The following is a 57,671-nucleotide window of genomic DNA, read 5'->3' as shown; positions in this document are numbered from 1 at the left end:
GCCTCCTGCTCATCATCTTCTCGCCGACGACGGAGCTCTCCTTCCTCATCGCGGCGGTCCTCCTCGGCGCCGGCTTCGGGATGCTCTTCGGGCTCGCCTCCTACGCCGTGAACCGCCGCCGTCGCGACTTCACCTCGACCATGCAGGTGATCGCGACCAGCTACTCCGTGCTCGTGGACCCCGAGGTGGTCAACCGCGCGCGCAACCTGCTCGACGGCGGCACCTCCCCGGCGGAGGCGCCGCAGACGGCCTGGGCTCCGCCGCCCGCCGCGGTCGGCGACCCGCAGCCGCAGCCCGTCCGCCCCGAGGACGACCCGCGCTGACGATCCTCCGCGAAGGCCCCCGGTCTGCCGGGGGCCTTCGTCGTTCCCGGGGCGGGGCGGCTCAGGCGGAGCCGACGGGCGGGAGGACGATGTCGACCGCGAGACCCCGGGGGGAGCGGTTGACCAGGGCGACCGTCCCGCCGGCCGAGAGCACGGTGGTGTGCACCAGGGCCAGTCCGAGACCGCTGCCGCCGGAGGCGAGGGTCCGGGAGTTGTCCGGGCGGGAGAAGCGGTCGAAGGCGACCGGGATGAAGGCGTCGGGCATCCCCGGTCCGTCGTCCGAGACGCTGAGCATCAGGCGCCCGTCCGACTGCGAGAGGGAGGCGACGATCATGCCGCCGCCGTTCATCGCCTGGATCGCGTTCCTCACGAGGTTGTCGATCACCCGGCCGAAGTCCTGGGACGCGACCGCGTAGAGCCGGGCCGGCTCGCGCTCGTCGATCTCGTAGTCGATCTCCACCCCCGACTCCGAGGCGAGCAGGCGGGTGCGGTCGACGGCGCCCACCAGCTCGTCGACGAGCTCGGCGAAGGGAGCGGTCGGGCGGACGGTGCGGCTCTCGATGCGCGAGATATCGAGCAGGGCGGACGCGAGGCGCACGAGCCGGTCGACGCTCTTCTGCGCGTCGAGGATGACCCGGTCGACCGCGACCGGATCGTCGACGCGGTGGTGGGCGATCTCGAGCTGCGCGGAGAGCGCGGCGAGGGGAGTGCGGAGCTCGTGGCTCGCATCCGACACCATCTGCTTCTCCCGGGCCAGCGATGCGGTCTGCTTGGTCAGGAACGCGTTCAGCGTCACCGCGAGCTCGTCGATCTCGTCGCGCGTGCCGACGACCGGGAGCTGGTCGCCCTGCCCGGGCTCGGCGGCGATGTGATCCGCGCGCGCCCGCATCCGGCGCACCGGGGCGAGGGCGGCGCCCGTCAGGATCCACGAGGCGAGCCCGAACGTGACGACGAGGAAGATCGCGGCGTAGACGAGCACGTGGGCGAAGTCGTCGAGGACGAGCTGCGACGCGGCCTGATCGCGGGCGGAGGCGACCTGCCAGACGCCGCGATCGCTCTCGATGGCCGTGAAGCGGACCAGGTAGCTGCCGTTCGCCGTCGTCACGTCGGCGTACCGGGGCGAGGTGTCGGCCGGCTCCTCCGCCAGAGCGCTGAGCACCTCGCCGCTCAGGCGCGAGGGCATGGTCGAGGTGCTGACGCTCCCGTCGGGCGCGAGGGCGAGGAACAGCTGACCCGTCGACGAGCCCTGCGTGCGCGGGACGTTGCCCGCCGAGATGTCGCGGCGGACCTCGTCCTCGATCGACATCAGGATCGTCCGCTCACTGCGGTCGACGATGCCGGTGACCACCTGGTAGAAGAGCAGCGCCGCGAGCGCGAAGAGGGCGGTCGCCACAGCGACCGTTCCCACGGTGATCCTCGCGCGGATCGAGAGCGCGCCGACCCGGCGGCGTGCCGTGCTCATCCGCGACACGGGCTACTCGACCGGGCGGAGGAAGTAGCCCTTGCCGCGGACGGTCACGATGCTGACGCCCGTGTCCTCGGTCGGGAGCTTCTTGCGCAGGTAGCTGACGTACTGGTCGACGATGTTGTTGTCGACGATCTCGCCGCCGCCCCAGATCTCGGAGAGGATCCGCTGGCGGGTCACGACGGAGCCGACGGGAGTGATGAGGAGCTTGAGGAGCTCGAGCTCCTTCGGGCTGACGTGGATGCGCGAGCCGTCGGCGGTGCGCCGGATGCTCGACCCGTCCACGGTGATGCGTCCGACGTCGATCGAGGTGGACATCAGCGACGGGCTGCGGCGCAGGAGGGCCCGGAGGCGCGCGTTGAGCTCGGTGAACGCGAACGGCTTGGTCAGGTAGTCGTCCGCTCCGGCGTCGAGGCCGAAGACGCGGTCCTCGATCGCGTCCCGCGCGGTCAGCAGCATGATCGGCGTGGGCCGGCCGAGCTCGCGGATCCGGCGGCAGATCTCGAAGCCCGACATCGCCGGGAGCATGACGTCCACGATGGCGGCCGAGAACTCGGCGTTGCTGAACGCGACGAGCGCGTCGATGCCGTTCGTGGTGAGCACGGCCTCGTAGCCGGCGTCTTCGAGGCCGCCGACGAGGGCCTCACCCATGGCTGGATCGTCTTCGACGACAAGGATCTTCACGCGCTCACCCTACGGCCCGGCCCTCAGGAGGACGCACTGCGCGGGCCGTGTGTCGATCGGATGCGGGATCGACCCATCCGATCGGCGCTGGGCGACGAATGAGGAGTGACAGACCGCTCGGGGGCGTGGCGGGAGAGGCGCGATCAGTGGCGCAATTCTACTCTTCTCCCCCCGTCGGCCCGATGATACTGTTCGCGAAGTTCACCTCTACCGTCACCCGAAGGCGGCACAAACATGCTCAATATTCTTTCCATCTGGGCGCGTCTCGCGCTGTCGGTCCTCCTGTGGATCGTCCTTCTCCCCGTCATGCTCGTCCTGCTGCCGTTCCGCACGGGCAGGAGCGCCTCGCTCCCCGCCCTGCGACCGGCGCCGGTTCCCGCACAGACGGCGGCGATCGACACCCGGAGCACCAGCGGCGCGTACTAGGCCCACTTCCCGGTCGTTCCGGGCCCGACGCCGCGCTCCCATGAGCTCCGGCGTCGTCCGCCCACCGATCCCCGACACCCGAACAGCCGTGCCTCTCTCCGCCAGGAGGGGGCGCGGCTGCTCGTCGTTCCCCGGGTCGATCCCGACTGACCGACAGATGTCGATTTCAGCTACTCTCGATCGCGAGCCGCGTCAAGCCCTTCGCAGAATCTCAGGGACTGGCAATGCAGTGCTCGCACATGGTTCACCGATCGGAAGGAACACGGATGCTTCGCGCCACGCTCGACATCGCTGGGATCCAGCTCGATTCGACCACGGGAGCCCCCGTGCGCCCCGACACCCCGGTCTCGGTGGTCGCGTCGGCGCCTCAGAGCCTGATCTCGCGGATGCTCGGATGCCGCCGCTGCGAAGCCTGCGGAGCGGCCTCGGCCCGTCGCCGCGACGGCTTCTGCTCGGCCGACTGCGCCGGCACCTTCCACCTCTACGAGTGAGCCCGACCGGCCGAGTGCCGGTGGTGAACGTCCCGAAGGCCCGTGATCGACGATCGCGGGCCTTCGTGCTGTCCGGGGAGGGTCGGAGCGCCGGGTGAGGAGCGCCACGTTCGGACTCGGTCGCCCACCGGGTGACGCCGCTCGGTCCGTGGTGGAGGGGTGCGCCTCGAGGGGCGTCGAGCACCGGAGCTGAGCGCCCGTGTGCGAGGGAGGGGAGCGGAGCGGAGGACCGCGGATGTGCCCCCAGTAGGATTCGAACCTACGCCCCTGCCTCCGGAGGGCAGTGCTCTATCCCCTGAGCTATGGGGGCCAGGAGTGCCTGACCACATTAGCACCCGGGCGGGGCGGGCCCCGACGCCGGGAGCCGTCCTCGCGCATGCCACGATGGAGCCATGCTGCGCACTGTCTCCGCCTCGCTGGATCTGCGTCTGAACGGCCCGACCGACCTGATCTTCCTGGTGGCGGCGACGCCCACGGGCGACTCGTTCGAGGACTCCTTCACCGTCCGGCTCGACGGGCAGGACGTGCCGGTGCGGGAGTTCCCGGCGCGGCACGGCGCCCGCGTGCACCGCGTCGCGGGGAACGAGGGCGACCTGCGGGTCGAGTACCGGGCGCGGGTCGCCGGCCACGGCGCTCCGGACGAGCCGAGCGAGCTCGAGCTCGTCGAGTACCTGCGGCCGAGCCGGTACGCCGAGGCGGACGTGCTCGGAGGGATCGCCCGGCGCGAGTTCGGGCGGGCCCGGGGCTTCGAGGCGCTGACGGCCGTCGAGGAATGGGTGCACGGCCACCTGTCGTACGTCTACGGCTCGACGGTCGGCACCGGGGGAGCGGCGCAGGTCATCGAGAGCGGCCAGGGCGTGTGCCGGGACTTCGCGCACACGGTCGCCGGGCTCCTCCGTGCTCTCGACATCCCCGCTCGGGTGACGGCGGTCTACGCGCCGGGCCTCGAGCCGCGGGACTTCCACGCGGTCACGGAGGCCTGGGTCGGCGGCGCCTGGCACGTCGTGGACGCGACCCGGCTGGCTCCGCGCGGGTCGATGCTGCGCATCTCGTCCGGCCGGGACACGGCCGACACCGCGTTCCTCAGCAGCTACCTGACGGACCTGCGCCTGACCGGGATGAGCGTGGAGGCCGACTGCGACGCGGCGCTCGTCGACGACCACGTCTCGCCGGTGCGCCTGGGCTGACGCCGGGGCTCAGTCGGCGAGGACGCCGATCGCCGACCGCACGAGCGGCTCGGGGTCCCCCGGCTCGACGAAGGAGGCGCTGGACGCCTCGATCCAGTACTCGCCGACGAAGGCGTCCGCGACGCCCCGCCCCTCGGTCACCTGGTAGTAGCCCTCGATCTCCGGCGGCTTGCCGTAGGTGGGGACGGCCTTGCTGGTGGTGAAGAACTCGTTCTTGAGCGCCTCGATCACCGCGGGGTCGAGGTGGGCCACGGCCAGCTGCAGCTCGGCGCCCGAATCGTCGGACCATCCGCAGACCAGGCCGTCGTACTGGGCGATCTCCTCGGAGACGGCGGTGGTCCCGATGCCGTCGTCCGGGGAGAATCCGCCCCACAGGCCCGCGAGCGCCGAGGCCGGGACCAGCTGCTCGCAGGCGAGGGGGATCGGCGTGCCGCTGACGGCGCCGCTCGCGCTCGGCTCCGGGTCGGCCGCGGGGGAGCAGCCGGAGAGGGCCGCCGCGGCGAGGGCGACGAGGAGGAGGGCGGCGGGACGGCGCATGCGTCGCACCCTAGCAACGCCGCCCTGCCGAGCGGCCCCGCGGTGCAGGAGGGACGGGGGGCGCGGGCGCGGCGGCCGGTAGAATCGCTCCCCGTGACTCCCGAACAGCTCGCCGCCTCCCTGCACGCCCTCGTCCTCGACGCCGTGCAGCGACGGGGGAGCGATGCGGGCGTCGAGCTCTCGGACGTCGTGCTGGAGCGCCCGAAGAACCGCGACCACGGCGACTGGGCCTCGAACATCGCGATGAAGCTCGCGAAGCGGGTCGGCGCGAACCCGCGCGAGCTCGCCGCCGAGCTGGCCGAGGGGCTGGGCGCGGTCGAGGGCGTCGCCACGGTCGAGGTCGCCGGTCCCGGCTTCCTCAACGTCCGGCTCGAGGCCGCGGCCGCGGGTGCCCTGGCCGGCGCGATCGTCGAGGCGGGCGAGGCCTACGGCACCGGGTCCGCCTACGCCGGCGTCCGGATGAACCTCGAGTTCGTCTCCGCCAACCCCACCGGCCCCATCCACATCGGCGGGACGCGCTGGGCGGCGGTCGGCGACAGCCTGGCCCGGATGCTCCTCTCGCAGGGCGCCGAGGTGACCCGCGAGTACTACTTCAACGACCACGGCGCGCAGATCGACCGCTTCACGCGGAGCCTCCTCGCCGCCCACCGCGGCGAGCCGACCCCGGAGGACGGCTACGGCGGCGCCTACATCGGCGACATCGCCGAGCGCGTCGCGGCCGCCTACCCGGGCGACCTCGCCGTCCTGCCCGAGGAGGAGCTCGCCGAGACCTTCCGCTCGATCGGCGTCGAGCTGATGTTCGGCGAGATCAAGCAGAGCCTGCACGAGTTCGGCGTCGACTTCGACGTGTACTTCCACGAGAACTCCCTGCACGAGTCGCGTGCCGTCGACCGCGCGATCGAGCGCCTCCGCGAGCTCGGGCACATCTTCGAGGCGGACGGCGCCACCTGGCTGCGGACCACCTCGTTCGGCGACGACCGCGACCGCGTCATCATCAAGAGCGACGGGGAGGCGGCCTACATCGCGGGCGACCTCGCCTACTACCTCGACAAGCGCGAGCGCGGCTTCGATCGGGCGATCATCATGCTCGGCGCCGACCACCACGGCTACATCGGCCGGATGATGGCGATGTGCGCGGCGTTCGGCGACACCCCGGGCGTGAACCTCGAGATCCTGATCGGCCAGCTGGTCAACCTGCTCCGCGACGGGGAGGCGGTCCGGATGTCCAAGCGGGCGGGGACCGTCGTCACGATGGAGGACCTCACGGAGGCCGTCGGCGTGGACGCCGCGCGCTACTCGCTGGTGCGCTCCTCGGCCGACTCGACCCTCGACATCGACCTCGACCTGCTGACCAAGCGGAGCAACGACAACCCCGTCTACTACGTGCAGTACGCCCACGCGCGCACCCGCCAGGTCGCGGCGAAGGCCGCGGCGTCGGGCGTCCCCGTCGAGCCGTTCGCGCCCGAGACGCTGGTGCATCCGACCGAGTCGGCGCTGCTCGGCGGCCTGCAGGAGTTCCCGCGCATCGTGGCGCACGCCGCGGAGCTGCGCGAGCCGCACCGCGTCGCGCGGTACCTCGAGGAGGTCGCCGGCCTCTACCACCGCTGGTACGACAACTGCCGGGTCGTGCCGCAGGGCGAGGACCCGGTCGAGGCCGTGCACTCGACCCGGCTGCGCCTGAACGAGGCGACCGGGCAGGTGCTCCGCAACGGGCTCTCCCTGCTGGGCGTCACGGCCCCGGACCGGATGTGAGCGCGTCGGGGGCGGCGCCGCGGCGCCGGCGCGGGGGACGCGCGGCCGTGGTGGTCGTCGTGGTGCTGGTGCTGCTCGTGGTCGCGGCAGTGGTGGGCGACTCGCTCGCCCGCCGCGCCGTCGCGGACCGCGCCGCCGCGAGCCTCCGCGAGGCGCTCGCACTGCCCGCGGACCGGGCGGTGGACGTCGACGTCGCCGGCTGGGCCGTTCTCCCGCAGCTCGTCTCGGGGCGGCTGGACCGGCTCGACCTGCGCAGCTCGGACGTGACGTTCGGCGAGCTCGACGGCGACGTCGCCGCGACCCTGATCGGGGTGCCGGTGAGCGGCGTCGGAGCTGTCGAGTCGGGCAGCACGACGGTCGCGATCGACGCGGCCTCGGTCTCGCGGCTCGTCACCGAGCGCAGCACCGTTCCTGTCGACGAGGTGACGCTGGACGCTCCGCTCGTGCGCGTGACCGCTTCCGTCGAGGTGCTGGGCCTCCGGCTCGGCGCGGGCGTGGGGATGGAGCTCGCCGCCGTGGACGGCGCCATCCGGCTGACCCCGGCCGAGGTCTCCGCCGCCGGTGCGACCTTCTCGGCGACCGACTTCCGCGACCGCTTCGGCGCCGTCTCCGGCGACCTGCTCGCTCCGTCGTCCGTGTGCATCGCGGACTCGGTACCGCGCGGACTGACGCTGACCGGGGTCGAGGTCGCCGACGAGTCGCTGAACGCGAGCTTCGCGCTCTCTCCGACGTTCCTCAGCGACCCCGCGGAGCAGGAACCGGGCACCTGCGCCTGAGCCCGCGCGGCGCCGCCGCCCCGGACCGGTAGGATCGGAGCCCTGTGCCGGCGTCTTCCGCGGGCCGAACACTGACATCGCTGGCTTCAGGGGTCAATCCGGACCCGCTCGCCCCGCAGTGACGCTCCCACTCTCTCCTGTGAGGTCTCACCCGTGGACACCGTCGACGCCCGCGCCCGCGCCCCCCGGCATCCGCTCGCGCCTGAGTGGCTGCACACGCCCGCCGACCCGAACGCCCTGGCCGACGGCGTGTGGCCGGACAGCGCCGAGCGCGGCGAGGACGGCGGGATCCGGATCGCCGGAGTGCCCGTCGCCGAGCTGGTGCGCGAGCACGGCACTCCTCTCTACGTGGTGGACGAGGCCGACGCCCGCCGCCGAGCCGTGGAGATGCGCGAGGTCTTCGCTCGCGAGCTCGGCCGCATCGGCACCGGCGTCACGGTCTACTACGCGGGCAAGGCGTTCCTCTCGACCGAGGTCGCCCGCTGGATGCGCGACGAGGGCCTGAACCTCGACCTCTCCAGCGGCGGCGAAATGGCGGTGGCGCTCGCCGCCGGGATCGAGCCCGAGCGCTTCGGCCTCCACGGCAACAACAAGTCGCTCCGCGAGATCGACCGGGCCGTCGAGGTGGGCGCGGGCACGATCGTGCTCGACAGCCTCGTCGAGATCGAGCGCGTCGCAGCCGCGGCCGAGCGGCAGGGCCGCGTGCAGGCGGTGCGCCTCCGGGTCAACAGCGGAGTGCACGCGCACACCCACGAGTTCCTCGCCACGGCGCATGAGGACCAGAAGTTCGGCCTCGCACTCGCCGACTGCCCGGCCGCGGTCGCCCGCATCCGCTCCTTCTCCTCCCTGCGGTTCCTCGGGCTGCACTGCCACATCGGATCCCAGATCTTCGGCTCCGCCGGGTTCGCGGAGTCGGCGTCGCGCCTGCTCGACGTCCACGCGGCTCTGCTCGCGGACGGCCCCGTGCCGGAGCTCAACCTCGGCGGCGGCTTCGGCATCGCCTACACCAGCGCCGATGACCCGACGCCGATCGCCGAGATCGCGGCCGCCGTCGCCGACGCGGTGGCCGAGCAGTGCGCCGCCCGCGGCGTCCCGGTGCCGCACATCGCGATCGAGCCCGGCCGCTCGCTGATCGGGCCCGCCGGCGTCACCCTCTACGAGGTGGGCACCGTGAAGGACGTGACGGTCGGCTCCGAGAGCTCGACCGCGGTCCGCCGCTACGTCAGCGTCGACGGCGGCATGAGCGACAACGCCCGTCCGGCGCTCTACGGCGCCGACTACACGGCGCGGATCGCCGACCGCTCCTCCTCGGCCGAGCCCGCCCTCGTGCGGGTGGCCGGGAAGCACTGCGAGTCGGGCGACATCGTCGTCCACGACGACTTCCTGCCCGCGGACGTGCGGCCGGGCGACCTGCTCGCCGTCGCCGCGACCGGCGCCTACTGCTGGTCGCTCGCCAGCAACTACAACTACCTCGGGCGCCCCCCGGTGGTCGCCGTCCGCGACGGGCGCTCGCGCGTCCTCGTGCGCGGCGAGACCGAGGAGGACCTCCTCCGCCGCGACGCCGGCATCGAACGAAAGGCCACCTCCCGATGATCGAGTACCGCAGCCTCCGCGTCGCCCTGCTGGGTGCCGGGTCCGTCGGTGCCCAGGTGGCGCGCCTCCTGCTCGACCACGGCGACGAGCTCGCCCAGCGCGTGGGGGCGCCGCTGGAGCTCGTGGGCGTGGCCGTCAGGGACGTGGACGCGCCCCGCACCGCCGACATCCCGAAGCACCTCCTGACCACCGACGCCGAGTCGCTGATCCTGGGCGCCGACATCGTGGTCGAGCTGATCGGCGGGCTCGAGCCCGCCCGCAGCCACATCCTCACGGCGATCTCGTCGGGCGCGGACGTGATCACGGCCAACAAGGCGCTGCTCGCCGCCCACGGCAACGAGCTCTTCGAGGCCGCCGACCAGGTGGGCGCCCAGCTCAACTACGAGGCGGCCGTCGCCGGCGCGATCCCGATCATCCGGCCGCTGCGCGACAGCCTCGCCGGCGACCGGGTCCACCGCATCCTCGGCATCGTCAACGGCACGACCAACTACATCCTCGACCGGATGGACACCGAGCACGCGAGCCTCGAGGACGCGCTCGCCCGCGCGACCGAGCTCGGCTACGCCGAGTCCGACCCGACCGCCGACATCGAGGGCTACGACGCGGCGCAGAAGGCGGCGATCCTCGCCCGCCTCGCGTTCCACACCGACGTCCCGGTCGCCCTGGTGCACCGCGAGGGCATCACCGGCATCACGAAGGCGCAGGTCGACCAGGCCCGCGACTCCGGCTACGTGATCAAGCTGCTCGCGATCTGCGAGCGGCTGACCGACGCCAAGACCGGCGTGGAGGGCGTGTCCGCGCGGGTCTACCCCGCGCTCGTGCACCGCTCCCACCCGCTCGCGGCCGTGCACGGGGCCAACAACGCGGTCTTCGTCGAGGCGGAGGCGGCCGGCGACCTGATGTTCTACGGCGCCGGCGCCGGCGGGATCGAGACGGCCTCCGCCGTCCTCGGCGACGTCGTCTCGGCCGCCCGCCGCCACGTCGTCGGCGGCCCCGGCCTGGTGACCAGCGCGAGCTCCGGGCTCGCGGTCCTCCCGATCGGCCACGTCACGACCCGGTACCAGGTCACCCTCGAGGTGCTCGACCGCCCCGGCGTGCTCGCGCAGATCGCGGGCGTCTTCGCCGATCACGGCGTCTCGGTCGAGACCCTGGTGCAGACCCCGCCCGGCGCCGACCCGCTGGAGGAGCAGGGCGGTGCGGAGGGGCGCGAGCCGACCGCTACCCTGGTCATCGGCACGCACGCCGCGGCGGAATCCGATCTGGCGGCCACCGTCACCGCCCTCCATTCGCATGGTTTCGTCGGCGCCGTGACGTCCGTTCTACGAGTTGAAGGAGCCTGAGATGGCCAAGCAGTGGCGCGGAGTCCTGCACGAGTACGCGGACCGCCTCGATGTCACCGAGGCGACCCCGGTCATCACTCTCGGCGAGGGCGGCACGCCGCTCATCCCCGCGGCGGCCCTCTCGGCACGCACGGGCGCGAAGGTGTGGGTCAAGTACGAGGGCATGAACCCGACCGGCTCCTTCAAGGACCGCGGCATGACCATGGCGATCTCGAAGGCCGTCGAGCACGGCGCGAAGGCCGTCATCTGCGCTTCGACCGGCAACACCTCCGCGTCGGCCGCCGCCTACGCGACGCACGCCGGCATCACCGCGGCCGTCCTGGTGCCGGAGGGCAAGATCGCCCTGGGCAAGCTCAGCCAGGCAATCGCGCACAACGCGCAGCTGCTGCAGGTGCAGGGCAACTTCGACGACTGCCTCGACATCGCCCGCGACCTCGCGAAGAACTACCCGGTCCACCTGGTCAACTCGGTGAACCCGGACCGCATCGCCGGCCAGAAGACCGCGGCCTTCGAGGTCGTCGAGGTGCTGGGCGATGCTCCGGACTTCCACATCGTCCCGGTCGGCAACGCGGGCAACTACACCGCCTACTTCCGCGGCTACTCGGAGGAGCTGGAGCGCGGCGAGTCGACCCGCCTCCCGCGCATGTTCGGCTTCCAGGCCGAGGGCTCCGCTCCGATCGTGCACGGCGCCCCGGTCCGCCACCCCGAGACGATCGCCAGCGCGATCCGGATCGGCAACCCGGCCTCGTGGGAGCTCGCCCTCAACGCGCGCACCGTCAGCGACGGCTACTTCGGCGCGATCAGCGACGAGAAGATCCTCGAGGCGTACCGCATCCTCGCGGGCGAGGTCGGCGTCTTCGTCGAGCCGGCGTCGGCGATCAGCGTCGCGGGGCTCCTCGAGCGCGCCGAGGCCGGAGCGATCCCGAAGGACGCGACCGTCGTCCTGACGGTCACCGGCCACGGGCTCAAGGACCCGCAGTGGGCGCTCCGCACGGCCGACGGCGCGGACATCACGCCGACCGTCGTCCCGGTCGACACCGCCGCGATCGCGGACGTGCTGGGGCTGGCCGGCGCATGACCTCGGCGGTTCCCGTCGGCCGCACCGTCCACGTCAAGGTCCCCGCCACCTCGGCGAACCTGGGCCCCGGCTTCGACACGCTCGGCCTGGCGCTCTCGTTCTACGACGAGCTCGACGTGACGGCCGTCGCGGCCACGGGTGCGCGGGTCACCGTGCACGGGGTCGGCGAGGGCGAGGTGGCGACCGACGAGACGAACCTCGTCGTGCAGGCCATCGCGTACACGTTCGCCGACCAGCGGCAGGAGATGCCCGGCATCGAGGTGATCGCGCGCAACATCATCCCGCACGGCCGCGGGATGGGCTCGTCCGGCGCCGCGATCGTCTCCGGCATCATGGCCGCGAAGGGCCTGCTCGAGGGCGTCGTCGAGCTCGACTCGGACGACCTCCTCCGCATCGCCACCGAGATGGAGGGGCACCCCGACAACGTGGCGCCCGCACTGTTCGGCGGCCTCACCATCGCCTGGGTCGAGCCGCACGCCTCCGGCGCCGACGACTCGCCGCTGCGCCCGCGCTCCAAGAAGCTCATGGTCCACCGCGGCGTGTCCCCGGTCGTCTTCGTGCCCGAGCACACCATGTCGACGCGGCTGGCCCGCTCGCTGCAGCCGCAGAGCGTGCCGCACGAGGACGCGGTGTTCAACGTCTCGCGCTCCTCGCTCCTGATCGCCGCCCTCATCCAGAGCCCGGAGCTGCTGTTCGCGGCGACCGAGGACAAGCTGCACCAGAACTACCGCGCGGCTGCCATGCCCGAGACCTCAGCGCTGATCGCGCTGCTGCGCTCGAACGGCTACGCCGCCGTCGTCTCGGGTGCCGGACCGAGCGTCCTGGTGCTCTGCAGCGACCCCGCGCAGCGCCTCGCCGCCGCGGATCTGGTGGAGCGGGAGGCCCCCACGCCGTGGCGCGCGCACATGCTGGCCGTCGACTTCAAGGGTGCTACAGTGGGGACCGCATCCCGAGGAACCGCGTAACGAGCGGAATCTGTCCGACGGATCGTCCCGACAACCACGGCCATCACATCGTGTGAAGGGCGCCCCTGCTCCTCTTGCAGACCGGCGCCTGGTCTCCGGGCCCTCTCCTCGCTCTCTGCGGCAGTCGGTCCCGGCGGCCGAGAGCATCGCGTGGATCAGAACACGCGATGGCACCGCACGGTCGATGAGCTCTCCCGGTGAGCACTCGTTCCCGGGGGGAAGGAACCCTCTCCAGTGACAGACGTCAACACCCACGGCTCGACCGTGGACCTCACCGCCGACCTCTCCGGTCTGCGCGTCGCCGAGCTCCAGGCTCTCGCGACGCGGCTCGGCCTCGGCGGCGCCTCCAAGCTCCGCAAGGGCGAGCTGGTCCAGGCCATCTCGGACCTGCGCGCCGCCTCCGCCGAGGACGCGCCCGCCGCGATCGCCGACGCGGTCGCTCCGGACGACGCAGCGGTCGCCCCGGACGTCGACGCCACCGGCGTCGAGGCCGAGCCGGCCGATGTGGCCGAGCAGTCCGCTCCGCAGCCCGAGGTGCCGGCGGAGCTGCCGACGCCCGTCGAGAGCACCGAGGCCGACACGGCCGACGTCCTCGAGCAGGCCGCGCCCACCGTCGACGAGCCCTCCGCGACGGCCGCCGAATCGGCCCCCGTCGAGCTCGAGCTCCCCGCGGCGGCCGAGCCGGTCGCCGAGCCCGCCGAGCGAGCGCCCCGCCGACGCAGCTCGCGCCGCGCCTCCAGCGGCACCGTCGCCGCCGGCGAGCACCTCAACATCCCCGGCGGGACCGGCGTCGAGTCGCTGATCCCCGACCTCCCCGTCATCGAGCAGGACCGCGACGCCGACCAGGCCGCGAAGCCCGTCATCGACATCGAGCTGCCCAACGGGCCGGAGTCGGACGACTCCTCCCGCGAGGGCGGCCAGCGCGAGCGCCGCGGACGCCGCCGCAGCCGCGGGGGCGCCTCCGAGCAGAGCGAGCAGGCCGAGCAGGCGCCCGCCGAGAACGACGCCGACTCTTCCGACTCCGGCGACCAGCAGGAGCAGCAGGGCGGCGACCAGCAGCAGAACGGCGACCAGCAGGGCACCGGCCGCGGTCGCAACCGCCGCAACCGGAACCGCAACCGCGGGGACGACCGCCAGAACGATGCTCAGCAGAGCCCCGCCGCGCAGTCCCAGCCGCAGAACGGTCAGGGCGCGCGCGCCGCGCAGTCCGAGGGCCAGCAGGCTCCTCAGCAGAACGGCTCCGGACAGCCCCAGAACGGCCAGCAGGCCGAGGGCGAGGACGGCCGCCGCAGCCGCTACCGCGACCGCAAGCGCCGCGGCGGAGCGATCGGCGACGACTTCGAGCCCGAGATCGGCGAGGACGACGTCCTCATCCCGGTCGCCGGCATCCTCGACGTCCTCGACAACTACGCCTTCGTGCGCACCACCGGGTACCTGCCCGGCGTCAGCGACGTCTACGTCTCCCTCGGACAGGTCAAGAAGTACAACCTGCGCAAGGGCGACGCGGTCGTCGGCGCCATCCGCCAGCCCCGCGAGGGCGAGGGCGGCGGCCGCCAGAAGTACAACGCGATCGTCCGCGTCGACTCGATCAACGGCCAGACCGTCGAGGAGGCCGCTGCGCGCGTCGAGTTCCAGAAGCTCACGCCGCTCTACCCGACCGAGCGCCTGCGCCTCGAGACGGAGCCCGGCAAGCTGACCCAGCGGATCATCGACCTGGTCGCCCCGATCGGCAAGGGACAGCGCGGCCTGATCGTCGCGCCGCCCAAGGCCGGCAAGACCATCGTCCTGCAGCAGATCGCCAACGCGATCGTGCAGAACAACCCCGAGGTCCACCTGATGGTCGTCCTGGTCGACGAGCGTCCGGAGGAGGTCACCGACATGCAGCGCACCGTGCGCGGCGAGGTCGTCGCCTCCACCTTCGACCGCCCGGCCGAGGACCACACGACCGTCGCCGAGCTCGCGATCGAGCGCGCGAAGCGCCTGGTCGAGCTGGGCCACGACGTGGTCGTGCTGCTCGACTCCATCACCCGTCTCGGCCGCGCCTACAACGTGACCGCTCCTCCCTCGGGCCGTGTGCTCTCGGGCGGTGTGGACGCGTCGGCGCTGTACCCGCCGAAGAAGTTCTTCGGAGCGGCGCGCAACATCGAGAACGGCGGCTCGCTCACCATCCTCGCGACGGCGCTCATCGAGACCGGCTCGAAGATGGACGAGGTGATCTTCGAGGAGTTCAAGGGCACCGGCAACATGGAGCTCCGCCTCTCCCGTCACCTCGCCGACAAGCGGATCTTCCCCGCCGTCGACGTGAACGCCTCCGGCACGCGCCGCGAGGAGATGCTGCTCAGCGCCGACGAGGTCAAGATCACCTGGAAGCTGCGCCGCGCCCTCGCCGGGCTCGACCAGCAGCAGGCGCTCGAGATCATCCTGTCGCGCCTGAAGGAGACCTCGTCCAACGTCGAGTTCCTCATGCAGGTCTCGAAGTCGGCCGTCGGCCCGGCCACCGCCGGCCACGGCAACGGCCACCACTAGCGCCCCGACGTCCGCGGTCGCCCCTGTCACCGGGGGCGGCCGCGGACGTTTTCGCGTCCCCGGGCGATGAGCCCGACCCCGACCACCTCCGGAAGCCAGGACCCCATGTTCGAATCCGTCAGCGTCCTCCTCGCCGAGCACGAGGACCTGCAGACGCAGCTCTCCGACCCGGCCCTCCACGCCGATGCCGCCCGCGCGAAGAAGGTCAACCGGCGCTACGCGGAGCTGAGCCAGATCAAGGCGGCCCACTCCGCCTGGATCCAGGCCGGCGAGGACCTCGAGGCCGCGCGCGAGCTCGCCCGCGAGGACGAGGCCTTCGCGGAGGAGGTCCCCGAGCTGGAGGAGTCGCTGCGGGTGGCGCAGGAGAAGCTGCGGCGCCTGCTCATCCCGCGCGACCCCGACGACGGCCGCGACGTCATCATGGAGATCAAGGGCGGCGAGGGCGGAGCCGAGAGCGCGCTGTTCGCGGCCGACCTCCTCCGGATGTACCTGCACTACGCCGAGGCGAAGGGCTGGAAGACGGAGATCCTCGACCGCGACGAGTCCGACCTCGGCGGCTACAAGAACGTGCAGGTCGCGATCAAGAGCAACGCCACCGATCCCTCGCAGGGCGTGTGGGCGCACCTCAAGTACGAGGGCGGCGTGCACCGGGTGCAGCGCGTCCCCGTGACCGAGTCGCAGGGGCGGATCCACACCTCGACCACGGGCGTGCTCGTGTTCCCCGAGGTGGACGCGCCCGAGGAGGTCGCGATCAATCAGAACGACCTGAAGATCGACGTCTACCGCTCCTCCGGTCCCGGCGGGCAGTCCGTCAACACGACCGACTCCGCCGTGCGGATCACCCACCTCCCGACCGGCATCGTCGTGTCGATGCAGAACGAGAAGAGCCAGCTGCAGAACCGTGAAGCGGGCATGCGCGTGCTGCGCGCTCGCATCCTGGCCCGCCAGCAGGAGGAGATCGCCGCGGCGGCCTCGGACGCGCGCAAGACGCAGATCCGCACGATGGACCGCTCCGAGCGCATCCGGACCTACAACTTCCCCGAGAACCGCATCGCCGACCACCGCACCGGCTACAAGGCGTACAACCTCGACGGCGTGATGAACGGCGCGCTCGACCCGGTGGTGGAGAGCGCCATCCAGGCCGACGAGGAGGCCCGCCTGGCCGACATCGGCTCCGAGGAGGCGTGACCCTCGTGACCACCGGCGTCGACGCGCGCACCCTCCTCGCGGACGCGGTCGCCCGCCTCGCCGCCGCCCGCGTCCCCACGCCGGACGTCGATGCGGAGCTGCTTCTCGGGCACCTGCTCGGGCTCGGCCGCGGCCGGCTGCAGGCGCGCCTCATCACGGGGCTGACTGTCGACGAGGAGCACGCCGCGGCGTTCGCGAGCGCGATCGAGCGCCGGTCGGCTCGCGAGCCGCTGCAGCACATCACCGGGATCGCGCCGTTCCGCTCGCTCGAGCTCGCGGTCGGACCCGGCGTGTTCGTCCCGCGACCCGAGACCGAGGGCGTCGCGCAGATCGCGATCGACGCGCTCCGTGCGGTCGTCGACCCGGAGCCGATCGCCGTCGACCTCGGCACGGGCAGCGGAGCCCTGGCGCTCGCGCTCGCGCACGAGGTGCCGCACGCGCGAGTGATCGGCGTGGAGAACGCTCCCGAGGCGTTCATCTGGGCCCGCGGCAACCGCGAGCGGCTCGGGCTCGAGAACGCCCGCATCGTCTTCGACGACCTCGCCCGGGCGCTTCCCGAGCTGGACGGCACCGTCTCCGTCGTCGTCTCCAACCCGCCCTACATCCCGGCCGCCGCCGTCCCGCGCGACCCGGAGGTGCGCCTGTTCGACCCGCCCTCGGCGCTCTACGGCGGCGAGGACGGCCTGGACGTCGTCCGCTCGCTCTCGGCGACCGCCCTCCGCCTGCTCCGCTCCGGGGGAGTGCTGGTGATGGAGCACGGCGAGCTGCAGGGCGCCGAGATCCGCGCCCTGCTCACCGCCGACGGCTGGCGCGGAGCGACCACGCAGCGCGACCTCACCGGCCGCGACCGCGCGACGGTGGCGGTGCGCTGACGCGTCGCGGAGCTCCGGCCTGGCCGCCCGAGCCGTCCGATCTCAGTCGTCGAAGGTGATGTCGAGGTAGGGGGTGGTGGTGGATTCGCGGGTCTCGATTCGGACGACGCTGCCTGCTGTTCCCGGGGGGAGGTGGGCTTGGTCGATGCCGAGGGAGAGGGTGGGGGTGGAGGCTGCGGCTTTGGCGGCGAGGGCGTCGGTGAGGTCGGTGGTGCGGGTGGTCTTGGTGGTGTCGACGAGGGTGCTGCCGAGGATGGGGCCGAGGGCGGGGCGGTTGGTGAAGGTGAGTCCCTTCTCGGTCCAGGTGGTGGGGGTGTCGTGGAAGTCGAGGAGGACGGGGGATCCGTTGTCGGTGATGGCGGCGGTGGTGGTGAGGGTGGCGCCGGTGACGGTGCGGCCCTGGAGGGCGCTGAGGTCGAAGCGGAGGTAGCCGACGCGGGTGTAGCTCTGGTCGGTGGTGGTGGAGGCGCTGGTCTTGACGAGCATTCCGGTGATGGCGCCGTAGTTGGTGCCCGCTGATGCTCCGCCCTGGACGTAGGAGTCGGCGGTCGGGTAGAGACGGACCTTCGTCCTGTCGACCACCGTCACCGGGACGCTCGCCGAGCGGATGACGCCGCCCGATTCGACGAGCACGCCGATCATGGCGGTCCCCGCGGTGCGCCCGGTGACCGAACCCGACCGGTCGACCGAGGCGACGGCGGGATCGGAGGAGCCCCAGGTGAGCCTCACCGAGGACGCGGGGAGCGTCCGCCCGTCCGGCCCGGTACCCGTCGCCGAGGCCGCGGCCGTTGCGCCGGCCTGCACCTCGGACGCGGAGATCGCGGCCGTCGCGAACGAGAGGCTCTTGTCCGGCACGTGCACGTGCGCGTCCTCGGTGAAACTGTAGATCCTGACCTCCCGCAGCGCCGTCCAGACGTCCTTCGTGCCGTCCCCGTGACCGACCAGGCGGACGAACCGGGAATCGGAGGGCATCGCCGCAGCGACGGAGGCCCATCCGCCGGTCCCGAGGTAGGACCCGGAGGTACGAGCGGTCCACGTCCGGCCGTCGGGGGAGCTGAGGAGATCGAACTTCGACAGTCGACTGGAGTTGGCGACCCAGGAGAGATCGAGGCGCTCGACCGCCGTGGCGCGCGCGAGCTGCCACGTGATCGAGTTGTCGCCCCACGTGGACCAGTACGTTCCCTCGGTCCCGTCGAAAGTCACCTCCGGTGACCCCGCCGTCGTCCGGGAGGCGACCGCGCTCTCGATCCGGATCGGCCCCGGTGTGAGGAGGACGCGGTAGGTGGTCGGAGTCCTGCCGGGCTCTGTGATGGTGGTCGAGGCCCAGCCGGGAACGGCGGCGGGCGAGGTCGAGGTGACGACCGATCCGGCCGCGGCCTGCGCGGCGACCACGGGCACCGGGCCGGTCGGGTCGACTGCTGCTGTGTAGGCGACGTCGTCGCCCGCGAAGGACGGGAGGGGGGTGCCGCCCACCGTCACGCCGGTGGCCCGGCTCGTCCCGACCGCATCCAGTGACCACGATGACAGGCCGACGACCGGGGCTGCCGCTGCCACGGGGGCGTCGCCGTGGAGCGGGGAGAACTGCACGGCGATCTGGACGCTGTCGGTCCCGGAGGCCGCGATGGTCAGCTTTCTGTCGGCGAGGTTCGAGCTCTGACCGGCCGGTCGCGGTGAGGTGGCCAGGGGAGCGGCGTCCATGACGGAGAACCGGAAGGAGTCGTCGGTGACGATGCGGGCCAGCATCCGTTGGCCGTCGCGGTAGAGGGTGGCGCTGCGGCCGTCGTCCGAGACGTCGATCAGGGCCTCGGTGTTCATGGACCAGAGCGCCTCGACGGGGCCGTACCGCTCGACCTCGTCCTGAACGAGGAACTGGTCGCGTCCGTCGAAGAGCTTCACGCCCCGCTGCCAGGTGGTGCCGCCCGGGAGAAGGGCGGACAGGTCGCTGACCGCCAGCGACGAGGAGGCGTTGGCGTCCGAGCGGACCATCGTCGACCGCCCGGTCGCGTAGGCGGTCGAGCTTCTGAAGGGGTCGACGAGGAGGGTGCTGTGCGCCTCCTGCCTGTTCCGGTAGTAGGTCCACCGGGACTCGCCCTCGAAGTAGCCGGCGAGGCTGTAGTCGTCCCGTCCGAGGTCGGAGGACCACCTCTCGCCCAGAGCGTCGAGGATGAAGGAGCCGGAGTCCTGGTGCTGGTGCCCGCTCGTGGGGCTGCTGGCCGAGCGGAAGCCGACGGAGGTGCCGTCCGCGTCCCAGGACGATCTCATCGTGCTCACGCCGGCGGCTGCGGAGAAGGAGTCCCTCGACGCCCCGGGGCCGGCCGCGGCGGTCGTGGCGGCTTGGTACCAGATGAGCCGCTGCGCATCGCTGCCGGTCTGCTTGCCGCCGACGGAGAGGAAGTCGGCGTTGTCGAACTTCTTCGCCAGGTACAGCTGCGACGGCGGGTTGAGCTGCGTCGAGTCGCTGTCGCCGAAGTCGTACATCTCCTTCGACGCCCCGAGCATCTGCACGGGGAAGTAGCCCGTCGTGCTGACGCCGGGCGAGGCTGCCAGGCCCCAGTCCGTCCCGGTTGCGACATCGAGTGTGCTCAACGCAGAGGCGAGATACCGCGTCGCGTACTCCCAGTACGTCGGCCCCTCGGCGTACCCGCCGTCGGGCCCGAACTGCGCGAGGCCCCGGCGGAGACTGGGGGTCGCGTAGCCGAGGATCCGATCGGAGAGGCCCGCATTGTCCTGCGCCGTCGCGACTGCACCGGCGATCATCCCTCCGTTCGCCACGATGTTCCAGTTGTTGGTGACGACGGCCCAATTGCCGCCGTGCGCATAGGGGCCGGAGGTGTTCGCCGGCGCGGAGTAGACGGGCACGGACGGCTGGAGGCCGAGCCGTTGGATGGCGGAGCTCAGTGTGCTCCGCTGGGAGGGTGTCCAGCGGGCGTAGAGCCAGTCGTAGCCGATGGCCATCCCCTGCGTCATCTCGGCGGTGTCGAGGAAGTGATCCGGATTCCAATCGGCGAACTTCGATGCCGCGTCGAGATCGAGCCAGAGCCGGTCCGCGTAGGCGGGGGACCCGGTCACCAAATAGCTGATGCCCAGAGTCCGGGCGCGCTGGACGAGGGTCTGCGACGTCTCCAGGATGCGGATGCCGTCCGGAGAGCTCCGCTTCAGAACCGGTTCAGTGAGCATCCGGTCGGCCTCCGCGCGGACGCGGTTCCATACGGCGGTGACGGCGGGATCGGACGACACCGACGCTCGCAGATCGACGACCGACTGCTGGTCGAGCTCGAGCCTCGGGTGCGCCGTCGTGACGTCGGCGGCCGTGGGGCCCGTGCCCGCTGCGGCTGCGCTGCCGGCCGGTGACACCGCGCCGAGAACGGCCAGCAGAGCGATGACCGAGGACACCGCGAACGCCTTGCCGAAGCGGAGGAACCGCCGGCGCGAGGAGGAGGACCGGTCCGGCCGTCGGTGAGAGCGGTCGTGCAGGGGAGTCGCTTCAGGGGCGTCGAGCATGATGGCGCGTCCTCCCGGGATTGCCGATGCGGTGCGCTTGCGACGGTATCCACGGTGAGGAGCGATCGGGCCGGACTGACGAAGCCTCGAGGCCGGTGACCCTCGAAAGGGTAGGAGGAGACGCGGGTCGTCCGCTCCGGGTACGGGCTCAGCGCTTCCGAGCGCGGAGCAGGAAGACGATCTGGACGATGAGGACGGTGAGCTCGGTGACGACCTCGGCGGCCAGACCTCCGGGCGCGCCGAAGGTCCGGGACAGCAGCCAGATGAGCACCGGCCCCGTCGCCGCTCCGACGAGCGCGCTGTTGCGCAGCGCCTTCAGGCGACGGAGAGCGACCAGGCCGAGACCGCCGGTAGCCCGCGACACGCAGGTGATGGCGATGACCCCTCCGCAGAGAGCGGTGATGGGGAGCGGGAGGGTGATCTCCCCGCTGAACAGGATCTGAGCCGCGAAGCCCCCGAAGAAGGCGAAGCCGGTTCCGGCGACGAGCCCGAGGACGGCGTTGGCGCCGACGGCGCGCGCGATGCGGCGGAAGCGGTCGGCATCGGATCCGGGCGCCCCGACCCATGCCTGCAGCGCGTTGGGAAAGGCGGCGAGCAGCGCCAGCACCAGGCGCTGGAGCCGCTCCGCGGCGGAGAAGACGACGAGAGCTCCCGGCGAGGCCGCTCCGACGATCGCCACCGGCAGGGCGATGTAGGCCGCGCTGGCCAGTCGTCCCTGGAGGGCGACGTTCTGCGCGCGGACAGCACGGAGGATCCGGCGCGGGCCCAGAGAGCGCAGGAACCCGAGTCGGCTCCCTGCAGCGGACCAGCCGAGGACCGGAGGCACGATCGTACCGACGGCGAGTAGCAGCGGGTAGACCGCCAGCGGCGCTCCCGCGGCACTGATCAGGAGCACGGTGAGCCCGTTGGCGGCCAGTCTGGGCAGAGCGTCGAAAAGCAGGATGTTCCGCGGCTGGCCTGCGCCGATGAAGAACCACGCCGGCGACAGCGTGCTCAGTGCGATTGCGACGGCGATCCACGCGGCCGCGACCGGATCCGCCGGCGCGAGCAGGCCGGTGACGATCACTACGGGGACGACCAGCGGCAGGAAGACGAGGACTTTCGTCGCCGTGGCCAGAGCATAGGTCTGCGATCGAGCCCGCCGCCCCATCCGGGCGATCCGCTGGGGGCCGTTCAGGCCCCAGCCGAGTTCGACGACGACCGCTGCGGCGGACCCGATGGACTGGGCGACGGCGACGGACGCCCACGCCGTCGCTCCGAAGGAGCTGGTGATGGAGGGGATGACGATCAGCGGGCTCAGGGCGCTGATCAGAGGGATCAGGACGAAACCGAGGAGGCGAAGGATCGGCTTCGAGCGCCGCGGACCGTTCGGAGCGGCTCCCCGCATCTACTTCTCCACGAGACCGTGGAGACCCACGATCATCGCGGCGACGTGGGGTCGGCGGCGGGACAGCTCCGCGACCGAGGCGGCGACTCCGCGCGGATCGCGGGCGCTGAGGGCGCCCCGCAGCATCTGCGTGGCGACGAAGTCTCCGTAGGCGCGGGAGTCCAGGGCGTCGCCGTGGCGGGCGAGCCAGGCGGCACTCGCGCGCCAGTCCGCCGTCTTCGAGATCGAGGCGGCGGAACCCTGCTGGACGTGCACGAGAGCGAGGGGGACGTAGGTCATCCGCGCGTCGGCCGCAGCCCACCGCGCGACGAGGTCCCAGTCCTGGTGCTTCTTCATCGAGGGGTCCCACGGGTGCTCGTCCAGGAGGCGCCTGCTCGCGAGCAGGGAGCTCGTCTGGATGTACCCCGTGCCGTGCTTGAGGCTCGGACGGGCGACGAGATAGGACGCGACGGACTGACCCGCCGCGAGCTCGCGCGTCGGCAGTCGGCGCACGCCGTCGCCCGACTCGTGGAAGTAGGTGGCGGTGTAGCAGAGATCGGCCGAGGACTCGGAGAGCGCCTTCACCTGGCGAGCGAGCTTCTCCGGCTCCCACCAGTCGTCGTCGTCGAGGAACGCGACGTGCGAGGTCTCGGCCGCTCGGGCTCCGGTGCTGCGGGCGTTCGCCCCGCCGGTTCTGCCCGCCGTCACCAGGAGGACCTCGTCCTCGAGAAGACTCCGTACGTGGTTCTCGCGGGAGGGGTCGTCGAGGACGACGACCGTCCGGCCTCCAGCGCCCGTCTGTCCGCGCACCGACTGCAGAGCGCGGGCGAGCGCAGGCCTGCCGAGGGTCGGGACGACGGTGGTCACGTCGCGGGTGGTGAGGCTCATCGGGTCCCCGCTCCGCGGAGCGTGTTGCGGAGGATCAGTCCGGCCAGCGCGAACGGCTCCACGAAGTACCGGGTGCAGAGGCGCCGCGGATCGTGCAGGAACCTCCACGCCCACTCCAGGCCGACCGAGCCGAGCCAGCGCGGACTCAGCTCGACAGCGCCTGCGATGTAGTCGACGGCCCCGCCCACGGTGGCGATGTACGCGTCGGGGAGGTCGTCCCAGTGCTCGTCCAGGAATCGCTCCTGCTTCGGCATCCCGAGGCCGACGATGAGGAGGGTCGGCGCGTGGCTGCGGATCGCGTCGACCACCGACTCCTCGTCCTCCCGTGCGAAGTACCCGGACATCCCGGCGACGTCGTCGACGGCACGCGCCCTGCTCCAGGCGCTGACGGCCGCGGCGTTGATCTCCTCGGTGCCGCCGAGGATGAAGACCCGGCGGCCGGGCGAGCGCGTGTCGGACCAGAGCGCGTGGATCCAATCGGTCGACCCGATGCGCTCCTCGGTCGTGACCCGGCGCTTCAGGGAGGCCAGGGCCAGGACGGGCCACCCGTCGATCACCGCGATGTCGCTGCGCTCGTAGAACCTGCGGAACCAGGCGTGCTTGAGGTGGAGGTAGCTGCTGTGCAGATTGTGGTTGAGGATCAGCGTCGGCCCGGAGGGCTCGCTCGACACGAGGTCGGCGACTCCCGCAGCGGTCATCGGAGTGACCTTCACGGAGAGAAGGGGGACCTGGACGGCTGCCGGTCGTTCATGCACGGTGGGTGCTCTTTCTGATCAGTGCCTTCTGGACAGCGGTGTCGAGAGTGTCGGCTGTTGCTTCGGGGGAGAGAAGAGTGGTGAACCTCGCCTGGAGCGCTGCTCCCAGCTGCTCCTTGTCGGCGGTTCTGATCGCTGCGAGGACGCCGACGGGATCCGACCAGTCGGTGACCGGCAGGAAGGCTCCGGCCGCGAACTCCTCGATCGGCGGGGTCGGCGTCGCCGCCACGGCAGTCCCGAACACGGCCGCGTCCACGAGCTTCGCGGGGAGCTGGTAGAGCGCTGCCGGGCTGCGGATGTCCATGGGGAGGACGAGCACGTCCACGTCCGCGTAGATCTCGGACAGCGGTGTCGTTGGAGGCCGCATGACCCACTGCGCCGCCACATCGGAGGGCGGCGTCCATGACTGGGCGAAGGTGACGATGCCGACGTCCGGATCGGCCCGCAGCAGGGCGTTCAGAGTGTCCGCGCCCTTGTAGCTGCGGACGGTCCCGATGAAGCCCAGAGTCAGACGGCCGTCGGTGAAGGGCCCGCGCGGCCGATCACGCGTCGTCGACACCCGGGTGTGGGGGATGACCGCGGACGCGTCACCGAGATCGAAGCGCTCGGCGTACACCCCGCGGAGTCCCGCGCTCGAGAAGGTGACGAGGCCGGCGTCGCGCGCGATCCTGGCCTGGCTCCGGCGGAGCCGGGACGGAGCCTTCCGGCGCAGCGGATTCGCCTTCGCCCGGTTGAGGAGGGACTCGGATCGGAAGGCCTCCATGATCGAGACGTCGTCGTCGTCGAAATCCGCGACCACGACTGTGTTCGGGATGCGGGAGAGGCGCCGAGCCAGACGCGGCAGGGGGTCCGTCCCCTTCGAGAACCAGACGATGGTCCTCCGCTCCGACGCTGACGCGCGGACGTCCCGCTCGATGCGCGCCAGATCCCTCCGACCGAAAGGAACGACCTCCGCAGGGAACTGTCTCGCTCCGGCCCAGAGCTCCCCGTCCTCGAAGGCGAGAACCCGCACGCGTCCGAGCTCAGCCGCGGTGAGCGCCATGCTCAGCGCACGGCCCAGGGAGTTCGTCTTCGTCGAATCGCCGATGACGAAGGTCTCGGTGTCGATGATCTCAGGCATGTGAGCTCCGATCGGCTGGTCTGGTGCGGTCTGGTCGGGCAAGGGGGAGCGTGCTGTCACCGCGAGGAGCGGGGGAAGGTCCTCACGCGGGTGCGGTCCCCTCCGCGCTGAGGACTCGGCGTCCCCCGCCGCGTCGGAGGCGGTTCCGCTTCGCGGGGCGGAGCCGGGCGGGCGAGCGCGATCAGGTCCGGCGGCAGCGTCAGCGAGATCACGAAGACGCTCACTGAGACGACCCACGTCATCAGGTCGAAGGAGAAGGCCATCGCGAGCATCACGGCGACCTGGGCCCGGCCGAGGCGGTCGGAGCCGATCCACGCGCCCCCCATCGCCAGCACCATGAGGGCGAGCCCGATGCCACCGCTGATCGCGAGCGTCCAGATGAAGTGGTTGTCGATGACCAGGAAGCCGTCCTGCTGCAGCAGGCCCTGCGCGAAGATGCTCAGCTCCGAGAAGAAGCCGCTGCCGATCGCTCCGGTGGGAGAGCCGCGGTGCAGGAGCTGATCCGCGCTCGCCCATCCTTCGAGGCGGTGGCCGAAGGAGTCCGAGGTGGCCGCCTGAGTCGCGACGGCCGAGAGCCCGAAGTCGCCGAGGAAGATCGCGACTCCCGCCCCGATGACGATCAGGACGTTCTTCACCCGCGTCCGGGTGTTGGGAGCGAAGAAGAGGTAGACGACGAAGCCGATGGCCGCTGCGACGAACGCACTGCGCGTCCCCGAGAGGACGAGGCCGGCGACCGCAGCAGCGAGCGAGACGAGCCGGACCGTTCGGGACAGCTTCGACCCGAGAGCGAGGATCAGGAAGAAGCCGAACATCACGATGAGCGAGAAGATGATCGGGTGGCCGGTCGTGCCCTGGATCCGGATCAGGCCGGGGAGGAACGGGTTGTACCGGATGACGGGAAGACCCGCCGTGGTGAGGTTGCGGTAGCCCCAGACCGGCTCGGGCAGGACGGTGAGCTCGGCGATGCCGACGGCGACCTGCACGAGGACGGTGAGCGCCGTCCAGCGCAGCAGCGGCACCAGGTCCTGCTCGCCGAGGCGGGACACGACGGGGAACAGCAGCAGCGGCACCGCGATGAGGGCGAGGACGGTCGCCGGGGAGCTCGAGGAGATCAGGAGGCTCACCCCGGTCGTCCAGACGAACCAGGCGAGCAGGAGGAGCCGCGTGCGCTTCCTCGGCCGCGTCCGCTCGCCGAACGCCCAGGCCAGGATCAGGAACACCGCAGCGACGCCCGTCGAGGCGTAGCGGACGGCGTCCGGAGCGGAGGTGCTCGCGCCGATGCCGAGGACGAAGATCGAGAGGCCGACGGCGTAGCCGCGGAGGCCGACGGCGCGCCGCGGGAAGGTGACGACCAGGAACAGCAGAGCGAGGGCGGCGGCGACGATCAGCATGCGGCACGCCCCGTCCCCCGGAGTCCGGCGGCGCGCGGATTCCGGTGACGGAGGCAGGGCGATCCGGCCGAGGCCACTGGTCCCCGGTTCCGCGCAGCGGCCGACCTCGAGTACGGTCCGGTCACGCTGTCCGCACCGCGTACTTCTCCTCGGTGGCGGCCTTTGCGGGGCGCCACCAGTCCTCGTTGGCGCGGTACCAGTCGATGGTGGCGGCGAGTCCGGCGTCGAAGTCGGTGTAGCGGGGGCGCCAGTCGAGCTCGGTGCGCAGGCGGGTGGAGTCGATGGCGTAGCGGAGGTCGTGTCCGGCGCGGTCGGTGACGTGGTCGAAGGCGTCCTCGGGTTGTCCGAAGGCGGTGAGGATGCGGGTGACGACGTCGAGGTTGCTCTTCTCGCCGTCGGCGCCGATGAGGTAGGTCTCGCCGATCTCGCCGCGGTCGATGATGGCCCAGACGCCGGTGTTGTGGTCGTCGACGTGGATCCAGTCGCGGACGTTGGCGCCGGTGCCGTAGAGCTTGGGGCGGATGCCGTCGATGGCGTTGGTGATCTGGCGGGGGATGAACTTCTCGACGTGCTGGTAGGGGCCGTAGTTGTTGGAGCAGTTGGAGATCGTGGCGCGCACGCCGAAGGAGCGCACCCAGGCGCGCACGAGGAGGTCGCTGGCGGCCTTGGTCGAGGAGTAGGGGCTGGAGGGGTTGTAGGGGGTGTGCTCGGTGAAGCGCGCGAGGTCCTCGAGCTCGAGGTCGCCGTACACCTCGTCCGTCGAGATGTGGTGGTACCGCACGTCGTGCCGGCGCACCGCCTCGAGCAGGGCGGCGGTCCCGAGGATGTTCGTCGCCAGAAACGGCGCCGGATCCTCCAGGGAGTTGTCGTTGTGCGACTCCGCGGCGAAATGCACCACCAGATCCGACTCCCGGACCAGCCGGTCGACGAGCGGGGCGTCGGCGACGTCGCCCTCGACGAAGGTGATCCGGTCCGACACCGGCGCTACCGAGCGGAGGTCGCCGGCGTAGGTGAGCTTGTCGAGCACGGTGATCCGGACGTCGGGGCGCTCGCGCAGGGTGAGGTGGACGAAGTTGCTGCCGATGAAGCCGGCACCGCCGGTGACGAGGATCCGCACGAGTGCTCCTACTGGTTCGAGGAAGGGACGAAAGGCGTCGGACGCCCGGGTCGCGATCGACGACACGGGCGGACTCCGGTGGGCGCTCAGACGGAGGATGATCCCCGCGCGAGAGCGGGCAGCTGCTGGAGGTAGGCGCCGTATCCGCTCTTGACCAGCGGTGCGGCGAGCTCGGCGAGGCGGGTGTCGTCGATCCAGGAGTTGCGCCAGGCGATCTCCTCGATGCAGCCGATCTTGAATCCCTGCCTCTGCTCGATCACGCGCACGAACTCCGTCGCCTCGATCATGGAATCGAAGGTCCCGGTGTCGAGCCAGGCCGTTCCCCGATCGAGCACCTGGACAGTGAGAGCACCGGCCTCGAGATACCGCTCGTTGACCGTCGATATCTCCAGTTCGCCGCGCGCGGACGGCTTGATGCTCTTGGCTATCCCGATCACGGAGTTGTCGTAGAAGTAGAGGCCGGGAACAGCGAAGGTGCTCTTCGGAGAAGAGGGCTTCTCCTCGATGGAGACGGCTCGGAAGTGCTCGTCGAACTCGACGACTCCGTAGGCGCGCGGGTCGGCGACCTGGTAGGCGAAGATGACGGCGCCCTCGATCGTGGTGTTCGCCGCGAGGGCGGTGCCCAGGGCGGTGCCGTGGAAGATGTTGTCACCCAGGACCAGGGCGACCGACTCGTCGCCGATGAACTCCTCGCCGATCAGGAACGCCTGCGCGAGCCCGTCGGGGGAGGGCTGCACGGCGTACTCGATCCGCATGCCCAGGCTCGACCCGTCGCCCAGCAGTGCGCGGAACTGGTCGTTGTACTCGGGGGTCGTGATCACGAGGACCTCGTCGATCCCGGCCATCATCAGCGTCGACAGCGGGTAGTAGATCATCGGCTTGTCGTAGATCGGCATCAGCTGCTTCGAGATGCCCTTGGTGATCGGCCACAACCGCGACCCCGAACCACCCGCGAGGACGATGCCCCTCACAGATGAAGCCCTCTCGACACAGGAGCGGCGGAGGCACGGAGCGGTTCCTGAGCGGAGCAGGTCCCGCCGGCGGCGGCTGCCGGAGGAGAGGAGATGAGCACGGGCGTAACCGTAGCAAGGTCACGTTTCGCCGAAATCACAGGAGGCCCCGTCAGGCCCTGTTTCGGCCTCTGGAGCGTCCCCCGGAGAGGGTAGCTGGAGAAGGAGAATGAGTCACCGACGGTTGCTCTGCCTCTCCGCGTCTCATTCCTGCTTCTGTGGGGAGTGCTTCTCCTCTCTCATTCCTGAGCGGAGTACTTCTCCTCGGTGGCGGCCTTCGCGGGGCGCCACCAGTCCTCGTTGGCGCGGTACCAGTCGATGGTGGCGGCGAGTCCGGCGTCGAAGTCGGTGTAGCGGGGGCGCCAGTCGAGCTCGGTGCGCAGGCGGGTGGAGTCGATGGCGTAGCGGAGGTCGTGTCCGGCGCGGTCGGTGACGTGGTCGAAGGCGTCCTCGGGTTGTCCGAAGGCGGTGAGGATGCGGGTGACGACGTCGAGGTTGCTCTTCTCGCCGTCGGCGCCGATGAGGTAGGTCTCGCCGATCTCGCCGCGGTCGATGATGGCCCAGACGCCGGTGTTGTGGTCGTCGACGTGGATCCAGTCGCGGACGTTGGCGCCGGTGCCGTAGAGCTTGGGGCGGATGCCGTCGATGGCGTTGGTGATCTGGCGGGGGATGAACTTCTCGACGTGCTGGTAGGGGCCGTAGTTGTTGGAGCAGTTGGAGATCGTGGCGCGCACGCCGAAGGAGCGCACCCAGGCGCGCACGAGGAGGTCGCTGGCGGCCTTGGTCGAGGAGTAGGGGCTGGAGGGGTTGTAGGGGGTGTGCTCGGTGAAGCGCGCGGGGTCCTCGAGCTCGAGGTCGCCGTACACCTCGTCCGTCGAGATGTGGTGGTACCGCACGTCGTGAGCGCGCACCGCCTGCAGGAGCGCGAAGGTGCCGATGACGTTCGTCGCGAGGAAGGGCGTCGGGTCGTGCAGGGAGTTGTCGTTGTGCGACTCCGCGGCGAAATGGACCACCAGATCCGCGTCGGCGACCAGCCGGTCCACCAGCTCGGCGTCGGCGACGTCGCCCTCGACCAGCCGCACTCGGTCGGCGACGGGGGCGAGGGAGTCGCGGCTGCCCGCGTAGGTGAGCTTGTCGAGCACGGTGATCCGCGCGTCGGGACGCTCGCGCAGGGTGAGGTGGACGAAGTTGCTGCCGATGAAGCCGGCACCGCCGGTGACGAGGATCCGCACGGGTTCTCCTGGAGGTCGGGAAGGTCGGGGGAGGCCGGGCTCAGCGGCCCGCGTTCACGCCTTCGAGGCTGAGCAGGCGGTGGAGGTAGGCGCCGTATCCGCTCTTGACCAGCGGTGCGGCGAGCTCGGCGAGGCGGGCGTCGTCGATCCAGGAGTTGCGCCAGGCGATCTCCTCGATGCAGCCGATCTTGAATCCCTGCCTCTGCTCGATCACGCGCACGAACTCGGTCGCCTCGATCATGGAATCGAAGGTCCCGGTGTCGAGCCAGGCCGTTCCCCGGTCGAGGACCTGAACGTTCAGCCGCCCCGCCTCGAGGTAGCGCTCGTTGATCGTCGAGATCTCGAGCTCGCCGCGGGCCGAGGGCGTGATCGTCTTCGCGATCGCCACGACGTCGTTGTCGTAGAAGTAGAGGCCGGGCACGGCGTAGTTGCTCCGCGGCTGCTCGGGCTTCTCCTCGATGGAGACGGCTCGGAAGTGCTCGTCGAACTCGACGACTCCGTAGGCGCGCGGGTCGGCGACCTGGTAGGCGAAGATGACGGCGCCCTCGATCGTGGTGTTCGCCGCGAGGGCGGTGCCCAGGGCGGTGCCGTGGAAGATGTTGTCACCCAGGACCAGGGCGACCGACTCGTCGCCGATGAACTCCTCGCCGATCAGGAACGCCTGCGCGAGCCCGTCGGGGGAGGGCTGCACGGCGTACTCGATCCGCATGCCCAGGCTCGACCCGTCGCCCAGCAGTGCGCGGAACTGGTCGTTGTACTCGGGGGTCGTGATCACGAGGACCTCGTCGATCCCGGCCATCATCAGCGTCGACAGCGGGTAGTAGATCATCGGCTTGTCGTAGATCGGCATCAGCTGCTTCGAGATGCCCTTGGTGATCGGCCACAACCGCGACCCCGAACCACCCGCGAGGACGATGCCCCTCATCGGAGCAGCCCCGGGTGAGGAGTGGCGGCGGGGGTCCGCTGCACCGCCGAGGGGAGCGTGAAGATCTGCGGGGAGAGGGTCACGGAGCCGACTCTATCGGCGGCGCCTCGGTGCCTCCGCATGCCGGTGCGGCGGGCGCGGAACCCGTGGCGGGGACTGACGGTCGAGCGATCGCTGCCGACGCGATCCGACTCCGTGAGCGGCGCGCACGCCGCCTCCGCGTCCGTATCGCGCCTCCCACTCGGAGGCCGCCGGGCACGGGGATAACTTCTCCGACGTCCGCGGCTCCGCCTGCCGCGACGGAGAGAGGTACCGCCCTGTGCACGAGGTCATCGACCAGCGGGACTCCGCGCTCCTCCCGTCTCCCGGTCCCTGCCGCCGATCCCCCCTGACGGGGGGAGTCCGCCCGTGCTGACCATCGGGATCGTCGCCCTCGACGCCTGGCACGCGGCTCCGCTCGAGCGCGCCTGGCGCCGCCAGGGGCACCGCGTGGTCGTGGTGACCGGTGACCCGGAGGGGTTCAGCGGGGCGGAGCTCCGCCCCAGCGTGCTCGCCCGCTTCCTCGAGCCCGCCCGCCGGAGGGGCGCCGGGTCCGTCGGGCTCGCCGTCGTCACGCGCCGGGCCCGCCGACTGCTCGCTCCGGAGCGGCCCGACCTCGTGGTGGCTCTCCCGGGGACGGCCGTGGAGCTCGCCGGGCTCGCTCCGATGACCGTCCTCCTGGCCGACGACCTCCCGGCACTCCCGCGCCTCCGGTTCGAGGAGGAGCGCCGCGGTGCTGTCGTCGTCGCCCCGACGGAGCGGCTCGCGTCAGCCCTCGCGGGAACGCTCGTGCCCCTGGGCCTGCCGGACGCGTCGTTCCCGACACCGTCCGCCCCCGACGGGCCCCTCCGCTTCGCCGCCGTGGGAGCCTCCGGTCTCGACCGGGGCGCCGAGCGGCTCGATCTCCTCGCCCGGCTGGACGGCACCGAGTACGTCACCGTGATCGACGACGGCGGCGGCATCGCCGACGACCTCGCGTCGGGGCTGCGCTCCGTCGGCGAGCAGGACCGCGACGGCGTCGTCGAGGTGCTCCGCCACTCCCACGTGTACGCCCACCTGACGCCGTCGACGACCGGCGCGGCCGCCGGACTCGACGCGCTGGCGAGCGGGCTGCCGGTCCTCGCGATCGAGTCGAGCGTCCTGGCCGATCTCTGCGCGGCGGGGGCGGGCGTGGTCCTCTCCGACGACGCGACGCGCGAGGAGTACGAGGACGCCCTCCATCGGCTCCGGCGCGAGTGGACGGCTCTCTCCCGGGGGGCCGCCGAGCTCGCGCGGGAGCGCCCGTGGTCCGTCGCGGCCGAGGAGATCCTCGCCCTCGCGGAGGGACGCGTCCGTGTCGCCTGAACCGGTTCCTGCTGTCGGCGCCTCCGCCGACGCGATGCTGCCGAACGCCGTCGCCCTGCGCCTGGCCGCCGTGCTGGTGCAGTACACCCTGCGGACGCACGGCGTCCGCAGCCTCGTGGTGAAGGGCGAGGGTCTGCACCGCCAGGGGATCCGCGCGCCGATGACGTCGGCCGACGTCGACCTCTGGGTCGACCCCGAGCGCTTCGACGAGGCTCTCGGGCTGCTCGCCTCGATGGGCTGGCGCCGCCGCGCCGAGGCTCTCAGCTGGACGCTCTTCGTCGACCACTCGATCACGCTCGTCCACCCCTCGTGGCCGTGCGACGTCGACGTCCACCGCTCCTTCCCGGGTGCCTTCGAGGAGGAGCGGATCGTCTTCGACCGCCTCTGGGCGGCCGCCGAGGATCTGCCGCTGAGCGACGAGACCCTGCGGATCCCCGGGCGCGCGCACCACCTCGTGCTGCACGCCCTGCACCAGCTGCGCAGCGCGCGCTCCGCCTCGGCGACCACGGCGCTGGCGGTTCTGAAGGCGCACGGCGCCGGCCTTCCGAGCGAGGAGCGCGAGGCGATCCGCGACGCGGCCGTCGAGCTCGGCGCGCAGACGCCGATGACGGAGCTCCTCACCTCCTGGGGAGTCCCCGCCGCGCCTGAGGAGCGCTACCGGCACGCCCAGACTCTCTGGGACGTGCGCCGCAGCTCCGACCGGCACACCTTCAACTGGCTGCATGCCGTGGCGTCCGCTCCCTGGCGCCTGAAGGGAGGCCTGCTGCTGAGAGCCGCCTTCCCCACCCGCGCGGATCTCGAGGCGAGCCATCCCGAGGCGACGACGGTCCGACGTCGGCTCCGGCTCCGGGGGGAGCGGACCCTGCGGGCGCTCCGAGGCCTCCCCTTGGCCCTCACCGGTTTCGCCAGGGTGGCGCTGAGCGGCCGCAGCGAGAAGCAGGGCCCGGCGTCCTCGTTCGAGGCGATCGCGGCGACCACGGCGCCGGTGAGCGACCTCCCGGCCTCGTCCGATCCCGCGGCGAGCGCCGTGCATCCGGTGGAGGCCTCCGCCGAGGCGCAGGGTGGCAGCGCGCCGCCGGCCCAGCGCTTCGCCGTCGAGCGCACGGACCGTCAGGTCTACGTGCTCGACCTGTCCCGCCCGTCGGTGCCCCCGATCGTGCTCTCGCTGAGCGCCGCCTCGGTCTTCGAGGCCGCGATCCGGCAGCGCCGGCCCCGGGACGAGGTCGTCGACCTCCTCGCCGATCACTACGACGTCGACCCCGGGACGATGGGCCGCGACGTCGACGCCGTCCTGGCCGAACTCGACGTCCGCTTCCCGGGCGCGGTTCCCGACGGGGCACTCTCATGAGGGCCGCCCGTTCCCGATCCCTGCGGATCCTGCACGTCCTCGACTCCTTCGAGGACGGGGGCGCGCAGCGTGTGGCCCTCTCCCTGGGTGCGTGGAGCCGCGAGCACGGCTGCGAGACCGCCTACTGGGGGCGTCCCGGGCCGCTCAGCGACCGCGCCGCGCAGGAGTCGCCCGTCTTCGTGGTGCCGAGACCCGGACAGGGCTTCGCGGCCGATCTGCGCGAGATCGCACTCGCCGTCCGCCGGTTCCGCCCGCACGTCCTGCACGCCCACCAGCGCCGCGAGGCTCTGCTGGCCCTCCTCGTCGGCGCCGCGCTCGGTGTCCCCGTGGTCGAGCACGCGCACACCGAGCTGCCCGGGATCGACCGTCGAGCGCTCTCCTTCCGCTCCCGGCGGGTGTTCGCCGTCTCCGCCTCCGTGGGGCGGATGGTCGTCGAGGGCTACGGCCGCCCGCAGGAGCGCGTCGTGGTCACCGGCAACGCCCCGGCGAACGTCACCGCGGAGCCCGCGCTCGCGCCGGAACTCGCCGAGCCGGTCGTCCGCGTCCTCGGCATCGGGCGGCTCGCGGAGCAGAAGGACCCGATCCGCTTCCTCGCGGCAGTCGAGGCCCTCGCCCGGGTCCGGCCCGTCACCGGCACCTGGCTCGGCGACGGTCCGATGCTGCCGGTGCTGCGCGAGCGAGCCCGGGGGGCCGGAGTGGTCGACTTCGCCGGTCCGTCGGCGGACGTGACCGGAGCGCTGGACGCGGCGCACCTCCTCCTGTCGACCTCGCGGTGGGAGGGGACTCCGCTCGTGATGCTGGAAGCGATGGCACGCCGTCGCCCGGTCGTGGCGACCGACGTCGGCGGTGTGGGTGAGTTGCTCGCCGACGGTCGGGGCCTCCTGCTCCCCGCCGACGCCGACGGGGAGCGGATCGCCGAGCTCGTCGCCGCCGCTCTGGAGCGACCCGAGGGGCTCCTGATGCAGGCCGACCGCGCGAAGGCGTGGGTGGACGAGGCCGCCTCGCCCGACGCCGTCTTCGGACCCGTCGTCGCCGCCTACCGCGAGCTCGGGGGCCGACGGTGAGCGGGGGCGTGCACTCGGTGACCGTCGTGGCTCCCTGCTACAACGCGATCGCCCGGCTCGACGGCTTCCTCGCGCGGCTCGCACTCACTCTCGGACCGGGGACGCGGGTCGTCCTCGTCGACGACGCGTCCTCGGACGGCACGGCGGAGGTGCTCGAGAAGTGGGCCGAGGGACGCGAGGACGCCCGGGTCCTGCTCCTCGAGCAGAACGGCGGCGTCGCTGCCGCCCGGAACCGCGCCCTCGACGGCATCGACTCCGAGTTCGTCTGGTTCGTGGACGTCGACGACGAGTGGGACACGGAGATCCTCCGGACCCTCACCGCCGAGGCCGAGCGGACGGCGGCCGACGTCGTCGTCTGCCGGGCGCTCTACCGCACCCGGCAGTCGACCTCCGGACGCGTGATCGACGGTCTCGACCGACGCGAACTGGTCTCGTCCGAACTCGCTCTCGAGCGGATGGCGTCCGGGCGCCTGCACGGCTTCCTCTGGAACAAGCTCTTCCGCCGCGCCGTCCTGCAGGAGGAGCTCTTCCCGCGCTTGAGCTCCCAGTCCGACTTCGTCGGCGTGCTGCGGGCGGTCCAGGCGTCGGAACGGGTGCTCTTCGTGCCGGAGATCCTCTACTCCTACGTCTACACGGCGTCCTCGATCACCCGTCGGCGCGACCCGGACCTCCGGAACCTCCTGGTCTGCGCCGAGGAGATGCGCGCGGCGCTCGCCCGAACGTTCGAGGATGTGCCGCGCCCGCTGTCGGACTGGTTCACGACCTGGTTCTACGCCGTCCCCGTCGCGCTCACCCCGATCCGCCAGAACTCCGACGCGGCGCTCGTCGAGACCGGCGTCCGGCTCGGGTCCGAGGCGCTGCGCGACGTCCGCGTGCTCCGCTCCGCGCGGTCGCCGCGGCTGCTCGTCCTGGGGCTGGTGCTCAAGCACGTCCCCGCCGCCTTCACGGCGCTCAGCCGGATCCTCTACGCCGTGCACGACACCCGCCGCCGGCTCTCCGATCGGAGGAGCACCCGGTGGACGACGTGACCGTCCCCGTGCAGGCGGCCGCGACCGGCCCCTTCCGCACACCAGCTCCGTTCCCTCCCTCCCGCACCGACCCCCGAGGAGCACCGGCATGACCTCCTACATCACCGGCCGCATCGAGCGGATGCCGGCCAGCATCACCACGCTCGACGAGGCGGCGGAGGCCGTGCTCGAGCTGTCCCGGAGCGGCCGCGACGAGCTGGTCGTCACGCCGAACACCGACCACTTCGTGCGCTGGAAGCACTCCGGCGAGTTCCGGCGGTACTACGGCCGGGCGTCCCTCGTGGTGCTCGACGGGGCGCCTCTGGTCTGGCTGGCCCGCTCGTACGGCCACCGCACGGCGAGCCGCGTGACGGGCATCGACCTCTTCACCGAGGTCTGCCGCCGCGCGGCGCTCGAGGGTGCGCCGGTCGCTCTCATCGGCGGACGCCCCGGAGTCGGCGATCGCGCAGCCGCCGAGCTGCAGCAGCGCTTCGCCGGGCTCCAGGTTCCGGTCGTCGTCTCGCCGGAGCCGGCCGAGCTCGCGGACGACGCCTACCTCGCCCGCCTCTCCTCGACTCTGCGCACGGCCAACGTCCGCATCGTCGCGCTCTGCCTCGGCTCCCCCAAGCAGGAGGAGGTTCGCGAGCGCCTGCTCGTCGTCGGCGGCACGGGAGCGGTGTGCCTCGGCGTCGGCGCCGCCGTGGACTTCCTCGCCGGCGAGATCCCGCGGGCGCCGCTCGTGGTGCAGCGCCTCGGCCTCGAGTGGGCGCACCGGCTCAGCCGGGAGCCCGGCAGGCTCTGGCGGCGCTATCTGGGCGACGCCGTGCGGGTGCTGCCGAGCGTGGTCGCGGCCCTCCGCTACCGGGTGCGCCGTGCCGTCCGCTGAGCACGCGGGCGGCGTCGCCGGCGAGAGGCCGCTGGTCCTGGTCTGGAAGCGCGCGTGGCTGCAGGACTCCGAGACGTTCGTCCGCAATCAGATGCACGGACTCGAGCGCTGGCGCGCCCTCGGAGTGGGCCTCGAGCGCACCGGCTCGGGCGTCCTCCACGACCGCACGGACATCGTCCTGCACGATCCGATCACCCCTCGCGGGCGGCGGTCCCTCCTCCTGCGATGGCTCGGAGTGTCACGACGGCTCGACGCGATCGTCGATGAGCACCGGCCCGCCCTCATCCATGCACACTTCCTCATCGACGCCGTCTCCATCGCCCGGTACGCACGGAGGAGGCGCCTTCCGCTCGTCGTGACGGGGCACGGCTACGACGTGACCAGCTGGCCGCTCGCGACCGGAGCTCCGCGCCTGCTCCGACCCCTCGCCCGAGCTCACCGCGCCCTCGAGGCCCGCACCGTCTTCCGTACCGCGCACGCGGTGATCGGCGTGTCCCGCTTCATCACCGACGGGCTCCTGCGCCTGGGGGCGGACCCGCGGCGCACCGGAGTGGGCTACATCGGCGTCCCGACCTCCCGCCCCGAGGCCGCACCGGCTGCGGAGCGCGCGGGAATCGTCTTCGTCGGACGCCTCACCGACAAGAAGGGCGTTCCGGATCTGCTCGAGGCGTTCGCCGCCCTCCCCGGACCGATCCGGGACGTCCCCCTGACCGTCGTCGGCGACGGCCACCTGCGGGAGGCGCTCGTCGAGCAGGCGGCGCGGCTGGGCCTGCAGGTGACCTTCACCGGCTCCCTGCCCCCCGCCGAGGTCGCCCGCATCCTCGCCGGCGCCGCGGTCTTCTGCGCACCGTCGCGGACCGCGGCGACAGGCGACTCCGAGGGCTTCGGCATGGTCTTCCTCGAGGCCGCGCTCGCAGGCGTCCCCGTCGTCTCGTACCGCCACGGCGGCGTCCCGGAGGCGGTCCAGGACGGCGTCACCGGGCTGCTCGTCCCGGAGGGGGACGTGCCCGGCCTGACCGGGGCGCTCGCCGCCCTGCTCCGGGACCCGGACCGCGCGACGCGGATGGGCGCGGCCGGGCGGGAGCGCGTGCTCGCCTCGTTCGACCTCGCCGAGCGGATCCGCGACCTAGAGGACCTCTACGACCGGACGGCCGGGCGGTCAGCGTCGACGACGGACGGAGATCGCGGATGAGCCGCGCCGAGCACCGCGCCGACGATCCGCGACCTGGCCTCCGTCCGGCCTCCGCCGGGCGGGAAAGGTGAGCCTGCGCCGGAGCACCGTCGACGCGACCGCCTGGACGGCGGTCTCGTTCGCCGTCGCGCTCGTCGTGCAGCTCGGGCAGTTCGCGCTCCTGGCGAGACTGCTGGACCCCTCCGAGATGGGGATCATCGCGATCGTCGCCCTGCTCAACGCGTTCGTCGACATCTTCCTCGGCATGGGGGTCGCCCAGGCGATCATCCAGCGCCGGCGGGCGACCAGCTTCGAGCTCTCGTCGGTCTTCTGGCTCAACCTCTCCGTCGGGCTCCTGGTCACCGTCGCCGTCCTCCTGGGCGCCGCACCGATCGCCTCCCTGCTCGGGTCCGCCGCCGCGGCGCCGGTCCTCACCGTCGCCTCGCTCGTGTTCGTGGGCAGCGCAGCCGGGCAGGTGCCGAGAGCGGTGCTCGAGAAGGGGATCCGGTTCCGAGCGGTCGCCGTGTCCGAGACGATCGCTCTCGTCGGCGGCTTCGCCGTGACGGTCTGCCTCGCGGTCTCGGGCGCAGGGGCGCTCTCCTACGCGTGGGGGCTCGTCGCGACCGCGGCTCTGCGCTCCGTGCTCGCCCTCCTGCAGGCTCGGCGCTGGTTCCGACTGCGGTTCCGGTTCCGGATCCGCGAGACCGCCCGCTTCCTCTCCTTCGGCGTCTTCCAGACCCTCGACGGCATCGTCAACTACCTGGGCTCGAACGCCGGCTCGCTCGCGATCGGCCGCCTGCTCGGACCGGCACAGCTGGGCGGGTACACCCTGGGATACAACCTCGCCGTGAACCTCCCCGCGAGGGTCAACCCGATCGTGACGCGGGTGATGTTCCCGGTGTTCTCCTCGATCCAGCACGACCGTGAGCGCGTCGCGCGGAACCACCTCCGCGTCACCGCGGTGCTCAGCATGGCGAGCATCCCGCCGCTGATGCTGGTGGCGCTGCGCTCCGAGGAGATCGTGCGACTGTTCTACGGACCCGGCTGGGGCTGGATCGCGGGCATGACGAGCGCACTGACGGTGGTGGGCGCGGTGCGGGCGATCGGCAATCCGGTCGGCTTCATCCTGATGGCGATGGACCGGGTGCGGTTCGGGCTGGTCGTGAACATCGTGAAGACCGCGATCACGGTCCCGATGATCGTCGGCGGGGGAGTGCTGTTCGGACTCGACGGCTTCATCGGCGGGCTGCTGCTCTCGAGCGCTCTCGGCTTCGCCGTCACCTGCGCCGTGCTGCGGGTGGTGCTCGGAGTGCGCCTCGGCGCGTTCCTGCGCGCGTGCGCCGCGGGGCCGCTGCTCGCCGCACCGATGGCGATCGTGCTGCTCCTGCTCCGCCTGCTCCCCGAGGGCGCGCCCCTGCGGCTGCTCCCGGTGGAGCTGGCGCTCGCGGTCCTCGTGCTGGGAGCGACCGCCCTCCTGGCGCCGGGGCGCGACATCGCCGAGGCGCGATCGCTCGTCCTGTCGCGACTGCCCGCCCGGCTCCGGCTCGGCTCCGCCGCCCCGGTCGAGGTCGCCGTGGTGCTGGCCGCCGAGGAGCGCTTCGACGGCAGCGGGGGAGCCGTGGCGACCTGGGTCCGCGAGACGGTGTCCCGGTCCTCGCTCCGGATCGCCGTGCACGCGCCGTGGTCGTCGGCGTCACCGGGTGTGGACGTCCGGCCGCACCGCCTGTACCGGCGGATCTACGCGGTCCAGCGGCGCGCGGCACTCCTCCTGGCGCGTCGGCGCGACAGCGACCCGGGCGCCGAGCTGCGTCGGCTGTCCTTCGGTGGCCGCTTCTGGCTGCTGGTGCTCGCTCCGTCGCTGCGCCGTGTCCCGACGGTCTGGATCCACAACCGCCCCCGCTACGCCGTGCGCCTGCGCCGCCTGGGCTACCGGGGGCGGATCGTCGCACACCTTCACAACGACCTGCTCGATCACCTGCCGCCCGATCCCGCCGCGTCCCGGCGCTACCTCGACGCGGTCGACGAGTGGATCTTCTGCAGCGAGTTCCTGCGCGCCCGGGCGGTCGACCGGTACGGCCTGATCGCCACAGCCGTCCTGTACAACGGGGTCGTCCCTCCGCCCGAGGTCCGGCCGGCGCCGCTCGGCGGTACTGCGGAGGCGGTCTTCGCCGGGAGGCTGGTGGCCGAGAAGGGAGCCCGCGAGGCCGTCGAGATCGTGAAGCGGATGCGGACCGAGCACGGCGCCGATCTGCGGCTGGTCATCGCCGGCGCATCGGGCCTCGGGGACGACGCGACGCCCACCCCGTACGTCCGAGCGCTCGACGAGGCGGTCGCCACCCTGCCCGGCGTCGTGCGCCGGCTCCCGTTCCTCCGGCACGAGGACCTGCTGGAGCTGTTCGGCTCCTCGGCGCTCCTGCTCTACCCCTGCCGCTGGGACGAGCCGTTCGGGATGGTGGTGGTGGAGGCGCTCTCGCGGGGGATCCCCGTCGTGACGGTCGAGCGCGGAGGCCTCCCCGAGATCCTGCGCACCTCCGACGGAGTGGTCGACGGATCCGTCCTCGTCCCGCCGGGCACGGAGGAGGAGGTCGCGGACGCCGTCCTCGCGGAGCTCCCCGCCCTCATCGCCTCGCTGCGCGATCCCCGGCGACGCGCGGAGGTCGCTGCGGCGTCGCGGCGCCGAGCGGCGGACTTCGGCTGGCCGGGCATCGCCCGCCGCGCGGACGAGCTGCTGGCACACCCCCGCGACTGAGGCGGGGCCGCCGCGCGCACGCGGATCGACGTTCCGCGCCAAGCCCGTCGAGGCTCGTGCCGCGCGATTAGTGTCGGCGCGACATGCCACCTGCATCCCCTCTCCCGCCCGCGTCCGCCGACGCCACCGCCTCTCCCGTGCTGCTCGATCCGCCTCCCGCCCCGGACCGGCGCCCGCGGACGACCCTCCCGCCGCGAGAGGTCGGCCCGTCGTCCCGGAATCGGCGCGCCGCTCCTCCGCTCCGCCAGACGGAGGCCGCCACCGGCACCTCCGCGGAACGGCTCTGACATGGGCCGCCACGCCGACGACGCCCTCCTCCGCCGCCCGACCGCCTCTCGTCCCTCCGTCATCGCCGCGACCCGCGTCACCGACGCTCCGGAGACCCGCGGGCGGCCGTCGCGCGCGCCGGCGGATCCCGCTCAGCGGCGGCACGAGCGGATCGTCCTCGTCTTCCTCGCGGTGCTCCTGGCGCTGAGCGTCGTGCAGCTCTACACACTGGGCCCCGTCACCGCTCCGGTCGCCTGGAGCCTGCTCTTCCTCCCGTACTCCGTGGCTCGGCTGCGCGGCGGGCGGATCGACCGGTTCGTGGTCGTGGTCCTCCTCGTGATCGCCGGCACCCTCTTCGCGCTCACCTACTCCGGAGCACGCGCGGCCGCGCTGCGCGACGTGGTCTCCGTCGTCTCCTTCCTCACTCCGTACCTGGCCGTCCGCGGGCTCGGCGACGGCGCCTGGCGTGTCGTCGGCCGCGCCCTCAACTGGGCGGCGCCCGTGTTCCTCCTCCAGGTGACGCTCACGATCCTCTTCCAGCTCGATCCCGTGCAGGAGACCGCCTACCTCCGGTGGCCGGACGCGGTGCTGTTCTCCGACATCTACGTGCGGGACATCTTCACGACGTCCTTCAACAACGTCCTGCAGGAGAAGTCGGGAGGGTTCTTCCTCAACGGCAACATCGCCTCGATGTACATGGCCACGACCGGCGCGCTGGCCTTCGCCGTCTGGAGACGGCAGCGGGGGAGGCTCCTCCTGCTCGTCGCCGTCGCCGGGCTGGTCGGCGCCCTCTTCACGCTGTCCAAGACCGCGATCGTCCTCGCGATCGTCCTGCCCCTGCTGGTCGCCGCGATCCGCGGACTCAAGGGACGCAGCCTCGGTCCGGTCGCTTGGATGATCACCATCCCCTCCGGGATCACGGCCGTGTACGCCGTCGCCGTGTCCTTCCCTCAGCTGGCGGAGGCGGGCCTGCTCACGCTCGGGGCCCGCGGCGACTTCCTGCGCCTGGCTGCGAGTGCGTTCCCCGACAACTGGCTGCTGGGGCTGGGGTACGGCGGATGGCAGGAGCTGTGGCTGGCGCGCGGGTCGCAGTTCACCCAGCACAGCGAGCCGCGCCCGCCTCACAACCTCCTCGTCACCGCGTGGACCAACGGCGGGCTCCTGATCGCGCTCCCCGTCCTCGCGTTCCTCCTCCTCGCCGCCGTCGCCGTCGTGCGCCTGCTCCTCCGGGTCGCCCGGAACGAGGCCGTCGCCGTCGGGGCGCTCGCCGTCGCCGTCCTCTGGACGTTCCTGCACGGGATGGCCGACAACACCACCTGGTTCGGCGATCAGCACTCGCTCGCGACGCTCGCCGTCTCCGTGGCGCTCGTGGGCGTCCTGTCGGCGGAGGCGCCCGCCACGCCGGGCCGAGTGCCTCACGGAAGCGCTCCGGCGGCCTCGGCCGGCGCGGGTCGGGCGCCGCTGCGACGGCCGCCGAGCCCCGGCCTCGGGCGGCGCTGACGCGACCGCCGCGCCGCAGCCGGTCCGGACACGGACCGCGCCGGTATCATCGACCCGTTATGGCACGCATCTACGACTGCTCCGTCGACACGGACCTCCTGACCGGCACCCGTCTCGCGCGGACGGCCATCGGCCGCGGCGAGCTCGTGGTGATCCCCACCGACACCGTCTACGGCGTCGCGGCCAACGCGTTCGACGCCGCCGCGGTCCAGCGCCTGCTCGACGCGAAGGGACGGACGAGGCAGTCGCCGCCGCCCGTCCTGATCGGGGACGTGGCCGCCCTCGACGCCCTCGCCGAGAACGTGCCGGAGGCGGTGCGCGACCTCGCGCGCGAGTTCTGGCCCGGCGGGCTCACCATCGTCCTGCACGCCCAGCCCTCACTGGTCTGGGACCTGGGCGAGACGCGCGGGACCGTGGCGCTGCGCATGCCGGACAACCCGGTGACGATCGAGCTCCTCGCCGAGACCGGCCCGCTGGCGGTCTCCTCCGCCAATCGCACGGGGCAGCCCTCGGCCACGACCGCACAGGAGGCGTTCGACCAGCTCGGCGACTCCGTCGACGTCTATCTCGACGCCGGCGCCGCCGGATCGCGCTACAGCGACCGCCCCGCGGGCGCCAGCGAGTCCTCGACGATCGTCGACGCGACAGCGCTGAGCTTCGAGGGCGGCACCCTGCGCATCCTGCGCCAGGGCGTCGTGTCGGCCGAGCGGATCCGCGAGGTCGTCGGAGACCTGCTGCCGGATCCGGACGCGCCTCGTGCCGAGGCGTCGGAGCCCGACGCCTCCACGGCCGGCGCGGCGCAGGCCGGGGACCAGCAGGAGCCCGACGGGACCGCGACCGGCAGCGACCCGTACGCCTTCGAGCGGACACCGACCGCGCGCCCCGACTGGGCCTCCGGCGCCCGCCTGCAGGACGACTCCGCGCCCGGCGACTCCGCGCCCGTCGATTCCGCCGATGCGCCGGACACGGGCTCGTCGAGCACGAACGCGCCGACGCCCAACACCGGCACCGGCGCCGCCCGCACCGACTCCGCTCCGGGTGAGTAACCGGTGATCACCTTCGCCCTCGTCTCGCTCGCGGTCGCGCTCGTGACCGGAGCGCTGTCGTGGGTCATCTGGAAGCTGAGCCTGAAGTACCGGCTCTACCCGAAGATCCGCGTCAGGGACATGCACACGCGGCCGACCCCCCGCCTGGGCGGCATCGCGATGTTCCTCGGGATCCTCGTCGGCTTCGGCATCGCCTCCCAGCTGCCCTACTTCCGGCTGGTGTTCGCCAATCCCGAACCGATCCTCGCGATCCTCGGCGCGAGCCTGCTCATCGTCCTCATCGGCGTCGCCGACGACATCTGGGACCTGGACTGGACCACGAAGCTGGCCGGTCAGCTGATCGCCGCCGGCCTGATCGCCTGGAAGGGCGTGCAGATCGTCTCCCTGCCGATCGGCGGCCTGACTGTCGGCTCGCCGTGGATGTCGCTGATCATCACCGTGCTCGCGATCGTCCTGGTCACCAACGCTCTCAACTTCATCGACGGCCTCGACGGCCTCGTGGCGGGCGTCGCCCTGATCGCCAACGGGGTCTTCTTCCTCTACAGCTACCTGCTGGTGCAGCAGACCTCGCCCACCGACTACTTCAACCTGGCCTCGCTCATCGCGGTCCTGCTCGTCGGCGCCTGCGCCGGATTCCTCCCCATCAACTGGCGTCCGGCGCGGATGTTCATGGGCGACAGCGGCGCACTGCTGATCGGGATGCTGATGGCCACCTCCGCGATCGCGGTCACCGGCCAGATCGACCCGGCCCAGCTCGCGGCGAAGGAGCTCCTGCCCGCGTTCATCCCGATCATCCTGCCGTTCGCGATCCTCGTGGTGCCGCTGATGGACTTCGGCCTCGCTGTGATCAGGCGCCTGCGCGCGGGAAAGTCGCCGTTCAGCGCCGACCGGAAGCACCTGCACCACCGCCTGCTCGACATGGGGCACTCCCACCTGCACGCCGTGCTGATCTTCTACGCGTGGACCGCCGTCGTCGCCGTCAGCTGCCTGCTGATGTTCGTGGTCGACGTGCTGTGGGTCCCGCTCGTCTTCCTCGGAGTCGGTCTGCTGGTCTGCACCGTCGTCACGCTCGCCCCGCTCAGCCGCCGCAAGCGGCTCGAGGCGGCGGCGCAGTCCGCGGAGGCCTCACCCGTCCTCGACCCCCTCGACCGCGCGTCCTCGACGGAGCTGCTCCGTCCGCCGGCCGGACTCCCGATCGACCGGGACACGACAGCGCCGACCACGGCGCGGAAGGAAGCATCATGACCGGAGCCTCCCCGGCCACCCCCCGTCCGCAGCCCGCGTCCGTCCCAGTCCTGCGCCGCGCGCTGGTCGTGGGCGGCCTCTTCGTGCTCGCCCTGGCCGTTCTCGGCACCGTCGTCGGCGGGATCGCCGCCGGGGGAGAGGGCGCGATCGGAGCCCTCCTCGGCGCGATCGTCGGCGGCGTGATGGTGCTCCTCACCGCCGCGAGCATCCTCGTCGCCAACCGCCTCGACATCGGCGGGTTCTTCGCCGTCGTCCTCGGCACGTGGCTCGCCAAGTTCGTGCTGTTCGTGATCGCCGCCCTGGTCCTGCGCGATCAGCCGTGGCTGAACAGCACCGCGATGTTCGTCACGATCATCGTCGCCGTCCTGGGGTCCCTGGTGATCGACGTCCTCGTCGTCTCGCGCTCGCGCATGCCGAACGTCAGCGACATCGCTCGATGAGGACGAGCCGAACGGTTCCTGAGAGGACCACGATTCGGCTCTCAGGCCGTTCTGTTGCTACAGTAGGGACGAATCCCGCAGGCGAACGTGTCCTCAGATCGTCTCATCGTTGATGGCGGTCGTCGAGCACGATCGCCGTCCGAGCGGAAAACCCCACCTTTCGTCGTCGCGAGAGCGTTGCGTCCGAATGATTCGATTCGGTCGGCTGCAACGTGCCACGCCCCGAATTCCAGGAGCTAGCGCTGTTTGCTAACGCTGTGACCCTGTTGGTCTCGTCCTCGACCGGTGAGAGTGACTTCCACACCCCGTCGATCTCCGAGTTCTTCCCGCCCGGTTTCCTTTTCGAGGGAACCCCTTTCGAGATCAACCGCGTCATGCTGGTCCGCTTCATCGCGGTCATCGCACTGATGCTGTTCTTCTGGCTCGGGACGCGCAAGCTGCGCCTCGTCCCCGGCCGCTTCCAGAACGTCGTCGAGCTCGCGTTCGACTTCGTCCGCGTCACCATCGCCAAGGACATCCTCGGCGAGAAGGACGCGCGCCGGTTCCTCCCGATCCTCGTGACGATCTTCTTCGCGATCATCTCGATGAACCTGACCGGCATCGTCCCGTTCCTGAACATCGCGGGGACCTCCGTGGTGGGCATGCCGCTCTTCCTCGGCCTGGTCGCCTACGTGACGTTCATCTACGCGGGCATCAAGGACCGGGGGATGGGCTTCTTCAAGAACGCCCTGTTCCCGCCCGGAGCGCCGTTCCTGATCTACTTCATCCTCACGCCGATCGAGCTGCTGCAGACGTTCATCATCCGTCCGCTCTCGCTCGCACTGCGGCTCGTGATGAACATGATCGTCGGCCACCTCCTGCTGGTGCTGTGCTTCTCGGCCACGCAGTTCTTCCTCTTCAGCTCCCAGATCGACCCGGGCTTCAAGCTCTTCGGCGTCGTGACCTTCGCCTTCGGCGGTGCGTTCACGCTCTTCGAGCTCCTCGTCGCCGTGCTGCAGGCCTACATCTTCACCCTCCTCGCTGCGGTCTACATCCAGTTGGCCGTCGCCGAGGAGCACTGACCCCACTACTCACGGGCTCCCGCCCGTTCTCACGATCACCCCACTGAAAGGACCCACTCGTGGACTCAGTCACCGTTCTCGCCGAACTCACCGGCAACATCGCGACGGTCGGTTACGGCCTCGCAGCGATCGGCCCCGGCATCGGTGTCGGCATCGTCGCGGGCAAGACCGTCGAGGCCATGGCGCGCCAGCCCGAGATGGCCGGCCGCCTCCAGACCACGATGTTCCTCGGCATCGCGTTCACCGAGGTGCTCGCGCTCATCGGCCTCGCCACCTACTTCATCTTCGCGGCGTAGTCGTGTTCAGCACCGCTGTGAACATCGCTGCGGAAGAAGGTGACGTCCCCGCGGTCATTCTGATCCCGGAGTTCTACGACTTCTTCTGGTCGGGGGTGATCTTCCTCATCCTGCTGTTCTTCTTCTGGAGGCTGGTCCTGCCGCGCCTGCAGAAGATGCTCGACGCGCGCTCCGCCGCGATCGAGGGGAACATCGCGAAGGCCGACGAGGCCCAGCGACAGGCCGAGGCCGCCCTCGAGAAGTACACCGCCCAGCTGGCCGAGGCCCGCGCCGAGGCCGGAGTGATCCGCGAGAAGGCGAACGCCGACGGCAACGCGATCGTGGCGGCGAAGAAGGAGCAGGCGCAGGTCGAGGCCGAGCGCATCCTCCACAACGCGCACGCCCAGATCGAGGCGGACCGTCAGGCCGCCGTGGTCTCGCTCCGCTCCGAAGTCGGAACCCTCGCCATCGACCTCGCCTCCGGCGTGATCGGCGAGAGCCTCAACGACGACGCGAAGGCGTCCGCGATCGTGGACCGCTTCCTCGCCGACCTCGAGGCCTCGGAGAAGGCGAACAACTGATGGGCAGCGCGTCCAGGCAGGCACTCGCATCGGCGAAGGCGGAGCTCTCCGCCCTCGCCGGTCAGGCGTCCCTCGACACGGCCCAGCAGCTCTTCGAGGCCGCACGGGTCATCGACGGCCAGGCGCAGCTGCGCGCGGCCCTCGCCGACCCGAGCGCCGACTCGAGCAGCAAGCAGGCTCTCGTCGCCCGCGTGTTCGGTCCCTTCGGCGAGCCGGCCAAGCGCCTGCTCACCGTGATCGTCGGCCACCGCTGGTCGAGCCCGAGCGACATGGTCGCCGGGGTCGAGGAGGTCGGGGTCCGCGCGATCGCGTCCTCCGCTCCGGAGGGCGTCAACCTCGAGAAGGAGCTCCACTCCTTCGGCGAGGTCGTCGCCTCCGACGCCCAGCTCGAGCTCGCGCTCGGCAGCAAGCTCGCCGCCGCCGACTCGAAGGTCGCGCTCGTGCAGCGCCTCCTCGAGGGCAAGGCCGCGGCCGAGACGCTGGCGATCCTCCGACAGCTGATCGCGCACCCGCGCGGTCGACGCATCCCGGAGCTCGTCCGCTTCGCAGCCGGCGTGGTCGCCGACCAGGGCGGGTTCATCCTCGCCACGGTCTCGGTCGCCGCACCGATCGCCCCCGAGCAGCTCGACCGGCTCCGCTCGGCGCTCACGCGCCAGTACAGCCGACCGGTCTCCGTCAACGTCGTGGTCGATCCCTCCCTCCTGGGCGGGATGCGCCTGCACGTCGGCGACGAGGTCATCGACGGAACCGTCTCCGCACGGCTGTCCGACCTGAAGCTCCAGCTCGCGTCCTGACGGGCGCACGTATCCTCAGAGGGCACTGCCCTCGACCCCCGCACCATCCAGGTCAGGCCCCGACGACCTCTTCGGCTCGCACGGACCCAACGAATAGGAATTCCCATGGCAGATATCACCATCAGCCCGGATGAGATCCGCGACGCGCTGAAGGACTTCGTCTCGTCGTACGAGCCGGGCAAGGCCTCCACCACCGAGGTCGGCTACGTCATCGACGCCGCCGACGGCATCGCCCACGTCGAGGGCCTCCCCGGCGTCATGGCCAACGAGCTCATCCGCTTCTCCAACGGCGTCCTGGGCCTGGCCCAGAACCTCGACGAGAACGAGATCGGCGTCGTCGTCCTCGGCGAGTTCTCCGGCATCGAGGAGGGCATGGAGGTCACCCGCACCGGCGAGGTCCTCTCGGTCCCCGTCGGCGACGGCTACCTCGGCCGCGTCGTCGACCCGCTCGGCAACCCGATCGACGGACTCGGCGAGATCGCCTCCGAGGGCCGCCGCGCCCTCGAGCTCCAGGCTCCCGGTGTCATGTCGCGCAAGTCGGTCCACGAGCCGCTGCAGACCGGCATCAAGGCCATCGACGCGATGATCCCGGTCGGCCGTGGCCAGCGCCAGCTCATCATCGGGGACCGCCAGACCGGCAAGACGGCCATCGCGATCGACACGATCATCAACCAGAAGGCCAACTGGGAGTCGGGCGACACGAACAAGCAGGTCCGCTGCATCTACGTCGCCATCGGCCAGAAGGGCTCGACCATCGCCTCGGTGAAGGGCGCGCTCGAGGACGCCGGAGCGATGGAGTACACGACCATCGTCGCGTCCCCGGCCTCCGACCCCGCCGGCTTCAAGTACCTCGCCCCCTACACGGGCTCGGCCATCGGCCAGCACTGGATGTACGGCGGCAAGCACGTCCTGATCATCTTCGACGACCTGTCGAAGCAGGCCGAGGCCTACCGCGCCGTGTCGCTCCTCCTGCGCCGCCCGCCGGGACGCGAGGCGTACCCGGGTGACGTCTTCTACCTGCACTCCCGTCTGCTGGAGCGCTGCGCGAAGCTGTCCGACGAGCTCGGCGCCGGCTCGATGACCGGTCTCCCGATCATCGAGACCAAGGCGAACGATGTCTCGGCCTACATCCCGACCAACGTGATCTCGATCACCGACGGCCAGATCTTCCTCCAGTCCGACCTCTTCAACGCCAACCAGCGTCCCGCGGTCGACGTGGGCATCTCGGTCTCGCGGGTCGGCGGCGACGCGCAGGTCAAGTCGATCAAGAAGGTCTCCGGCACGCTGAAGCTCGAGCTGGCGCAGTACCGCTCGCTCGAGGCCTTCGCGATGTTCGCCTCCGACCTCGACGCCGCCTCGCGCCGTCAGCTCGCCCGCGGCGCCCGCCTCACCGAGCTGCTCAAGCAGCCGCAGTACTCGCCGTACCCCGTCGAGGAGCAGGTCGTCTCGATCTGGGCCGGAACGAACGGCAAGCTCGACGAGGTCCCGGTCCCCGACGTGCTGCGCTTCGAGCGCGAGCTCCTGGACTACCTGGGCCGCAACACCCAGGTGCTGAACACCCTCCGCGACACCAACGTGCTCTCCGACGACACCGTCGCCGAGCTCAACCGTGCCGTCGACGGCTTCAAGCTGGAGTTCCAGACCGGTGAGGGCAAGCCGCTCGCCTCGGTCGGGCGCGAGGAGCACCAGGCCATCGCGGCCGACGAGGTCGGCCAGGAGAAGATCGTCAAGGGCCGTCGCTGACCAGCGGCACCCCGACGATTCGCCACTTTTAGGACAACAGGAGACACATGGGAGCGCAACTCCGGGTCTACCGGTCGAAGATCCGCTCGGCCCAGACGACCAAGAAGATCACTCGGGCCATGGAGCTGATCTCGGCCTCGCGCATCCAGAAGGCGCAGAACCGCGTCGCTGCCGCGGCGCCGTACTCGAACGCGATCACGCGCGCCGTGTCCGCTGTCGCGACCTACTCGAACGTGGAGCACCCGCTCACGACCGAGCGCGAGAAGCTGGACACGGCCGCGATCGTGATCTTCACCTCCGACCGCGGCCTCGCCGGCGCGTTCTCCTCGAGCGTGCTCAAGGAGGCCGAGGAGCTGGCCGCGCTGCTGCGCAGCGAGGGCAAGGAGGTCGTCTTCTACCTGGTCGGCCGCAAGGCGAACGCGTACTTCTCGTTCCGGAAGCGGGCCAGCGTCCGCGTCTGGACGGGCGGCACCGACCAGCCCGTGTTCGAGACGGCGAAGGAGATCGCGGACGCGGTCGTCGAGTCGTACAACCTCGATGACGAGGAGGGCGGCGTGGACGAGATCCACCTCGTCTACAACCGCTTCGTCAGCATGGTCACCCAGCAGCCGACCGTCGTCCGGCTGCTGCCGCTCGAGGTCGTCGAGGGCGCCGAGGAGCAGAACAGCGAGCTGTACCCGCTCTACGAGTTCGAGCCCGACCCCGAGACGGTCCTCGACCGCCTCCTGCCCGTGTACGTCGAGAGCCGCATCTTCAACGCGATGCTGCAGTCGGCGGCCTCGGAGCACGCGGCACGCCAGAAGGCCATGAAGTCGGCGAGCGACAACGCGGACACGTTGATCAAGACCTACACCCGTCTCGCCAACAACGCCCGCCAGACCGAGATCACGCAGCAGATCGCCGAGATCGTCGGCGGCGCCGACGCCCTGTCCTCCTCCAAGTAAGAGGGCTCCGCTCCACACAGTTTCGACTCCGCCCTCCGGGAGCGGTGAGACCACAGAAGGAAGTAGCAATGACACTGACCGCACCTGAGGCGGCGACCGGGACGTCGGGCGGGGCCATCGGCCGCATCGCCCGCGTCACCGGCCCCGTCGTTGACATCGAGTTCCCCCACGACGCGATCCCCGAGGTCTACAACGCGCTCTACACGCACGTCGAGGTCGAGGGCGTCTCGAGTAAGCTGACCTTCGAGGTCGCGCAGCACCTGGGCGACGACCTCGTCCGGGCCATCTCCCTGAACCCGACCGACGGACTCGTCCGCGGCCAGGAGGTCCACGACACCGGCCTGCCGATCTCGGTCCCGGTCGGCGACGTGACCAAGGGCAAGGTCTTCAACGTGATCGGCGAGGTGCTCAACGCCGACGCCGACGGGAAGATCAACGGAGAGTCGTTCGAGATCACCGAGCGCTGGCCCATCCACCGCAAGCCCCCGCAGTTCGACCAGCTTGAGTCCAAGACCGAGCTGTTCGAGACCGGCATCAAGGTCATCGACTTGCTCACTCCGTACGTGCAGGGCGGCAAGATCGGCCTGTTCGGCGGAGCGGGCGTCGGCAAGACCGTCCTCATCCAGGAGATGATCCAGCGCGTCGCGCAGGACCACGGTGGAGTGTCCGTGTTCGCCGGCGTCGGCGAGCGCACCCGTGAGGGCAACGACCTCATCGCCGAGATGGAGGAGGCGGGCGTCTTCGACAAGACCGCTCTCGTCTTCGGCCAGATGGACGAGCCGCCGGGAACGCGTCTGCGCGTCGCCCTGTCGGCCCTGACCATGGCGGAGTACTTCCGCGATGTGCAGAAGCAGGACGTGCTGCTCTTCATCGACAACATCTTCCGCTTCACGCAGGCCGGCTCGGAGGTGTCGACCCTCCTGGGCCGCATGCCCTCCGCGGTGGGCTACCAGCCGAACCTCGCCGACGAGATGGGTGTGCTCCAGGAGCGCATCACCTCGACGCGCGGACACTCGATCACCTCGCTGCAGGCGATCTACGTCCCCGCCGACGACTACACGGACCCGGCGCCGGCGACCACCTTCGCCCACCTCGACGCGACCACCGAGCTCTCCCGCGAGATCGCGTCGAAGGGCCTCTACCCGGCAGTCGACCCGCTCACGTCCACCTCGCGCATCCTCGACCCCCGGTACCTGGGCGCCGACCACTACCGCGTGGCGACGAACGTGAAGCAGATCCTGCAGAAGAACAAGGAGCTGCAGGAGATCATCGCGATCCTCGGTGTCGACGAGCTGTCGGAGGAGGACAAGATCACGGTGTCGCGTGCGCGCCGGATCCAGCAGTTCCTCTCGCAGAACACCTACATGGCGAAGAAGTTCACGGGTGTCGAGGGCTCGACCGTCCCGCTGAAGGACACGATCGAGTCGTTCGACGCGATCAGCAAGGGCGAGTTCGACCACGTGGCCGAGCAGGCGTTCTTCAACGTCGGCTCGATCTCGGACGTCGAGGAGAAGTGGACCCAGATCCAGAAGGAGAACGGCTGATCATGGCCGGGACCCTGAAGGTCAGCGTCGTGTCCGCGAACGCCGAGGTGTGGTCCGGAGAGGCGAAGCAGCTCACGGCTCGCACCGTCGAGGGCGAGATCGGCATCCTCGCCGGCCACGAGCCGATGCTCGCGATCCTCGCCACCGGCGAGGTGCGCGTCACGGCCCTGGACGGCACGCGTCTCACCGCGCAGGCCGACGACGGCTTCCTGTCCGTCGAGAACGACGTGGTGACCGTGGTCGCCCGTCAGGCATCGCTGGTCTAGTACACCGCCGCTCACCGCGGCACGGAGGGGCCGGACGATCATCGCGATCGTCCGGCCCCTTCGTCGTGCCGCCCGTCCCTCTTCTCCGAAGGAGTCCTGTGCACGTCCTGCTGCCACCGTCCGAGACGAAGCGCGACGGCGGCGACGAGCCGTTCGTGCTCGAGTCGCTCGCCTTCCCCGAGCTCCACCCGAAGCGGCGCGAGCTGGCGGAGGCGCTGATCGCGCTGGCCGGGGACCGCGAGCTCTCGGCCCGGGCGCTGAAGCTCGGTCCGCGTCAGCTCGGCGAGATCGATCGCAACGCGGCGCTCGCGACCGCGGCAGGCCTCCCCGCGGTCGACCGCTTCGACGGGGTGCTCTTCGATGCGCTCGACGCGCGCAGCCTCGATCCCGGTGCACGGGAGGTGCTCGGTCGGACGGCGATCGTGCAGTCCGCGCTCTGGGGGCCGATCCGCGCCCTCGACCTGATCCCTGCCTACCGTCTGTCCCACGACTCCCGCGTCCCGGGGAGGCCGCTCAAGCGCTGGTGGGCAGCGGAGGCCGGGCGGGTGCTGAGCGCGCTCGACGGGCTCGTCCTCGATCTGCGGAGCGAGGCGTACGCGGCGCTCGGACCGGTTCCCGCGGGCGAGGGGCGGTTCTTCGTCCGCGTCCGCTCGCGCGGGGCCGACGGCGCCCTCCGGTCGCTGAACCACTTCAACAAGCAGGGCAAGGGGCGCTTCGTCAGGGCGCTGGCGGAGGACCGGGTGGCGACGGAGTCACTCGGCGAGCTCTCGGCGTGGGCGGCCGGGCGCGGGTTCCTGCTCGCCGAGAACCGGCACACGGGAGAGCTCGATCTCGTCGTGCCGGAGTCGTAGGCGTCAGCGTCGGCGCCAGCAGCCGGTGAGGTGATCGTCGACGACTCCGGCCGACTGCATCAGCGCGTACGCGGTGGTCGGTCCGACGAAGCGGAGCCCCGCGGCCTTCAGCGCTCGCGCGAGCGCCGTCGACCCGGGCGTCGTCGCAGGGACGTCGGCGGCTCGGACCACCCGGTCCTCGACGTCCGGATCGTGGAAGGACCACACGAGCTCGTCGAGCGCGCCCTCGCCTCTCTGCTCGAGGAGCGCGAGCACGGCCCGGGCGTTGTCGCGGGTGGCGATGATCTTCGCGCGGTTCCGGATGATGCCGCTGTCCTCCATCAGCCGCTCGACATCGGTGTCGTCGTAGCGGGCGACCCGGGCCGGATCGAAGCCGTCGAAGGCCTCGCGGAACCTCGGCCGCTTGCGGAGGATCGTGATCCAGGAGAGGCCGGACTGGAACGCCTCGAGGGAGATCTTCTCGAACAGCAGGCGATCTCCGTGCAGCGGGGTGCCCCATTCCTCGTCGTGGTAGCGGCGGTACTCCGGATCCGCGCCGCTCCAGGCGCAGCGGATCAGGCCGTCCTCTCCCTCGACGAGTCCGTCGGCCGTGCTCATCGGTGGGGGATCCCCTCGTGATCGAGAAGCCAGGCTTTCGTGGCGACGCCCTCGCCCGCGCTGAAGCCGGTGATCCGTCCGTCGCTCGCGAGGACGCGGTGGCAGCCCACGATGATCGGCACCGGGTTCGCACCGACCGCTCCGCCGATGGGCCGGCCCGCCCGGGGGCGACCGGCGGCCGTGCCCAGTGCGCCGTAGGAGGTGATCTCCCCGAAGCCCAGAGCCTGGAGCCGCTGCCAGATCTCGAGCTGGAAGGGCGTGCCGCGCAGAGCGACCGGCAGATCGAAAGAGCGGCGGGTCCCGTCGAAGTACTCGTCCAGCTGCTCGACGGCCCGCAGGAGCACCGGGAGGTCCGACTCCGGGAGGTGCTCGTGCGGGAGCAGACCGGCCTGCTCGATGGCGAGCGAGACGATCGCATCGCCGTCGCTGCCCACCTCGATGCGGCCGAGGGGGCTCGTCGTCCGTCGGACGTGAAGGGGAGTCGTTCTCATGCGTCGAGAGTATCCGCGGGACTCCCCACCGACCGGCGGGAATCGGACACCGGTGCAGAACTCGGCCGATCGGTCCCTGTGGAGGGATTCCTGGGGGCCGGAGGGCGCCATCCGTGCGCCGGCGATTCGGTGTCGATGGGACCTCTCCCTCCACAGGCGGCGATCTCGAGATCCTTCCGATGATCCCGAGGGCCGTCGCTCCCGGCGGGTGCGAGGGTCGGCAGGATCGCAGCATGACCTCCTCAGCGATCTTCCTCCACCCCGCTCCCGCCTCGCGTGTCCCGGCCTCACCCGACGACGCCGCCCTGTTCCACGCCGCTCACGGATCCCAGCGGGGTGCGGCCGAGGCGAGCCTCGTGCTCGTCCCGTTCCGGGCCGGAGCGCCGAGCGGCTCGCTCCGCTTCGAGCTGTCGGGGGCGGATCCGTCCCTGATCGCGCGGGCCAGCCTCGGTGCGCTCGGCCGGTTCGGGCGGGTGCAGCGAGCACTCGCGCTGGTGCATCCCGGCGAGGCGGGTCCGGAGTCGTGCGAGGGACTCGTCGCCGCCCTCGAGGAGCGTGCGCGCCGGCTCCCCGGCCTCGCCCTCCGCGTCGCCGTGCTCCCGTCGTCCGGCCGCGACGACGGGCTCGAGGCCGGCGACCGGGACGACCCGCGAGCGGCGGCCGCCGCGGTCGACCGTCTCCTCGACCGCCACCCGCGGGCCGAACTGCCCGACGTGCTGTTGCACGGTGTCGACGACCTCGTCCGGCGAGCTCTCGCCGGTCCCGATCCCGAGGTCCGGCCGGCGGGCCTGGCTGCGCTCGTCGTGGCCGTGCAGCGCAGCCGCGGTGCGGACCGCGTGCTGCGGTCGGCGCGGAGCGGTGACCCCGGCGCGTCGGGAGCGCTCGCCCCGCTGCTCCGCCGTGCCGCCGTCGTCGCACCCGCGAGTGAGCGAGCCGGAGTGCTCGTCCTCCTCGCCCGGATCCTGGCCGGTGAGGGCCGTGCCGACGAGGCCGGACGGCTCGCCGACGAGGCCGTCGCTCTCGATCCGCACCACGCAGGTGCGCGCCGAGTCGCGGCCGCACTCGCCGCCGATCGTCGGGAGCGCGCCGCGTGAGGGCGCTAGAGCCGCGACCAGGCCTCGGTGAGCACGCTCCGGAGGATCTGCTCGATCTCGTCGAACTCGCGCGGGCCGATGGTGAGCGGCGGCGCGAGCTGGACGACGGGATCGCCGCGGTCGTCCGCCCGGCAGTACAGCCCCGCGTCGAAGAGCCCCTTCGAGAGGAATCCGCGCAGCAGCCGCTCCGACTCGTCCTCGTCGAACGTCTCCTTCGTCGCCTTGTCCTTCACCAGCTCGATGCCGAAGAAGTAGCCGTCGCCCCGGACGTCGCCGACGATCGGCAGGTCGAGCAGCTTCTCGAGCGTGGACCGGAAGACGGGCGAGTTCTCTCGCACGCGCTCGTTCAAGCCCTCCTCCTCGAAGATGTCGAGGTTCTCGAGCGCGACCGCGGCCGAGACGGGGTGGCCGCCGAAGGTGTAGCCGTGCGGGAAGACGACCTGACCGTGGCGGAAGGGCTCGTAGATCCGATCGCTGACGATCGTCGCGCCGATGGGGGAGTAGCCGCTGGTCATCCCCTTCGCGCAGGTGATCATGTCCGGCACGTAGCCGTACTCGTCGCAGGCGAACATGTGCCCGATGCGGCCGAACGCGCAGATCACCTCATCGGACACCAGCAGCACGTCGTGCTTGTCGCAGATCTCGCGGACCCTCTGGAAGTACCCGGGAGGGGGCGGGAAGCAGCCGCCCGAGTTCTGCACGGGCTCCAGGAACACGGCGGCCACCGTGTCCGGCCCCTCGAACTCGATCATCTCCTCGATGCGGTTCGCCGCCCACAGGCCGAACGCCTCCAGGTCGTCGCCGTGCTCGGGAGCCCGGTAGAAGTTGGTGTTGGGGACACGGAAGCCGCCCGGCACCAGCGGTTCGAACATCGACTTCATCCCGGGGATGCCCGTGATCGCGAGCGCTCCCTGGGGAGTGCCGTGATACGCGACCGAGCGCGAGACGACCTTGTGCTTGCCCGGCTTGCCCTGCAGCTTCCAGTAGTGCTTGGCGAGCTTGAAAGCCGTCTCCACAGCCTCGCCGCCGCCGGTCGAGAAGAAGACCCGGTTCAGGTCGCCCGGCGCGTGGTCGGCGAGCCGGTCGGCCAGCTCGATCGCCGAGGGGGTCGCGTAGGACCAGAGCGGGAAGAAGGAGAGCTCGGACGCCTGCTTCGCCGCGGCCTCCGCCAGTCGGCGCCGCCCGTGTCCCGCATTGACGACGAAGAGGCCGGACAGGCCGTCGAAGTACTTGCGCCCGGTGCTGTCCCAGATGTGGTGTCCCTCGCCGCGAGTGATGATCGGCACGCCCGCGCCCGAGTCCATCGTCGACTGACGGGTGAAGTGCATCCAGAGGTGGTCCTTCGCCTTCTTCTGCAGGGAGGCGTCGTCGATCCCCCCTGGCGCGTCGGTCCCGCGGACGGGATCGCCCGACTCGAGGCCGGAGGTCGAGAAGGCTGTCTCGGTGGTCATCTTTTACCGCGTTCCCCAGTTGTAGAACTGCTTGTGGAGCTTCAGATAGACGAAGGTCTCGGTCGAGAGCACGCCGGGAAGCGACCGGATCTCCTGGTTGAGCAGGGCGATCAGATCGTCGTCGTTCTCGCACACGACCTCGGCGAGGATGTCGAAGGAGCCGGCTGTCAGCACGACGTAGTCGACGGCGGGGATGGAGGCGAGCCGGTCCGCGACGTCGCGGGTGTCGCCGGTGACGCGCACACCGATCATCGCCTGGCGGTAGAAGCCGAGCTGCATCGGATCCGTCACCGCGACGATCTGCATGACGCCCGACTCCGTGAGCTTCTGCACCCGCTGCCGGACGGCCGCCTCGCTCAGGCCCACGGCCTTGCCGATCTCGGCGTACGAGCGCCGACCGTCCGCCTGCAGCTGCTCGATGATCGCCTTCGACACCTCGTCGAGCTGGACAGGACGCTGAGAGGGTGGGCGAGACGGGGCCATGCGGCGATTCTGGCAGTCCACGGGGGCCCGGGCAAGTGGATCCGCACGTCGGAGCTCGCTCCGGCATCGGATCCGGTGGTCTAAGCGTGGTCCCGTCTGCGCGACGGACATCGGGCGACAGCGATGGCGGCCGGCTCGGCGGAGGGCCGTCAGCGACTACCATCGGGAGGCGGCCGGGCACCCCTGGAGCCGGCGGTCACGGGCCGTCGGACCGGACGGGCGCGGGCCACGGGGATGCGAGGAGCAGCGATGACGCAGATCGGCCGCAGCCGCGCGTCCGTCACCGTCCCCGTCTCCGCCTGGAGCTCCGACGCGCCCTCGGCCGAAGTGACCCTCGGCTGGGCCGCGCGCACCGAGACCGGCCACGTGCGCAGCGCGAACGAGGACAGCTACCTCGCCAAGAGCCCGCTCTTCGCTGTCGCCGACGGGATGGGCGGGCACGCGGCAGGAGAGGTCGCCAGCGACGCGGTCGTGTCGCGCCTGTCCACCGCGGCGCTCGGCGCGACCGTCGGAGCGGAGGAGATCGACCGGGCGCTTCGGGAGGCGGTCGGGGACATCGCCCGGCAGTCGCACACGGCCGACGTCGGCACCGGGACCACGGTCACCGGGATCGCGCTCACGGTGGTCGGGGGAGAGCCCTACTGGTCCGTCTTCAACATCGGCGACTCGCGCGTGTACCTGAGCGTCGCCGGGACCCTCGTGCAGCTCACCGTGGACCACTCCATCGTCCAGGAGCTGGTCGACGCGGGCCTGATCTCCCGCGACGAGGCCGACGTGCATCCGCACAGCAACGTGATCACCCGCGCGGTCGGCTTCCACGAGGCGCCCGTCCCCGACTACCGGCTCGTGCCCGTCCTCGCCGGATCGCGTCTGCTGATCTGC

General features: G+C 71.4%; 52 protein-coding genes and 1 tRNA gene (2 of these 53 only partly in view). 35 read left to right on the top strand and 18 right to left on the bottom strand.

Annotated elements, in window-relative coordinates:
- A protein-coding gene (locus C5C63_RS00765; RefSeq protein WP_258059272.1) for a general stress protein crosses the window boundary here: on the top strand, positions 1–323 show its 3' portion. It extends 259 nt beyond the left edge of the window; the window shows 323 of its 582 coding nt (coding positions 260–582); the start codon falls outside the window, past its left edge; it ends in the stop codon at positions 321–323.
- A gap of 61 nt (positions 324–384) precedes the next feature.
- Here the strand turns inward: C5C63_RS00765 and C5C63_RS00760 are convergent, their stop codons facing one another.
- A complete protein-coding gene (locus C5C63_RS00760) occupies positions 385–1,785 on the bottom strand; it encodes a cell wall metabolism sensor histidine kinase WalK (RefSeq protein ID WP_146086335.1) in 1,401 nt (466 codons plus the stop codon).
- Positions 1,786–1,797: 12 nt separating this feature from the next.
- The gene (locus tag C5C63_RS00755) at positions 1,798–2,472 is read right to left on the bottom strand and encodes a response regulator transcription factor (RefSeq protein ID WP_258059273.1); all 675 of its coding nucleotides are present in this window, start codon (positions 2,470–2,472) and stop codon (positions 1,798–1,800) included.
- A gap of 234 nt (positions 2,473–2,706) precedes the next feature.
- Between C5C63_RS00755 and C5C63_RS00750 the strand changes: the two genes are divergently transcribed.
- Together C5C63_RS00750 and C5C63_RS00745 are read left to right on the top strand one after the other, a co-directional pair.
- Positions 2,707–2,898, top strand: coding sequence for a hypothetical protein (locus C5C63_RS00750; protein WP_104325326.1), 192 nt, complete (start codon positions 2,707–2,709; stop codon positions 2,896–2,898).
- A 266-nt stretch (positions 2,899–3,164) separates the two neighbouring features.
- Complete coding sequence (locus tag C5C63_RS00745) at positions 3,165–3,389, top strand: hypothetical protein (RefSeq protein WP_104232731.1); 225 nt, start codon at positions 3,165–3,167, stop codon at positions 3,387–3,389.
- A 238-nt stretch (positions 3,390–3,627) separates the two neighbouring features.
- On the opposite strand, the gene C5C63_RS00740 is transcribed toward C5C63_RS00745, so the two are convergent.
- A tRNA-Arg gene (locus C5C63_RS00740) sits at positions 3,628–3,699 on the bottom strand.
- Between the two features lie 82 nt (positions 3,700–3,781).
- Here C5C63_RS00740 and C5C63_RS00735 point away from each other — a divergent pair.
- Positions 3,782–4,576, top strand: coding sequence for a transglutaminase family protein (locus C5C63_RS00735; RefSeq protein ID WP_104232730.1), 795 nt, complete (start codon positions 3,782–3,784; stop codon positions 4,574–4,576).
- A 9-nt stretch (positions 4,577–4,585) separates the two neighbouring features.
- Here the strand turns inward: C5C63_RS00735 and C5C63_RS00730 are convergent, their stop codons facing one another.
- Entirely contained in the window at positions 4,586–5,113 is a 528-nt protein-coding gene (locus C5C63_RS00730; RefSeq protein WP_104257075.1) for a hypothetical protein, read from the bottom strand.
- A 93-nt stretch (positions 5,114–5,206) separates the two neighbouring features.
- On the opposite strand from C5C63_RS00730, the gene argS reads away from it, so the two are divergent.
- The 9 genes from argS to prmC all read left to right on the top strand — a co-directional run bounded on the left by argS (position 5,207) and on the right by prmC (position 17,203).
- Complete coding sequence (argS, locus tag C5C63_RS00725) at positions 5,207–6,865, top strand: arginine--tRNA ligase (protein ID WP_104222999.1); 1,659 nt, start codon at positions 5,207–5,209, stop codon at positions 6,863–6,865.
- A 47-nt stretch (positions 6,866–6,912) separates the two neighbouring features.
- Entirely contained in the window at positions 6,913–7,641 is a 729-nt protein-coding gene (locus C5C63_RS00720) for an LmeA family phospholipid-binding protein (protein WP_104262485.1), read from the top strand.
- Between the two features lie 153 nt (positions 7,642–7,794).
- On the top strand, positions 7,795–9,234 hold the full coding sequence (lysA, locus tag C5C63_RS00715; RefSeq protein WP_104325325.1) for a diaminopimelate decarboxylase: 1,440 nt from the start codon (positions 7,795–7,797) through the stop codon (positions 9,232–9,234).
- Positions 9,231–10,574, top strand: coding sequence for a homoserine dehydrogenase (locus tag C5C63_RS00710; RefSeq protein WP_104232726.1), 1,344 nt, complete (start codon positions 9,231–9,233; stop codon positions 10,572–10,574). Before lysA ends, C5C63_RS00710 begins: the two co-directional genes overlap by 4 nt.
- Position 10,575: 1 nt before the next feature.
- A complete protein-coding gene (thrC, locus tag C5C63_RS00705; RefSeq protein ID WP_104223003.1) occupies positions 10,576–11,652 on the top strand; it encodes a threonine synthase in 1,077 nt (358 codons plus the stop codon).
- Positions 11,649–12,617, top strand: a complete 969-nt coding sequence (gene thrB / locus C5C63_RS00700) for a homoserine kinase (RefSeq protein WP_104225562.1) — start codon at positions 11,649–11,651, stop codon at positions 12,615–12,617. Before thrC ends, thrB begins: the two co-directional genes overlap by 4 nt.
- A gap of 234 nt (positions 12,618–12,851) precedes the next feature.
- A complete protein-coding gene (rho, locus tag C5C63_RS00695; RefSeq protein WP_104325324.1) occupies positions 12,852–15,143 on the top strand; it encodes a transcription termination factor Rho in 2,292 nt (763 codons plus the stop codon).
- Positions 15,144–15,248: 105 nt separating this feature from the next.
- Positions 15,249–16,331 (top strand): peptide chain release factor 1, encoded by a 1,083-nt coding sequence (prfA, locus tag C5C63_RS00690; protein WP_104232724.1) that lies wholly within the window; start codon positions 15,249–15,251, stop codon positions 16,329–16,331.
- Positions 16,328–17,203: a peptide chain release factor N(5)-glutamine methyltransferase gene (gene prmC / locus C5C63_RS00685; RefSeq protein WP_104266954.1), complete on the top strand. Its 876-nt coding sequence runs from the start codon at positions 16,328–16,330 to the stop codon at positions 17,201–17,203. Before prfA ends, prmC begins: the two co-directional genes overlap by 4 nt.
- Positions 17,204–17,245: 42 nt before the next feature.
- On the opposite strand, the gene C5C63_RS00680 is transcribed toward prmC, so the two are convergent.
- The 10 genes from C5C63_RS00680 to rfbA (C5C63_RS00635) form a co-directional block, all read right to left on the bottom strand.
- The gene (locus tag C5C63_RS00680) at positions 17,246–20,704 is read right to left on the bottom strand and encodes a DNRLRE domain-containing protein (protein WP_104232722.1); all 3,459 of its coding nucleotides are present in this window, start codon (positions 20,702–20,704) and stop codon (positions 17,246–17,248) included.
- Between the two features lie 148 nt (positions 20,705–20,852).
- Positions 20,853–22,091, bottom strand: a complete 1,239-nt coding sequence (locus C5C63_RS00675; protein WP_104232721.1) for a hypothetical protein — start codon at positions 22,089–22,091, stop codon at positions 20,853–20,855.
- Positions 22,092–22,958 carry a glycosyltransferase family 2 protein gene (locus tag C5C63_RS00670; protein WP_104232720.1) on the bottom strand — a complete coding sequence of 289 codons (867 nt, stop codon included), beginning with the start codon at positions 22,956–22,958 and terminating at the stop codon, positions 22,092–22,094.
- Positions 22,955–23,713 carry a WecB/TagA/CpsF family glycosyltransferase gene (locus C5C63_RS00665; protein ID WP_146078400.1) on the bottom strand — a complete coding sequence of 253 codons (759 nt, stop codon included), beginning with the start codon at positions 23,711–23,713 and terminating at the stop codon, positions 22,955–22,957. The genes C5C63_RS00670 and C5C63_RS00665 overlap by 4 nt, the downstream gene beginning before the upstream one ends.
- The gene (locus C5C63_RS00660) at positions 23,706–24,833 is read right to left on the bottom strand and encodes a hypothetical protein (RefSeq protein WP_104325323.1); all 1,128 of its coding nucleotides are present in this window, start codon (positions 24,831–24,833) and stop codon (positions 23,706–23,708) included. Before C5C63_RS00660 ends, C5C63_RS00665 begins: the two co-directional genes overlap by 8 nt.
- A gap of 56 nt (positions 24,834–24,889) precedes the next feature.
- Complete coding sequence (locus C5C63_RS00655) at positions 24,890–26,224, bottom strand: O-antigen ligase (protein ID WP_104232717.1); 1,335 nt, start codon at positions 26,222–26,224, stop codon at positions 24,890–24,892.
- A 121-nt stretch (positions 26,225–26,345) separates the two neighbouring features.
- On the bottom strand, positions 26,346–27,341 hold the full coding sequence (rfbB, locus tag C5C63_RS00650) for a dTDP-glucose 4,6-dehydratase (protein ID WP_104232716.1): 996 nt from the start codon (positions 27,339–27,341) through the stop codon (positions 26,346–26,348).
- An 86-nt stretch (positions 27,342–27,427) separates the two neighbouring features.
- The gene (gene rfbA, locus C5C63_RS00645) at positions 27,428–28,312 is read right to left on the bottom strand and encodes a glucose-1-phosphate thymidylyltransferase RfbA (RefSeq protein ID WP_104325322.1); all 885 of its coding nucleotides are present in this window, start codon (positions 28,310–28,312) and stop codon (positions 27,428–27,430) included.
- 278 nt (positions 28,313–28,590) lie between these two features.
- Positions 28,591–29,583 carry a dTDP-glucose 4,6-dehydratase gene (gene rfbB / locus C5C63_RS00640; RefSeq protein WP_104232714.1) on the bottom strand — a complete coding sequence of 331 codons (993 nt, stop codon included), beginning with the start codon at positions 29,581–29,583 and terminating at the stop codon, positions 28,591–28,593.
- Positions 29,584–29,623: 40 nt separating this feature from the next.
- Positions 29,624–30,508: a glucose-1-phosphate thymidylyltransferase RfbA gene (gene rfbA, locus C5C63_RS00635; RefSeq protein ID WP_104223010.1), complete on the bottom strand. Its 885-nt coding sequence runs from the start codon at positions 30,506–30,508 to the stop codon at positions 29,624–29,626.
- 408 nt (positions 30,509–30,916) lie between these two features.
- Here rfbA (C5C63_RS00635) and C5C63_RS00630 point away from each other — a divergent pair, with 408 nt between their 5' ends.
- From C5C63_RS00630 to C5C63_RS00535, 20 genes are all read left to right on the top strand, one after another.
- Positions 30,917–31,891, top strand: a complete 975-nt coding sequence (locus tag C5C63_RS00630) for a hypothetical protein (protein WP_104325321.1) — start codon at positions 30,917–30,919, stop codon at positions 31,889–31,891.
- The gene (locus C5C63_RS00625; RefSeq protein ID WP_146083677.1) at positions 31,881–33,239 is read left to right on the top strand and encodes a PqqD family peptide modification chaperone; all 1,359 of its coding nucleotides are present in this window, start codon (positions 31,881–31,883) and stop codon (positions 33,237–33,239) included. The genes C5C63_RS00630 and C5C63_RS00625 overlap by 11 nt, the downstream gene beginning before the upstream one ends.
- Positions 33,236–34,303, top strand: coding sequence for a glycosyltransferase family 4 protein (locus C5C63_RS00620; protein WP_104232710.1), 1,068 nt, complete (start codon positions 33,236–33,238; stop codon positions 34,301–34,303). The genes C5C63_RS00625 and C5C63_RS00620 overlap by 4 nt, the downstream gene beginning before the upstream one ends.
- Before the next feature lie 8 nt (positions 34,304–34,311).
- A complete protein-coding gene (locus C5C63_RS00615; RefSeq protein WP_181067729.1) occupies positions 34,312–35,331 on the top strand; it encodes a glycosyltransferase family 2 protein in 1,020 nt (339 codons plus the stop codon).
- 88 nt (positions 35,332–35,419) lie between these two features.
- Positions 35,420–36,196 (top strand): WecB/TagA/CpsF family glycosyltransferase, encoded by a 777-nt coding sequence (locus C5C63_RS00610; RefSeq protein WP_181067727.1) that lies wholly within the window; start codon positions 35,420–35,422, stop codon positions 36,194–36,196.
- Positions 36,183–37,388, top strand: coding sequence for a glycosyltransferase (locus C5C63_RS00605; protein WP_104232707.1), 1,206 nt, complete (start codon positions 36,183–36,185; stop codon positions 37,386–37,388). Before C5C63_RS00610 ends, C5C63_RS00605 begins: the two co-directional genes overlap by 14 nt.
- A gap of 67 nt (positions 37,389–37,455) precedes the next feature.
- Positions 37,456–40,116: an MOP flippase family protein gene (locus C5C63_RS00600; protein ID WP_104325320.1), complete on the top strand. Its 2,661-nt coding sequence runs from the start codon at positions 37,456–37,458 to the stop codon at positions 40,114–40,116.
- A gap of 288 nt (positions 40,117–40,404) precedes the next feature.
- Entirely contained in the window at positions 40,405–41,883 is a 1,479-nt protein-coding gene (locus tag C5C63_RS00595) for a hypothetical protein (protein ID WP_104232705.1), read from the top strand.
- A 59-nt stretch (positions 41,884–41,942) separates the two neighbouring features.
- The gene (locus C5C63_RS00590; RefSeq protein ID WP_104325319.1) at positions 41,943–42,929 is read left to right on the top strand and encodes an L-threonylcarbamoyladenylate synthase; all 987 of its coding nucleotides are present in this window, start codon (positions 41,943–41,945) and stop codon (positions 42,927–42,929) included.
- 3 nt (positions 42,930–42,932) lie between these two features.
- On the top strand, positions 42,933–44,174 hold the full coding sequence (locus C5C63_RS00585; protein WP_181065442.1) for an MraY family glycosyltransferase: 1,242 nt from the start codon (positions 42,933–42,935) through the stop codon (positions 44,172–44,174).
- Positions 44,171–44,614 carry a hypothetical protein gene (locus C5C63_RS00580; RefSeq protein WP_104223021.1) on the top strand — a complete coding sequence of 148 codons (444 nt, stop codon included), beginning with the start codon at positions 44,171–44,173 and terminating at the stop codon, positions 44,612–44,614. Before C5C63_RS00585 ends, C5C63_RS00580 begins: the two co-directional genes overlap by 4 nt.
- Positions 44,615–44,871: 257 nt before the next feature.
- Positions 44,872–45,675: a F0F1 ATP synthase subunit A gene (atpB, locus tag C5C63_RS00575; RefSeq protein ID WP_068254016.1), complete on the top strand. Its 804-nt coding sequence runs from the start codon at positions 44,872–44,874 to the stop codon at positions 45,673–45,675.
- Between the two features lie 59 nt (positions 45,676–45,734).
- A complete protein-coding gene (locus tag C5C63_RS00570) occupies positions 45,735–45,971 on the top strand; it encodes an ATP synthase F0 subunit C (protein ID WP_055794702.1) in 237 nt (78 codons plus the stop codon).
- A gap of 2 nt (positions 45,972–45,973) precedes the next feature.
- Positions 45,974–46,531 (top strand): F0F1 ATP synthase subunit B, encoded by a 558-nt coding sequence (locus C5C63_RS00565; RefSeq protein WP_244229449.1) that lies wholly within the window; start codon positions 45,974–45,976, stop codon positions 46,529–46,531.
- Entirely contained in the window at positions 46,531–47,325 is a 795-nt protein-coding gene (locus C5C63_RS00560) for a F0F1 ATP synthase subunit delta (protein ID WP_104232703.1), read from the top strand. Before C5C63_RS00565 ends, C5C63_RS00560 begins: the two co-directional genes overlap by 1 nt.
- A gap of 105 nt (positions 47,326–47,430) precedes the next feature.
- Positions 47,431–49,068 (top strand): F0F1 ATP synthase subunit alpha, encoded by a 1,638-nt coding sequence (atpA, locus tag C5C63_RS00555; protein WP_104223023.1) that lies wholly within the window; start codon positions 47,431–47,433, stop codon positions 49,066–49,068.
- Between the two features lie 47 nt (positions 49,069–49,115).
- Positions 49,116–50,012 carry a F0F1 ATP synthase subunit gamma gene (locus C5C63_RS00550; protein WP_104223024.1) on the top strand — a complete coding sequence of 299 codons (897 nt, stop codon included), beginning with the start codon at positions 49,116–49,118 and terminating at the stop codon, positions 50,010–50,012.
- A gap of 68 nt (positions 50,013–50,080) precedes the next feature.
- Positions 50,081–51,556, top strand: a complete 1,476-nt coding sequence (gene atpD, locus C5C63_RS00545) for a F0F1 ATP synthase subunit beta (protein WP_104325318.1) — start codon at positions 50,081–50,083, stop codon at positions 51,554–51,556.
- Between the two features lie 2 nt (positions 51,557–51,558).
- The gene (locus tag C5C63_RS00540; RefSeq protein WP_104223026.1) at positions 51,559–51,822 is read left to right on the top strand and encodes a F0F1 ATP synthase subunit epsilon; all 264 of its coding nucleotides are present in this window, start codon (positions 51,559–51,561) and stop codon (positions 51,820–51,822) included.
- 98 nt (positions 51,823–51,920) lie between these two features.
- Complete coding sequence (locus C5C63_RS00535) at positions 51,921–52,673, top strand: YaaA family protein (RefSeq protein ID WP_104232700.1); 753 nt, start codon at positions 51,921–51,923, stop codon at positions 52,671–52,673.
- Between the two features lie 3 nt (positions 52,674–52,676).
- Here the strand turns inward: C5C63_RS00535 and C5C63_RS00530 are convergent, their stop codons facing one another.
- Positions 52,677–53,270, bottom strand: a complete 594-nt coding sequence (locus tag C5C63_RS00530) for a DNA-3-methyladenine glycosylase I (protein ID WP_104325317.1) — start codon at positions 53,268–53,270, stop codon at positions 52,677–52,679.
- A complete protein-coding gene (locus C5C63_RS00525; RefSeq protein WP_104223029.1) occupies positions 53,267–53,761 on the bottom strand; it encodes a methylated-DNA--[protein]-cysteine S-methyltransferase in 495 nt (164 codons plus the stop codon). Before C5C63_RS00525 ends, C5C63_RS00530 begins: the two co-directional genes overlap by 4 nt.
- 233 nt (positions 53,762–53,994) lie before the next feature.
- Between C5C63_RS00525 and C5C63_RS00520 the strand changes: the two genes are divergently transcribed.
- A complete protein-coding gene (locus C5C63_RS00520) occupies positions 53,995–54,855 on the top strand; it encodes a hypothetical protein (RefSeq protein WP_104291517.1) in 861 nt (286 codons plus the stop codon).
- 5 nt (positions 54,856–54,860) lie between these two features.
- On the opposite strand, the gene C5C63_RS00515 is transcribed toward C5C63_RS00520, so the two are convergent.
- Positions 54,861–56,306, bottom strand: coding sequence for an aspartate aminotransferase family protein (locus tag C5C63_RS00515; RefSeq protein ID WP_104223031.1), 1,446 nt, complete (start codon positions 56,304–56,306; stop codon positions 54,861–54,863).
- 3 nt (positions 56,307–56,309) lie between these two features.
- Positions 56,310–56,789: an Lrp/AsnC family transcriptional regulator gene (locus tag C5C63_RS00510; protein WP_104223032.1), complete on the bottom strand. Its 480-nt coding sequence runs from the start codon at positions 56,787–56,789 to the stop codon at positions 56,310–56,312.
- A gap of 249 nt (positions 56,790–57,038) precedes the next feature.
- Here C5C63_RS00510 and C5C63_RS00505 point away from each other — a divergent pair, with 249 nt between their 5' ends.
- Positions 57,039–57,671 carry the 5' portion of a PP2C family serine/threonine-protein phosphatase gene (locus tag C5C63_RS00505; protein ID WP_104225583.1) on the top strand. Its footprint extends 192 nt past the window's final position, so only the first 633 of its 825 coding nucleotides appear in the window; it begins with the start codon at positions 57,039–57,041; the stop codon falls past the right edge of the window.

The organism is Rathayibacter sp. AY1B8 (assembly GCF_002932775.1).
Lineage (GTDB): Bacteria > Actinomycetota > Actinomycetes > Actinomycetales > Microbacteriaceae > Rathayibacter.
The sequence above is the reverse complement of the archived record's forward strand: the minus strand, read 5'-3'. Positions and strand labels throughout refer to the sequence as shown.

Excerpts from the sequence above, each read along its gene's own strand:
- rfbA (WP_104223010.1), bottom strand. The coding sequence starts at position 30,508 with ATGAGGGGCATCGTCCTCGCGGGTGGTTCGGGGTCGCGGTTGTGGCCG.
- C5C63_RS00550 (WP_104223024.1), top strand. The coding sequence starts at position 49,116 with ATGGGAGCGCAACTCCGGGTCTACCGGTCGAAGATCCGCTCGGCCCAG.
- C5C63_RS00670 (WP_104232720.1), bottom strand. The coding sequence starts at position 22,958 with ATGAGCCTCACCACCCGCGACGTGACCACCGTCGTCCCGACCCTCGGC.
- C5C63_RS00760 (WP_146086335.1), bottom strand. The coding sequence starts at position 1,785 with ATGAGCACGGCACGCCGCCGGGTCGGCGCGCTCTCGATCCGCGCGAGG.
- C5C63_RS00510 (WP_104223032.1), bottom strand. The coding sequence starts at position 56,789 with ATGGCCCCGTCTCGCCCACCCTCTCAGCGTCCTGTCCAGCTCGACGAG.
- C5C63_RS00750 (WP_104325326.1), top strand. The coding sequence starts at position 2,707 with ATGCTCAATATTCTTTCCATCTGGGCGCGTCTCGCGCTGTCGGTCCTC.
- C5C63_RS00515 (WP_104223031.1), bottom strand. The coding sequence starts at position 56,306 with ATGACCACCGAGACAGCCTTCTCGACCTCCGGCCTCGAGTCGGGCGAT.
- atpA (WP_104223023.1), top strand. The coding sequence starts at position 47,431 with ATGGCAGATATCACCATCAGCCCGGATGAGATCCGCGACGCGCTGAAG.
- C5C63_RS00730 (WP_104257075.1), bottom strand. The coding sequence starts at position 5,113 with ATGCGCCGTCCCGCCGCCCTCCTCCTCGTCGCCCTCGCCGCGGCGGCC.
- C5C63_RS00655 (WP_104232717.1), bottom strand. The coding sequence starts at position 26,224 with ATGCTGATCGTCGCCGCCGCCCTCGCTCTGCTGTTCCTGGTCGTCACC.
- C5C63_RS00620 (WP_104232710.1), top strand. The coding sequence starts at position 33,236 with ATGAGGGCCGCCCGTTCCCGATCCCTGCGGATCCTGCACGTCCTCGAC.
- C5C63_RS00580 (WP_104223021.1), top strand. The coding sequence starts at position 44,171 with ATGACCGGAGCCTCCCCGGCCACCCCCCGTCCGCAGCCCGCGTCCGTC.
- thrB (WP_104225562.1), top strand. The coding sequence starts at position 11,649 with ATGACCTCGGCGGTTCCCGTCGGCCGCACCGTCCACGTCAAGGTCCCC.
- C5C63_RS00520 (WP_104291517.1), top strand. The coding sequence starts at position 53,995 with ATGACCTCCTCAGCGATCTTCCTCCACCCCGCTCCCGCCTCGCGTGTC.
- atpD (WP_104325318.1), top strand. The coding sequence starts at position 50,081 with ATGACACTGACCGCACCTGAGGCGGCGACCGGGACGTCGGGCGGGGCC.
- C5C63_RS00675 (WP_104232721.1), bottom strand. The coding sequence starts at position 22,091 with ATGCGGGGAGCCGCTCCGAACGGTCCGCGGCGCTCGAAGCCGATCCTT.
- prfA (WP_104232724.1), top strand. The coding sequence starts at position 15,249 with ATGTTCGAATCCGTCAGCGTCCTCCTCGCCGAGCACGAGGACCTGCAG.
- C5C63_RS00660 (WP_104325323.1), bottom strand. The coding sequence starts at position 24,833 with ATGCCTGAGATCATCGACACCGAGACCTTCGTCATCGGCGATTCGACG.
- thrC (WP_104223003.1), top strand. The coding sequence starts at position 10,576 with ATGGCCAAGCAGTGGCGCGGAGTCCTGCACGAGTACGCGGACCGCCTC.
- C5C63_RS00595 (WP_104232705.1), top strand. The coding sequence starts at position 40,405 with ATGGGCCGCCACGCCGACGACGCCCTCCTCCGCCGCCCGACCGCCTCT.
- C5C63_RS00525 (WP_104223029.1), bottom strand. The coding sequence starts at position 53,761 with ATGAGAACGACTCCCCTTCACGTCCGACGGACGACGAGCCCCCTCGGC.
- C5C63_RS00610 (WP_181067727.1), top strand. The coding sequence starts at position 35,420 with ATGACCTCCTACATCACCGGCCGCATCGAGCGGATGCCGGCCAGCATC.
- C5C63_RS00540 (WP_104223026.1), top strand. The coding sequence starts at position 51,559 with ATGGCCGGGACCCTGAAGGTCAGCGTCGTGTCCGCGAACGCCGAGGTG.
- C5C63_RS00710 (WP_104232726.1), top strand. The coding sequence starts at position 9,231 with ATGATCGAGTACCGCAGCCTCCGCGTCGCCCTGCTGGGTGCCGGGTCC.
- C5C63_RS00680 (WP_104232722.1), bottom strand. The coding sequence starts at position 20,704 with ATGCTCGACGCCCCTGAAGCGACTCCCCTGCACGACCGCTCTCACCGA.
- C5C63_RS00590 (WP_104325319.1), top strand. The coding sequence starts at position 41,943 with ATGGCACGCATCTACGACTGCTCCGTCGACACGGACCTCCTGACCGGC.
- C5C63_RS00745 (WP_104232731.1), top strand. The coding sequence starts at position 3,165 with ATGCTTCGCGCCACGCTCGACATCGCTGGGATCCAGCTCGATTCGACC.
- C5C63_RS00560 (WP_104232703.1), top strand. The coding sequence starts at position 46,531 with ATGGGCAGCGCGTCCAGGCAGGCACTCGCATCGGCGAAGGCGGAGCTC.
- C5C63_RS00735 (WP_104232730.1), top strand. The coding sequence starts at position 3,782 with ATGCTGCGCACTGTCTCCGCCTCGCTGGATCTGCGTCTGAACGGCCCG.
- C5C63_RS00530 (WP_104325317.1), bottom strand. The coding sequence starts at position 53,270 with ATGAGCACGGCCGACGGACTCGTCGAGGGAGAGGACGGCCTGATCCGC.